Annotated in this window: 51 protein-coding genes and 2 tRNA genes (2 of these 53 cut by a window edge); 21 read left to right on the top strand and 32 right to left on the bottom strand. The window is 71.5% G+C overall.

Translation table 11 applies throughout. From position 1 onward, the window contains the following. The 9 genes from rodA to AB0927_RS02000 form a co-directional block, all read right to left on the bottom strand. Window positions 1-674: the 5' portion of a rod shape-determining protein RodA gene (gene rodA / locus AB0927_RS02040; RefSeq protein ID WP_366665510.1), read on the bottom strand. The gene continues 523 nt to the left of window position 1, outside the view; only the first 674 of its 1,197 coding nucleotides appear in the window; the start codon lies at window positions 672-674; its stop codon lies off the left edge, out of view. Continuing rightward, window positions 671-2,926 carry a penicillin-binding protein 2 gene (gene mrdA / locus AB0927_RS02035; RefSeq protein WP_366665509.1) on the bottom strand — a complete coding sequence of 752 codons (2,256 nt, stop codon included), beginning with the start codon at window positions 2,924-2,926 and terminating at the stop codon, window positions 671-673. The genes rodA and mrdA overlap by 4 nt, the downstream gene beginning before the upstream one ends. A gap of 166 nt (window positions 2,927-3,092) precedes the next feature. After that, entirely contained in the window at window positions 3,093-3,770 is a 678-nt protein-coding gene (mreD, locus tag AB0927_RS02030; RefSeq protein WP_366665508.1) for a rod shape-determining protein MreD, read from the bottom strand. A gap of 19 nt (window positions 3,771-3,789) precedes the next feature. Next, entirely contained in the window at window positions 3,790-4,782 is a 993-nt protein-coding gene (mreC, locus tag AB0927_RS02025) for a rod shape-determining protein MreC (protein WP_366665507.1), read from the bottom strand. Window positions 4,783-4,950: 168 nt separating this feature from the next. Beyond that, on the bottom strand, window positions 4,951-5,970 hold the full coding sequence (locus AB0927_RS02020) for a rod shape-determining protein (RefSeq protein WP_366014331.1): 1,020 nt from the start codon (window positions 5,968-5,970) through the stop codon (window positions 4,951-4,953). 208 nt (window positions 5,971-6,178) lie between these two features. Beyond that, window positions 6,179-6,592, bottom strand: a complete 414-nt coding sequence (gene ndk / locus AB0927_RS02015) for a nucleoside-diphosphate kinase (RefSeq protein ID WP_366665506.1) — start codon at window positions 6,590-6,592, stop codon at window positions 6,179-6,181. A 66-nt stretch (window positions 6,593-6,658) separates the two neighbouring features. Further along, window positions 6,659-7,012 carry a DUF4233 domain-containing protein gene (locus AB0927_RS02010; RefSeq protein WP_366665505.1) on the bottom strand — a complete coding sequence of 118 codons (354 nt, stop codon included), beginning with the start codon at window positions 7,010-7,012 and terminating at the stop codon, window positions 6,659-6,661. A 10-nt stretch (window positions 7,013-7,022) separates the two neighbouring features. Continuing rightward, window positions 7,023-8,537: a folylpolyglutamate synthase/dihydrofolate synthase family protein gene (locus AB0927_RS02005; RefSeq protein ID WP_366665504.1), complete on the bottom strand. Its 1,515-nt coding sequence runs from the start codon at window positions 8,535-8,537 to the stop codon at window positions 7,023-7,025. 88 nt (window positions 8,538-8,625) lie between these two features. Further along, window positions 8,626-11,250, bottom strand: a complete 2,625-nt coding sequence (locus AB0927_RS02000) for a valine--tRNA ligase (protein ID WP_366665503.1) — start codon at window positions 11,248-11,250, stop codon at window positions 8,626-8,628. Window positions 11,251-11,387: 137 nt separating this feature from the next. Between AB0927_RS02000 and AB0927_RS01995 the strand changes: the two genes are divergently transcribed. Beyond that, a complete protein-coding gene (locus AB0927_RS01995) occupies window positions 11,388-12,380 on the top strand; it encodes a hypothetical protein (protein WP_366665502.1) in 993 nt (330 codons plus the stop codon). 98 nt (window positions 12,381-12,478) lie between these two features. Here the strand turns inward: AB0927_RS01995 and clpX are convergent, their stop codons facing one another. The 5 genes from clpX to AB0927_RS01970 form a co-directional block, all read right to left on the bottom strand. Then, entirely contained in the window at window positions 12,479-13,765 is a 1,287-nt protein-coding gene (gene clpX, locus AB0927_RS01990; protein WP_366665501.1) for an ATP-dependent Clp protease ATP-binding subunit ClpX, read from the bottom strand. 171 nt (window positions 13,766-13,936) lie between these two features. Continuing rightward, window positions 13,937-14,602 (bottom strand): ATP-dependent Clp protease proteolytic subunit, encoded by a 666-nt coding sequence (locus AB0927_RS01985; protein ID WP_366665500.1) that lies wholly within the window; start codon window positions 14,600-14,602, stop codon window positions 13,937-13,939. Between the two features lie 69 nt (window positions 14,603-14,671). Then, the gene (locus AB0927_RS01980; RefSeq protein ID WP_285561480.1) at window positions 14,672-15,277 is read right to left on the bottom strand and encodes an ATP-dependent Clp protease proteolytic subunit; all 606 of its coding nucleotides are present in this window, start codon (window positions 15,275-15,277) and stop codon (window positions 14,672-14,674) included. Between the two features lie 364 nt (window positions 15,278-15,641). Then, a complete protein-coding gene (tig, locus tag AB0927_RS01975; RefSeq protein WP_366665499.1) occupies window positions 15,642-17,018 on the bottom strand; it encodes a trigger factor in 1,377 nt (458 codons plus the stop codon). Window positions 17,019-17,332: 314 nt separating this feature from the next. After that, window positions 17,333-17,409, bottom strand: a tRNA-Pro gene (locus tag AB0927_RS01970). A gap of 160 nt (window positions 17,410-17,569) precedes the next feature. Between AB0927_RS01970 and AB0927_RS01965 the strand changes: the two genes are divergently transcribed. The 3 genes from AB0927_RS01965 to AB0927_RS01955 all read left to right on the top strand — a co-directional run bounded on the left by AB0927_RS01965 (window position 17,570) and on the right by AB0927_RS01955 (window position 18,801). Next, window positions 17,570-17,640: transfer RNA gene (locus tag AB0927_RS01965), tRNA-Gly, on the top strand. Window positions 17,641-17,779: 139 nt separating this feature from the next. Next, window positions 17,780-18,166: a VOC family protein gene (locus AB0927_RS01960; protein ID WP_366665498.1), complete on the top strand. Its 387-nt coding sequence runs from the start codon at window positions 17,780-17,782 to the stop codon at window positions 18,164-18,166. After that, window positions 18,163-18,801, top strand: a complete 639-nt coding sequence (locus AB0927_RS01955; protein WP_366665497.1) for a TetR/AcrR family transcriptional regulator C-terminal ligand-binding domain-containing protein — start codon at window positions 18,163-18,165, stop codon at window positions 18,799-18,801. Before AB0927_RS01960 ends, AB0927_RS01955 begins: the two co-directional genes overlap by 4 nt. Window positions 18,802-18,861: 60 nt before the next feature. Here the strand turns inward: AB0927_RS01955 and AB0927_RS01950 are convergent, their stop codons facing one another. Further along, a complete protein-coding gene (locus AB0927_RS01950) occupies window positions 18,862-19,056 on the bottom strand; it encodes a hypothetical protein (protein ID WP_366665496.1) in 195 nt (64 codons plus the stop codon). Between the two features lie 440 nt (window positions 19,057-19,496). Between AB0927_RS01950 and AB0927_RS01945 the strand changes: the two genes are divergently transcribed. Then, window positions 19,497-20,684, top strand: a complete 1,188-nt coding sequence (locus AB0927_RS01945) for an acyltransferase family protein (RefSeq protein ID WP_366665494.1) — start codon at window positions 19,497-19,499, stop codon at window positions 20,682-20,684. A 15-nt stretch (window positions 20,685-20,699) separates the two neighbouring features. On the opposite strand, the gene AB0927_RS01940 is transcribed toward AB0927_RS01945, so the two are convergent. The 4 genes from AB0927_RS01940 to AB0927_RS01925 form a co-directional block, all read right to left on the bottom strand. Next, entirely contained in the window at window positions 20,700-21,149 is a 450-nt protein-coding gene (locus AB0927_RS01940; RefSeq protein WP_366665493.1) for an HD domain-containing protein, read from the bottom strand. 24 nt (window positions 21,150-21,173) lie between these two features. After that, window positions 21,174-22,346: a PP2C family protein-serine/threonine phosphatase gene (locus AB0927_RS01935; protein WP_366665492.1), complete on the bottom strand. Its 1,173-nt coding sequence runs from the start codon at window positions 22,344-22,346 to the stop codon at window positions 21,174-21,176. 125 nt (window positions 22,347-22,471) lie between these two features. Further along, entirely contained in the window at window positions 22,472-23,281 is an 810-nt protein-coding gene (locus AB0927_RS01930) for a DNA-formamidopyrimidine glycosylase family protein (RefSeq protein WP_366665491.1), read from the bottom strand. 167 nt (window positions 23,282-23,448) lie between these two features. Continuing rightward, the gene (locus AB0927_RS01925; protein WP_366665490.1) at window positions 23,449-23,934 is read right to left on the bottom strand and encodes a ribose-5-phosphate isomerase; all 486 of its coding nucleotides are present in this window, start codon (window positions 23,932-23,934) and stop codon (window positions 23,449-23,451) included. A 320-nt stretch (window positions 23,935-24,254) separates the two neighbouring features. Here AB0927_RS01925 and AB0927_RS01920 point away from each other — a divergent pair, with 320 nt between their 5' ends. After that, window positions 24,255-25,682 (top strand): amino acid permease, encoded by a 1,428-nt coding sequence (locus AB0927_RS01920; protein ID WP_366665489.1) that lies wholly within the window; start codon window positions 24,255-24,257, stop codon window positions 25,680-25,682. An 84-nt stretch (window positions 25,683-25,766) separates the two neighbouring features. Here the strand turns inward: AB0927_RS01920 and AB0927_RS01915 are convergent, their stop codons facing one another. Further along, window positions 25,767-26,348: a biotin transporter BioY gene (locus AB0927_RS01915; protein ID WP_366665488.1), complete on the bottom strand. Its 582-nt coding sequence runs from the start codon at window positions 26,346-26,348 to the stop codon at window positions 25,767-25,769. A 477-nt stretch (window positions 26,349-26,825) separates the two neighbouring features. On the opposite strand from AB0927_RS01915, the gene AB0927_RS01910 reads away from it, so the two are divergent. From AB0927_RS01910 to AB0927_RS01875, 8 genes are all read left to right on the top strand, one after another. Continuing rightward, window positions 26,826-28,025 (top strand): ROK family transcriptional regulator, encoded by a 1,200-nt coding sequence (locus tag AB0927_RS01910; RefSeq protein ID WP_366665487.1) that lies wholly within the window; start codon window positions 26,826-26,828, stop codon window positions 28,023-28,025. 303 nt (window positions 28,026-28,328) lie between these two features. Further along, window positions 28,329-29,375, top strand: coding sequence for an ABC transporter substrate-binding protein (locus AB0927_RS01905; RefSeq protein WP_366665486.1), 1,047 nt, complete (start codon window positions 28,329-28,331; stop codon window positions 29,373-29,375). Window positions 29,376-29,428: 53 nt separating this feature from the next. Continuing rightward, the gene (locus AB0927_RS01900) at window positions 29,429-30,223 is read left to right on the top strand and encodes an ABC transporter permease (RefSeq protein WP_366665542.1); all 795 of its coding nucleotides are present in this window, start codon (window positions 29,429-29,431) and stop codon (window positions 30,221-30,223) included. Then, entirely contained in the window at window positions 30,199-30,936 is a 738-nt protein-coding gene (locus tag AB0927_RS01895; RefSeq protein ID WP_366665485.1) for an ABC transporter ATP-binding protein, read from the top strand. The genes AB0927_RS01900 and AB0927_RS01895 overlap by 25 nt, the downstream gene beginning before the upstream one ends. Then, entirely contained in the window at window positions 30,933-32,270 is a 1,338-nt protein-coding gene (locus tag AB0927_RS01890; protein WP_366665484.1) for an LLM class flavin-dependent oxidoreductase, read from the top strand. Before AB0927_RS01895 ends, AB0927_RS01890 begins: the two co-directional genes overlap by 4 nt. A 22-nt stretch (window positions 32,271-32,292) precedes the next feature. Beyond that, window positions 32,293-33,219, top strand: a complete 927-nt coding sequence (locus AB0927_RS01885) for a TauD/TfdA family dioxygenase (protein ID WP_366665483.1) — start codon at window positions 32,293-32,295, stop codon at window positions 33,217-33,219. Window positions 33,220-33,339: 120 nt separating this feature from the next. Next, window positions 33,340-34,722, top strand: a complete 1,383-nt coding sequence (locus tag AB0927_RS01880) for an amino acid permease (RefSeq protein ID WP_366665482.1) — start codon at window positions 33,340-33,342, stop codon at window positions 34,720-34,722. A gap of 115 nt (window positions 34,723-34,837) precedes the next feature. Beyond that, window positions 34,838-35,860: a 2-hydroxyacid dehydrogenase gene (locus AB0927_RS01875; RefSeq protein WP_366665481.1), complete on the top strand. Its 1,023-nt coding sequence runs from the start codon at window positions 34,838-34,840 to the stop codon at window positions 35,858-35,860. Window positions 35,861-35,930: 70 nt separating this feature from the next. On the opposite strand, the gene AB0927_RS01870 is transcribed toward AB0927_RS01875, so the two are convergent. Beyond that, window positions 35,931-36,593 carry a DsbA family protein gene (locus tag AB0927_RS01870; RefSeq protein ID WP_366665480.1) on the bottom strand — a complete coding sequence of 221 codons (663 nt, stop codon included), beginning with the start codon at window positions 36,591-36,593 and terminating at the stop codon, window positions 35,931-35,933. A 139-nt stretch (window positions 36,594-36,732) separates the two neighbouring features. Between AB0927_RS01870 and pepN (AB0927_RS01865) the strand changes: the two genes are divergently transcribed. Further along, window positions 36,733-39,303: an aminopeptidase N gene (pepN, locus tag AB0927_RS01865; RefSeq protein WP_366665479.1), complete on the top strand. Its 2,571-nt coding sequence runs from the start codon at window positions 36,733-36,735 to the stop codon at window positions 39,301-39,303. Between the two features lie 206 nt (window positions 39,304-39,509). Further along, window positions 39,510-40,574: a hypothetical protein gene (locus tag AB0927_RS01860; RefSeq protein WP_366665478.1), complete on the top strand. Its 1,065-nt coding sequence runs from the start codon at window positions 39,510-39,512 to the stop codon at window positions 40,572-40,574. A gap of 1 nt (window position 40,575) precedes the next feature. On the opposite strand, the gene AB0927_RS01855 is transcribed toward AB0927_RS01860, so the two are convergent. The 4 genes from AB0927_RS01855 to AB0927_RS01840 form a co-directional block, all read right to left on the bottom strand. Next, entirely contained in the window at window positions 40,576-41,751 is a 1,176-nt protein-coding gene (locus AB0927_RS01855; RefSeq protein ID WP_366665477.1) for a serine hydrolase domain-containing protein, read from the bottom strand. 94 nt (window positions 41,752-41,845) lie between these two features. Further along, on the bottom strand, window positions 41,846-43,615 hold the full coding sequence (locus AB0927_RS01850) for a TIGR03767 family metallophosphoesterase (RefSeq protein ID WP_366665476.1): 1,770 nt from the start codon (window positions 43,613-43,615) through the stop codon (window positions 41,846-41,848). Between the two features lie 241 nt (window positions 43,616-43,856). Next, entirely contained in the window at window positions 43,857-44,666 is an 810-nt protein-coding gene (locus AB0927_RS01845) for a hypothetical protein (RefSeq protein WP_366665475.1), read from the bottom strand. 1 nt (window position 44,667) lies between these two features. Then, window positions 44,668-45,213 (bottom strand): sigma-70 family RNA polymerase sigma factor, encoded by a 546-nt coding sequence (locus tag AB0927_RS01840; RefSeq protein WP_366665474.1) that lies wholly within the window; start codon window positions 45,211-45,213, stop codon window positions 44,668-44,670. A 292-nt stretch (window positions 45,214-45,505) separates the two neighbouring features. Here AB0927_RS01840 and AB0927_RS01835 point away from each other — a divergent pair, with 292 nt between their 5' ends. Beyond that, entirely contained in the window at window positions 45,506-46,522 is a 1,017-nt protein-coding gene (locus tag AB0927_RS01835; protein WP_366665473.1) for an aspartate-semialdehyde dehydrogenase, read from the top strand. Between the two features lie 57 nt (window positions 46,523-46,579). On the opposite strand, the gene pepN (AB0927_RS01830) is transcribed toward AB0927_RS01835, so the two are convergent. Next, window positions 46,580-49,150 (bottom strand): aminopeptidase N, encoded by a 2,571-nt coding sequence (gene pepN, locus AB0927_RS01830; RefSeq protein ID WP_366665472.1) that lies wholly within the window; start codon window positions 49,148-49,150, stop codon window positions 46,580-46,582. Window positions 49,151-49,262: 112 nt separating this feature from the next. On the opposite strand from pepN (AB0927_RS01830), the gene AB0927_RS01825 reads away from it, so the two are divergent. Continuing rightward, window positions 49,263-49,742 (top strand): DUF1203 domain-containing protein, encoded by a 480-nt coding sequence (locus AB0927_RS01825; RefSeq protein ID WP_366665471.1) that lies wholly within the window; start codon window positions 49,263-49,265, stop codon window positions 49,740-49,742. Here the strand turns inward: AB0927_RS01825 and AB0927_RS01820 are convergent. Continuing rightward, entirely contained in the window at window positions 49,663-50,583 is a 921-nt protein-coding gene (locus tag AB0927_RS01820) for a methyltransferase domain-containing protein (protein WP_366665470.1), read from the bottom strand. The two genes, AB0927_RS01825 and AB0927_RS01820, sit on opposite strands and share 80 nt — an antisense overlap. A 261-nt stretch (window positions 50,584-50,844) precedes the next feature. Here AB0927_RS01820 and AB0927_RS01815 point away from each other — a divergent pair, with 261 nt between their 5' ends. Next, on the top strand, window positions 50,845-51,210 hold the full coding sequence (locus AB0927_RS01815; protein WP_366665541.1) for a cytidine deaminase: 366 nt from the start codon (window positions 50,845-50,847) through the stop codon (window positions 51,208-51,210). 101 nt (window positions 51,211-51,311) lie between these two features. Here the strand turns inward: AB0927_RS01815 and AB0927_RS01810 are convergent, their stop codons facing one another. The 5 genes from AB0927_RS01810 to AB0927_RS01790 form a co-directional block, all read right to left on the bottom strand. Then, on the bottom strand, window positions 51,312-51,593 hold the full coding sequence (locus AB0927_RS01810) for a hypothetical protein (RefSeq protein ID WP_366665469.1): 282 nt from the start codon (window positions 51,591-51,593) through the stop codon (window positions 51,312-51,314). Window positions 51,594-51,651: 58 nt separating this feature from the next. Beyond that, window positions 51,652-53,802: a 4-alpha-glucanotransferase gene (malQ, locus tag AB0927_RS01805; protein ID WP_366665468.1), complete on the bottom strand. Its 2,151-nt coding sequence runs from the start codon at window positions 53,800-53,802 to the stop codon at window positions 51,652-51,654. Then, window positions 53,803-53,991 (bottom strand): hypothetical protein, encoded by a 189-nt coding sequence (locus AB0927_RS01800; RefSeq protein ID WP_366665539.1) that lies wholly within the window; start codon window positions 53,989-53,991, stop codon window positions 53,803-53,805. Between the two features lie 171 nt (window positions 53,992-54,162). After that, window positions 54,163-54,336, bottom strand: a complete 174-nt coding sequence (locus tag AB0927_RS01795) for a DUF397 domain-containing protein (RefSeq protein WP_366665467.1) — start codon at window positions 54,334-54,336, stop codon at window positions 54,163-54,165. Between the two features lie 3 nt (window positions 54,337-54,339). Beyond that, window positions 54,340-55,182: a helix-turn-helix transcriptional regulator gene (locus tag AB0927_RS01790; protein WP_366665538.1), complete on the bottom strand. Its 843-nt coding sequence runs from the start codon at window positions 55,180-55,182 to the stop codon at window positions 54,340-54,342. A gap of 179 nt (window positions 55,183-55,361) precedes the next feature. Here AB0927_RS01790 and AB0927_RS01785 point away from each other — a divergent pair, with 179 nt between their 5' ends. Next, window positions 55,362-55,907: an ATP-binding protein gene (locus tag AB0927_RS01785; protein WP_366665466.1), complete on the top strand. Its 546-nt coding sequence runs from the start codon at window positions 55,362-55,364 to the stop codon at window positions 55,905-55,907. Between the two features lie 112 nt (window positions 55,908-56,019). Next, window positions 56,020-57,319, top strand: partial view of a hypothetical protein gene (locus AB0927_RS01780; protein WP_366665465.1) — the 5' portion only. 53 nt of this gene lie beyond the right edge of the window; 1,300 of the gene's 1,353 nt are visible here — the first part of the coding sequence; the start codon lies at window positions 56,020-56,022; the stop codon falls past the right edge of the window.

Here is a 57,319-nt window from a genome sequence, read left to right as displayed (position 1 = left end):
CAGCCGACCACGCCGGTGGCGAGCAGCCCGAACACCCAGCGGTTGGAGGAGCCGGAGGCGAGCAGCACGCCCAGGATGATGGCCACCATCGCCAGCACCGAGCCGAGGTCGGGCATCAGCAGCAGGATCATGCAGGGCACGGCCGCGAGGCCCAGGGCCTGGGCCACGGTGCGGTGGTCCGGGTACGGCTTGTCGCCCGCGTCGACCCGCGCGGACAGCAGCATCGCCATGCCGAGGATGATCGCGATCTTGAGGAACTCGGCGGGCTGGACGGAGAAGCCGCCGATCACGATCCAGTTGCGCTGGCCGTTGATGGTCGCGCCGAGCGGGGTGAGCACCACCAGGGCGAGCAGGACGGAGGCGCCGTAGAGCACCGGCACCGCGTTGCGCAGGGCGCGGTGGCCCAGCCAGAGGGTGCCGAGCATCAGGGCGAACCCGATGCCCAGGTTCATCAGGTGGCGTTCCAGGAAGAAGTACGGGTCTCCCTGGTTGATCTCGGTGCGGTTGCGGGTCGCCGAGAAGACCAGCAGCGAGCCCATCAGCGACAGGGCGACCGCGGCCAGCAGTATCGGCCAGTCCAGGCGCCGGGCCACCGAGTCGCGGGCGAAGAGCCGGGTCCAGCCGGCCCGCGCGGGTCCGTACCCGGAGACGGAGAAGCTGTTCGCGCCGGTCATGAGGGCATCCTCCGGCTTCCGCGCTTGCGGCGTGGTCGCCGCCTTCGGGCGTCGCTGTTGCCGTTGGTCGGCGGGGCGGTGCCGGCGGGCTGCTGGTCGCCCCCGTTGCTCGGGTTGTTCTTCTGGGCGGCCTCGGTGTCCTTCGCCGCGTCCTTGGGGACCGGCGGCGCGACGATGGTGCCGTCCGTGCGGACCTTCGGCAGGGTCTTCTGCGGCTGGGGCAACAGCGCCTTCCCGTTGTCGACGGAGCCGTCGCCCTGGACGCCGTAGAGCGCGCTGTAGATGTTGCGCACGGCCTCACCGGAGGCGCCGGAACCCGTACCGGCCTGGGCGATCGTCATGATCACCGTGTAGTCCTTGGAGTAGGTGGCCATCCAGGAGGTGGTCTGCTTGCCGTAGACCTCCGCCGTACCGGTCTTGCCGTGCAGCGGGATCTTGTCCTGGGGCCAGCCGCTGAACTTCCAGGCCGCCGTACCCCGGGTGATGACGCCCGCGAAGGCGTCGTCCATGCCCTTGAGGGTGGCCTGGGTGACCGGCAGCTTGCGCTGCACCTGGGGCTTGATCTCCTGGACGGTCTTGCCGTCGGCGCTGACGACCGCCTTGCCGATGGTCGGGACGTACTCGGTGCCGCCGTTGGCGACGGCGCCGTAGATCATCGCCTCCTGGATCGGGGTGACGAGGGTGTCGCCCTGGCCGATGGAGTAGTTGATCTCGTCACCCTCGCGCATCTTGTTGCCTTCGAGGCAGTTCTCGTAGGCGATCTTCTCGACGTAGCTGCCGTCCTTCTTGCCGGTCTTGCACCAGGAGTCCTTGTTGGCCTTCCAGTAGTCCAGCTTCCACTGGCGGTCGGGGACGCGGCCGCCCAGCTCGTTGGGCAGGTCGACACCGGTCGGCTTCCCGAGGCCGAACTGGTGGGCGGTCTTGAAGAAGTAGTCCTTCGGCCGGCCCTTCTTGGGGTTGATGCCGCCGTCCTTCTTCCACTCCCGGTCGGCGAGGCCGTAGAAGACGGTGTCGCAGGAGACCTCCAGGGCGCGGCCCAGCGAGATGTCGCCGAAGTTCTCGCCCTCGAAGTTCTTGAAGACCTGGTTGCCCACCCGGTAGTCGCTGGTGCACGGGTAGCCGCCGTCCCACTCGTAGCCCGCCTGGACGGCGGCGGCCGTGGAGACCACCTTGAAGGTCGAGCCGGGCGCGGCCTGACCCTGGATGGCCCGGTTGAGCAGCGGGTAGTCGGAGTTCTTGCCGGTGAGGGCCTGGTAGTCCTTGGCGGAGATGCCGCCCACCCACGCGTTCGGATCGTAGGTGGGGGCCGAGGCCATGGCGACGATGCGGCCGGTCTTGGCCTCCATCACGACCACGGCGCCCGAGTCGGCCTTGTAGTTCTCGCCGGTGATGGTGTCGAACTGCTGGCGGGCGGCCTTCATCGCCTTGTCCAGTTCGTACTCCGCGACGCGCTGGACGCGGGAGTCGATGCTGGTGACCAGGTTCGAACCGGGCTGCGCCGCGTCCGACTTGGCCTTGCCGATGACCCGGCCGAGGTTGTCCACCTCGTAGCGGGTCACGCCGGCCTTGCCGCGCAGTTCCTTGTCGTACTGCCGCTCCAGGCCGGAGCGGCCGACCATGTCCGAACGCAGATAGGGCGAGCTGGTGTCCTTGGCCTTCTGGATCTCGTCGTCGGTGACCGGGGAGAGGTAGCCGAGGACCTGCGCGGTGTTGGACTTGCCGGGGCCGGGATAGCGGCGCACGGCCTCGGGCTCGGCGGTGATGCCGGGGAAGTCCTCGGAGCGCTCGCGGATCGCCAGTGCCTGGCGGGGCGTGGCCTTGTCGGTGATCGGGATCGGCTGGTACGGCGATCCGTTCCAGCACGGCTGGGGGGTCTGGGCGTCGCAGAGGCGGACCTTCTGCAGGACGTCCTCGGCGGGCATGCCGAGGACCCCGGCCAGCTTGGTCAGGACCGCCTTGCCGTCGTCCTTCTGTTTGAGCAGGTCGGTGCGGGAGGCGGAGACCACCAGACGGGTCTCGTTGTCCGCGAGGGGCACGCCGCGGGCGTCCAGGATGTCGCCGCGCACGGCGGGCTGGACGACCTGCTGGACGTGGTTCCCCGAGGCCTCCTTCTGGTACTGGGCGCCCTCCCGGATCTGGAGGTACCACAGCCGGCCGCCGAGCGTGCCGAGCAGCGAGAGGACGAGGATCTGGATCACGACGAGCCGGATCTGGACCCGTGGGGTCCGGCCGGTCTCGGGGATGTTGGTCACTGCGGCTGCTCCCCCTCTCAGCGCACGGAAGTCCGGACGCGCGGCGCATGTGTGCGAACGCACCGCGCGCGTACGAATGATGAACGATCAGTCTGTGAGCCCGCGTTCCGCGAACGCCGACCCGTTCGAGTGAATCCCCCCGGCCCCGCGGGAGCCTGACGCGCGTTCACAGCCGCTTGACCCCCTTGATGCGGCCGACCCGGGCGGAGCGGGTGCGGGCCTTGGCCTTGAGCGCGCCGAGGCCGGAGCGCTGGCTGCCGATGCGCAGCCCGGTGCCGGAGGACAGCCAGCCCGAGGAGATGTCGGCCGCCTTGGCGCTGGTGGCGGTCTCGGCCAGCGGGTCGTTGTCGCAGCGGCGGGCCAGCCACATCACCGCCGGGACCACGAACGGGGCCAGCAGCAGGTCGTACAGGGCGGCCGAGACCAGCAGGCCGGGCAGGCCGACATGGCGGGCGGCGGTGTCACCGACCAGGGCGCCCACCCCGGCGTACAGCAGCGTGGAGCCGATCGCGGCGACGACCACCACGGCCATCGGGCCGGTCGCCGACTTCAGCCGGCCGTTCTCCGGCTTGATCAGCCCGGCGAAGTAGCCGGTAACACAGAGCACCAGCGCGTAGCGGCCGGCCGCGTGGTCGGCGGGCGGGGCCAGGTCGGCCAGCAGACCGGCGGCGAACCCGACGAGAGCGCCGCCGACATGGCCGTACACCATGGCGAGGCCGAGGACGGTCAGCAGCAGCAGATCGGGGACGGCGCCCGGCAGATGGAGGCGGGCGAGGACGCTCACCTGGATCACCAGGGCGACCACCACCAGCGGCACGGAGAGCAGGATCCGGTTGACACGCATGGGGATTGAGCTCCTACGGCTACTGGTCGGTCTGCGGTGCGTCGGTCCCCGACGAGTCGGACGGGGACCCGCCGGACTGCGACTGGTCGCCGGAGTTCGCGCCCGCGGACGGGGTGACGGTGACGGTCACGGTGGGCGTCGGGACCGGCTTGGGCTTGGTCGGCAGGACCTCGTCGCGCGGGTCCTTCTTCGGCGCCTGGACCACCACGCCGACGATGTCGAGCTTGGTGAAGCTGACGTACGGAGTGACGTACAGGGTGCGGGTCAGACCGCCGCCGGAGGGGTCGACGCGGGAGACCACGCCGACCGGCACGCCCGGCACGAACGGCTTGTCGGACTCCGAGCCGAAGGTGACCAGGCGGTCGCCCTTCTTCACCTCGGCCTTGCCGTTGAGGAGTTGGACGCGCAGCGGACGGTCGCCCTGCCCGGAGGCGAAGCCGAGTTCGTCGCTGCCCTCCATGCGGGTGCCGACGGTGAAGTCCGGGTCGTTGGCGAGCAGCACGGTGGAGGTGTCCGGCCCGACCGTGGTGACCCGGCCGACCAGGCCGTCGGCGTTGAGCACGGTCATGTCCCGCTTGATGCCGTCGCTCGCGCCGACGTCGATGGTGATGGTCCAGGAGAAGCCCTGCGCCGACCCTATGGCGACGACCTGGGCGCCCTTGATGCCGTACTGGCCCTCGCCCGCGAGCTTCAGCATGCTGTCGAGCTGGTTCAGGCGGCTGCGGCTGCGGTCGTCGCTGCCGAGCTTCGCCTTGAGGGCCGCGTTCTCCCTCTCCAGCGTGGCGAGCCTGCTGTGCCGCTCGTCCGAGTCGCGGATCGCCGAGACCGCGTTGCCCACCGGTTCGACCGCGGAGGACAGTCCGTCCTCCACCGGGCCGAACACGGTGGCCGCGGCCTGCCGGGCACCGTCGACCGGGGAGTTCCGGCCCCCTCGGATATCCACCGTGATCAACGCGAACGCTACGGCGATCAGCAGGACCAGGAGCAGCCGGCTCTCTTTGGTGTCCCTCACGTGCGGCGGCCGTGCCCTTCCTCAAGTAGGAATTCGTCGGACCCCCCGGAAAAAGCGCGAAACGTGCGGCGCAAATCCAAGCGGCCCGTTTGGGGAGCTTATGCCTCTATATCAACGATCCGCCGCACGAGAGGAGAACATCTCGTACGGCGGAATCGAAGCGCCTCGTCATCGGCGCGGCTGGGCGTCCAGAACCTGCTGGAGCGCTTCGAACTCCTCGACGCACTTTCCGGATCCGAGCGCGACGCTGTCCAGCGGGTCCTCGGCGATGTGGATCGGCATGCCGGTCTCGCGGCGCAGCCGCTCGTCCAGGCCGCGCAGCAGGGCGCCGCCGCCGGTCAGCACGATGCCCCGGTCCATGATGTCGCCGGACAGCTCCGGCGGGCACTTGTCCAGGGTCGTCTTGACCGCGTCCACGATCGCGTTGACCGGCTCCTCGATCGCCTTGCGGACCTCGGCGGCCGAGATGACGACGGTCTTGGGCAGCCCGGACACCAGGTCCCGGCCGCGGACTTCGGTGTGCTCGTCGGCGTCGAGTTCATACGCCGAACCGATGGTGATCTTGATCTGCTCGGCGGTGCGCTCACCCAGCAGAAGGCTGTACTCCTTCTTGATGTACTGGATGATCGCGTTGTCCAGCTCGTCGCCCGCCACCCTGATGGACTGGGCGGTGACGATGCCGCCGAGGGAGATGACCGCGACCTCCGTGGTGCCGCCGCCGATGTCCACCACCATGTTGCCCGTGGCCTCGTGGACCGGCAGGCCGGAACCGATGGCCGCGGCCATGGGCTCCTCGATGATGTGCACCTGGCGGGCGCCGGCCTGGGTGGAGGCCTCGATGACCGCGCGGCGCTCGACGCCCGTGATGCCCGAGGGCACACAGACGACGACCCGCGGCCGGGCCAGATACCGCCGCTTGTGGATCTTCAGAATGAAGTAGCGCAGCATCCGCTCGGTGATCTCGAAGTCGGCGATGACGCCGTCCTTCAGCGGCCGGACCGCCACGATGTTCCCCGGCGTCCGGCCGATCATCTTCTTCGCTTCGGCGCCGACCGCCAGGATGCCGCCGGTGTTGGTGTTGATGGCGACGACGGACGGCTCGTTGAGAACGATTCCGCGACCCCTGACGTACACCAGCGTGTTGGCGGTCCCGAGGTCGACAGCCATGTCACGGCCGATGAACGACATTGAGTTCCCCATCCGGATTCATCTGGCCTTCCCGAGCTTTTGAGGGCATGTCAGGCAGGCGAGGCGGGTGCTGTTCCGTGAAGGCTTCCATCGTAAACGCGCCTGCACGAACACTGCGCGAGGGTCTCCGCCATTGTCACCAGATGGCGGGCCGCCCCGCTTGTGGAGACGGGCGTTCGGGGGCGCCCGTTCCCTCTATCGCCGGTACTTACGCGCGGCCCGGGAAGAAGATCTTCACCTCGCGCTCCGCGGACTCCTCGGAGTCGGAGGCGTGGATCAGGTTCTCCCGGACGATCACACCGAAGTCGCCGCGGATGGAACCGGGCTGGGCCGCGATCGGGTCGGTCGGGCCGGCGAGCTGGCGCACGCCCTCGATGACCCGCTCGCCCTCGACGATCAGGGCCACCACGGGGCCGGAGGACATGAACGCGACCAGCGGCTCGTAGAAGGGCTTGCCCTTGTGCTCGCCGTAGTGCTGCTCCAGGGTCTCCTGGTCGAGGTCGCGCAGCTCCAGCGCGGTGATCTGCCAGCCGGCCTTGCGCTCGATTCGGCTGATGATCTCGCCGGTCAGGCCGCGACGGACGGCGTCGGGCTTGAGCAGGACGAGGGTGCGCTGGCTCACGAGGGGACTCCTTACGCGTGGGACGTGTGCGGTGGGACGAGGTTACAGGGCGTGTCCGGGCGCCCGTTACGCAGCGTCAGCCGAGGACTCGGCCTGGGCGGCGAACCGGGCCTTGGCCTCGTCCACCTTCCTCCCGTAATGCACCGAGGCCCACCACAGGGCCGCGAACACCACGCCCATGAAGTACATGGTCGGCACGAAGACGCCGGAGGCGATCAGGGCGAGCTGCAGCGCCCAGCCGAGGGCGACGCCGCCGGGGCGGGTCACCATGCCGCACAGCAGCACGCACAGGACCATGGCGATGCCGCTGACCAGCCAGACGGTGGAGACCGACAGGCCCGGGTCCTTCATGGCGACCAGGCCGGCGAAGCCGATGACGAAGAACTCGCCGATCAGAGTGGATGAACAGAGCGTACGCACGTCGGACTCCTCAGCCCTTGCCCAGCAGCAGCCGGGCCTCGCCGACCGTGATGACGGAACCGGTGACGAGCACCCCGCCGCCCGCGAACTCGCCCTCCTCCTCGGCCAGCGTGATCGCGGCCTCCAGGGCGTCGGGCAGCCGCGGCTCGACCTGGACCCGCTCGTCGCCGAAGACCTCGACGGCGATGGCGGCCAGTTCGTCCGCGTCCATGGCGCGGTGGCTGGAGTTCCGGGTGACGACGATCTCGGCGAAGATCGGCTCGAAGGCCTCCAGCAGGCCTCGCACGTTCTTGTCGGCGCTCGCGCCGACGACACCGATCAGCCGGGTGAAGTCGAACGCCTCGCGCACCGCCTCGGCGGTGACCTCGGCGCCGGCCGGGTTGTGCGCGGCGTCCAGGACGACGGTGGGGGACCGCCGTACGACCTCCAGGCGGCCCGGGGAGGAGACGGCGGCGAAGGCCTTGCGGACGGTGTCGGCGTCCAGCGGTTCGGCGCGCTGGGCGCCGACGCCGAAGAAGGCCTCCACGGCGGCGAGCGCCACGGCCGCGTTGTGCGCCTGGTGGGCGCCGTGCAGCGGGAGGTAGACCTCGGGGTACTCGCCGCCGAGGCCGCGCAGGGTGACGAGCTGTCCGCCGACGGCCACCTGGCGGGCCACGACGCCGAACTCCAGGCCCTCGCGGGCCACGGTGGCGTCGACCTCCACGGCCTTCTTCAGCAGCACCTGGGCGGCGTCCACCGGCTGCTGGGCCAGGATCACGGTGGCGCCCTGCTTGATGACGCCGGCCTTCTCGCCGGCGATCTCGCCGGTGGTCTCGCCGAGCCGGTCGGTGTGGTCCAGGCCGATCGGGGTGACGACGGCGACGTCACCGTCGATCACGTTGGTGGCGTCCCAGGAGCCGCCCATGCCGACCTCGACGACGGCCACGTCGACCGGCGCGTCCGCGAACGCGGCGTACGCCATGCCGGTGAGGACCTCGAAGAAGGACAGCCGGTACTCCTGGGCGGCGTCCACCATCTCGACGTACGGCTTGATGTCCTGGTACGTCTCGATGAACCGCTCGGCGGAGACCGGGGCGCCGTCCAGGCTGATCCGCTCGGTGATCGACTGCACATGGGGGCTGGTGTAGCGGCCGGTGCGCAGCTCGAAGGCGCCGAGCAGGGACTCGATCATGCGGGCGGTGGAGGTCTTGCCGTTGGTGCCCGTGATGTGGATCGAGGGGTACGAGCGCTGGGGGTCGCCCAGCAGGTCCATCAGCGCGGAGATCCTGCTGACCGAGGGCTCCAGCTTGGTCTCGCCCCAGCGGGTCGCCAGCTCCGCCTCGACCTCGCGCAGCGCCTTGTCGACTTCCGGGTCCTCGGGGCGCGCGGGCACGTCCGCCTGCGCGGGGCCGCCCTGGGTGCGCAGGGTACGGCTGCCGGCCTCGATCACGGCGAGGTCGGGGTCGCGGGTGGTCTCTGCCTCGATGATCTCGTCGAAGCCGTCGAGAGGGTCGGGCTGGTCGTTCTCGTGCGGGAGGTCGCTCACGGGGCCAGTCTACGGAGGGTCGGTGACATAGGTGGGCGAAGCCCCCGGTGCCTTGCCGGTACCGGGGCCTTCGCTCACGTGAGGCGGCTCACGCCTGCGGCAGCTTCTCCAGCTGGGACTGGATGCGCGTGATGTCGTCCGCCGCCTTGGCGAGGCGGGTGCGGATCTTGTCCACCACGTTCTCCGGGGCCTTGGCGAGGAACGCCTCGTTGCCCAGCTTGGCCTCGGCCTGCTGGCGCTCCTTCTGCGCCGCCGCCAGGTCCTTGGCGAGACGCTTGCGCTCGGCGGCCACGTCGATCGTGCCGGAGAGGTCCAGGGCGACCTCGGCGCCGGCGATCGGCAGGGTGGCCGTCGCCGTGAAGGCGTCGCCCTCCGGCTGGAGGCGCAGCAACTGGCGGATGGCCGCCTCGTGCGGCGCCAGCGCCGTGCCGTCCAGGGTCAGCCGGGCCGGCACCCGCTGACCCGGCTGGAGGCCCTGGTCGGCGCGGAAGCGGCGGACCTCGGTGATGACGGACTGGAGCGCGGCGATCTCCTGCTCGGCGGCCCGGTCACGGAAGCCGCTGTCCTCGGGCCACGCGGCGATGACGACGGACTCGCCGCCGGTCAGCGTGGTCCACAGCGTCTCCGTGACGAACGGGACCACCGGGTGCAGCAGCTTCAGGGTGACGTCCAGGACCTCGCCCAGGACCCGCTTCGACGCCTCGGCGGGCTCGCCGCCCGCCTGGAAGACGGTCTTGGACAGCTCGACGTACCAGTCGAAGACCTCGTCCCACGCGAAGTGGAAGAGGGTGTCGGAGAGCTTCGCGAACTGGAAGTCCTCGTAGTACGCGTCGACTTCGGCCACGACCGAGTTGAGGCGGGAGAGGATCCAGCGGTCGGTCGCCGACAGCTTCGACGCGTCCGGCAGCGGCCCCTCGACGGTCGCGCCGTTCATCAGCGCGAAGCGGGTCGCGTTCCAGATCTTGTTGGCGAAGTTGCGGGAGCCCTGGACCCAGTCCTCGCCGATCGGGACGTCGACGCCCGGGTTGGCGCCGCGGGCCAGGGTGAAGCGCAGGGCGTCCGAGCCGTACTTGTCCATCCAGTCCAGCGGGTTGACCGCGTTGCCGAAGGACTTCGACATCTTCTTGCCGAACTGGTCGCGGACCATGCCGTGCAGGGCGATGGTGTGGAACGGCGGGGTGCCGTCCATCGCGTACAGGCCGAACATCATCATCCGGGCGACCCAGAAGAAGAGGATGTCGTAGCCGGTGACCAGCACGGAGTTCGGGTAGAACTTCGCGAGCGACTCGGTCTGCTCCGGCCAGCCCAGGGTGGAGAAGGGCCACAGGCCGGAGGAGAACCAGGTGTCGAGGACGTCGGTGTCCTGGTGCCAGCCCTCGCCGGCGGGCGGCTGCTCGCCGGGGCCGACGCAGACGACCTCGCCGTCGGGGCCGTACCACACCGGGATCCGGTGGCCCCACCACAACTGCCGCGAGATGCACCAGTCGTGGAGGTTGTCGACCCAGTCGAAGTACCGCTTCTCCATCTCCTGCGGATGGATCTTGACCTTGCCCTCGCGGACCGCGTCACCGGCGGCCTTGGCGAGCGGGCCGACCTTGACCCACCACTGCATGGACAGGCGCGGCTCGATGGTGGTCTTGCAGCGCGAGCAGTGGCCCACCGAGTGGACGTACGGCCGCTTCTCGGCGACGATCCGGCCCTCGGCGCGCAGGGCGGCGACGATGGCGGAGCGGGCCTCCAGGCGGTCCATGCCCTGGAAGGGGCCGTGGACGGTGATGACGGCGTGCTCGTCCAGCACGGAGATGGCCGGCAGGTCGTGGCGCTGGCCGATCTCGAAGTCGTTCGGGTCGTGCGCCGGCGTCACCTTGACGGCGCCGGTGCCGAACTCGGGGTCGACGTGGGCGTCGGCGACGACCGGGATGGAGCGGTCGGTCAGCGGCAGCCTGATGAGCTTGCCGACCAGGTGCCGGTAGCGCTCGTCCTCGGGGTGGACGGCGACGGCGGTGTCACCGAGCATCGTCTCGGCACGGGTGGTGGCGACGACGATGGTGTCGTCCCCCTCGCCGTACTTCATCGAGACCAGCTCGCCGTCGTCGTCCTGGTACTCCACCTCGATGTCCGAGATGGCCGTCAGGCAGCGCGGGCACCAGTTGATGATGCGCTCGGCGCGGTAGATCAGCTCGTCGTCGTACAGGCGCTTGAAGATGGTCTGGACGGCCTGGGAGAGGCCCTCGTCCATGGTGAAGCGCTCACGGGACCAGGCGACGCCGTCGCCGAGGCGGCGCATCTGGCCGGAGATCTGGCCGCCGGACTCGCCCTTCCACTTCCAGACGCGCTCCACGAAGGCCTCGCGGCCCAGGTCGTGGCGGGACTTGCCCTCCTTGCCCAGCTCCCGCTCGACCACGTTCTGGGTGGCGATGCCGGCGTGGTCCATGCCGGGCTGCCACAGGGTCTCGAAGCCCTGCATGCGCTTGCGGCGGGTCAGGGCGTCGATGAGGGTGTGCTCGAAGGCGTGGCCCAGGTGGAGGGAGCCGGTGACGTTGGGCGGCGGGATGACGACGGTGTACGGCGGCTTCTCGCTCTTCGCGTCCGCCTCGAAGTAGCCCCGCTCTACCCAGCGCTCGTACAGCGGCCCCTCTACATCGGCCGGCGCGTACTGGGTCGGCAGTTCGGTGTCGGGCGCGGGTGGCTGCTGCTGAGCGTTGTCGGTCACGGGGGTCAGTTTAGAGGGGTCACGGACCGGTCCCGAAACACGTTTGTTCTGTAACGGTGCGGCCCCCGGTGCCCTGCGGGTCGCGGCCCTGGTTCAGGATGTCAGGTACATATAAGCGTCCTAGGGGGATCCCAGAGATGAGCAACAACCAGCCGGGCCCGTACGGCCAGCCACCCCAGCAGCCGGGCCCCTACGGTCAGCCGGGGCCGTACGGGCAGCCGCAGCAGCCCGGTCCGTACGGGCAGCCGCAGCAGCCCGGTCCGTACGGGCAGCCCCCGCAGGCGCCCCAGCAGCCCGGCTACGGCTACCCCCAGCAGGCTCCGCCGCAGCAGCCGGGGTACGGCTACCCGCAGCAGAACCCGTACGGCCAGCAGCCCTACGGCGGCCAGCAGCAGCCCTACGGCGGCATGCCCCAGCCGCCCCAGCCGGCCGGCGGCAAGAAGAAGACGGGGCTGATCATCGGCTCGGTCGTGGTCGTGGCCGCGATCGTGGTGGGCGCGGTCTTCCTGCTCGGCGGGGGCAGCGACAGCGGCAGCATCGCGGACGACGGCGCGCACAAGCTGATCACTCCCGGCTCGGTGATCAACGGCACGTACACCAAGCAGGACGACTCGGGCGACTCCTCGGACGGGCTCAGCGACTCCGACAAGTCGGACTTCCAGAAGTGGGGGGTGACCAACCCCACCGAGGTCAGCGCCACTTACGCGACCGGCACCGGGCTGACCAAGAAGGGCCTGTCCTTCAGCGGCGTGTACGGCACCATCGACGACCCCGAGGCCGTGGTGGACGCGATGTTCGCCAAGGTCAAGACGGAGGCGTCGAAGGACCAGAGCGGCTCCGACACCAAGGGCAAGCTGATCGGCAGCCCGGAGACCGTCCACCCGGCCGGGTTCTCCAACGGTGTCATGAAGTGCCAGGTGGCGCAGATCGACAGCACCGGCTCCTCCTCCTCGGACGCGGGCATGCCGAAGAGCATCAAGATGCCGGTGTGCATCTGGGGTGACCACAGCACCGTCGCCTTCGTGTCGGACTACAGCGTGGCCTCCCTCGCCTCGGGCCAGGCCGGCTCGCTGGACGACACGGCGGATCTGGCGGCGAAGCTGCGCAACGACGTGCGCGTCAAGGCGTAACTCCCCGAGGGCGTACGTGCGTCGGCGCCCGCCCCGCCGCACGTGAAAAGGGCCCCGGTCGGCTGACCGGGGCCCTTCGGCGTCGTCGCGGCGGGTGGTTACGCCGTCTTCTGCTCCCCCGCGCCCCTGCCGCGGGCGTCGCGGGGGATCAGGGTCGGGTTGACGTTCGAGAGGACCACGTCGGCGGTGATGACGACGCGGGCGACGTCCTTGCGGGACGGGACCTCGTACATCACGCCCTGGAGGACCTCCTCCATGATGGCGCGCAGGCCACGGGCGCCGGTCTGGCGGAGGATCGCCTGGTCGGCGATGGCCTCCAGCGCCTCGCGCTCGAAGTCCAGCTCCACGCCGTCGAGTTCGAAGAGGCGCTGGTACTGCTTGACGAGCGCGTTGCGCGGCTCGACCAGGATCTTCAGCAGGGCCTCGCGGTCCAGGTTGTGGACCGAGGTGATCACCGGCAGACGGCCGATGAACTCGGGGATCATGCCGAACTTGACCAGGTCCTCCGGCATGACGTCCTCGAAGACGTCCTTCGCCTCCAGCTCGCGCTTGGAGAGAATGGTCGCGCCGAAGCCGATGCCCTTGGCGCCCGCGCGGGACTCGATGATCTTCTCCAGACCGGAGAAGGCGCCGCCCACGATGAACAGCACGTTCGTCGTGTCGATCTGGATGAACTCCTGGTGCGGGTGCTTGCGGCCGCCCTGCGGCGGGACCGAGGCGGTGGTGCCCTCCAGGATCTTCAGCAGGGCCTGCTGCACGCCCTCGCCGCTGACGTCCCGGGTGATCGACGGGTTCTCGCTCTTGCGGGCCACCTTGTCGATCTCGTCGATGTAGATGATGCCCGTCTCGGCCTTCTTGACGTCGTAGTCGGCGGCCTGGATGAGCTTGAGGAGGATGTTCTCCACGTCCTCGCCGACATAGCCCGCCTCCGTCAGCGCGGTCGCGTCGGCGATGGCGAACGGCACGTTCAGCATGCGTGCCAGGGTCTGGGCGAGGAGGGTCTTGCCGGAGCCCGTGGGGCCCAGCAGGAGGATGTTGGACTTCGCCAGCTCGATGGCGTCGTCACGGCCGCTCGCGCCGCCGTTCTCGCCCGCCTGGACCCGCTTGTAGTGGTTGTACACCGCGACGGACAGGGCCTTCTTGGCGGCCTCCTGGCCGACCACGTAGCCCTCGAGGAACTCGTAGATCTCGCGGGGCTTGGGCAGCTCCTCCCAGCGCACCTCGCTGGTCTCGGCGAGCTCCTCCTCGATGATCTCGTTGCAGAGGTCGATGCACTCGTCGCAGATGTACACACCGGGCCCTGCGATGAGCTTCTTGACCTGCTTCTGGCTCTTGCCGCAGAACGAGCACTTGAGCAGATCGCCGCCGTCACCGATGCGTGCCACGGTGTGCTTCCCCTTCGCCTGGGAGCCGCCTGGACACCTGCGTGCCAGCGGCTCCTGGTGCTGCCTTATGTCCGACGGTACCTTGCCGGGCCCGATGTTCGGGCCCCCCTTGGCAGGGTTCACTTGCCGTGAGCCCTGCCACGAGGGGCTTCAGAGCGCGCCGCTCCCGCGTCAGCGGACCTCGGCGTTGTTCAGCTTGCGGGTGGAGATGATCTGGTCGACGAGGCCGTACTCCAGCGCCTCCTCGGCCGTGAGGATCTTGTCGCGCTCGATGTCCTCGCGGACCTTCTCCAGCGGCTGGCTCGAGTGCGTGGCCAGCATGTTCTCCAGCTGCTCACGCATCCGGGTGAACTCCTTGGCGATGATCTCCAGGTCGGAGAGCTGGCCACGCCCGGTGGAGCCCGCCGGCTGGTGGATGAGCACGCGGGAGTTCGGCAGCGCCATGCGCTTGCCCGGGGTGCCGGCGGCGAGCAGGACGGCCGCGGCGGAGGCCGCCTGGCCCATGCACACCGTCTGGATGTCGGGCTTCACGAACTGCATCGTGTCGTAGATCGCCGTCAGGGCGGTCATGTCGCCGCCGGGGCTGTTGATGTAGATCGAGATGTCCCGGTCGGGGTCCATCGACTCCAGGCACAGGAGCTGCGCCATGACGTCGTTGGCGGAGGCGTCGTCGATCTGGACGCCCAGGAAGATCACGCGCTCCTCGAAGAGCTTCGCGTACGGGTCGTACTCGCGGATGCCCTGGGAGGTGCGCTCGACGAAGCGCGGGATCACGTAGCGGGCGTCGGGCCGGGGCCCTTCGTACAGGCCGCTGGCCGCGCCGGGGAAGTTACTCATGGGATGTTCACCGTCCTGGTGGCGTTCTGGGGGCTTGGGTGGTGGCGGTGCGTGGCGTGGCCGGGCCGGTCAGGCACCGGTGCCGCCGCCTCCCGGAACACCCGAGGCGTTCGTGATGATCTCGTCAATGAGACCGTACTCCTTGGCCTCTTCCGGGGTGAACCAGCGGTCGCGGTCCGCGTCCCGGGTGATCGTCTCGAAGGTCTGGCCGGAGTGGAACGCGGTCAGTTCGGCCATGCGCTTCTTGGTGCGCAGCAGGTACTCGGCCTGGATCTTGATGTCGGTGACCGAGCCGCCGAGGCCCGCGGAGCCCTGGTGCATCATGATGTCCGCGTGCGGCAGGGCGAAGCGCTTGCCCGCGGCACCGCCGGTGAGCAGGAACTGGCCCATGGAGGCCGCCATGCCCATCGCGATGGTGACCACGTCGTTCGGGATGTACTGCATGGTGTCGTAGATGGCCATGCCGGCCGTCACCGAGCCGCCGGGGCTGTTGATGTAGAGGTAGACGTCCTTGTCCGGCTCCGCGGCCAGGAGCAGCAGCTGAGCGGTGATCTTGTTGGCGATGTCGTCGTCGACCTGCTGGCCGAGGAAGATGATCCGCTCGCCGAGCAGTCGGTTGTAGACCTGGTCGCCGAGGCCGCCACCGATGGAGGGCTCGCCGGCGGCGGAGGGCATCAGATTCGTCACGTATCCACCTGCTCGTCTCACGACGGCGCCGGGCCGTCTCGTCGTCCTGCCGGAGGTTCGGGGGGTTTCAGGAGACTCCCCTGCCCCCGTACTCATGGACCCTAACGCTCGGGCACCTTCGGGGAATCCCGGAGTAGCGGCTGTTCGCCGGGGGCGTAGCGCTCCGCCGTGCGGCCGGTGGCCGATCGCCGCCGGGGCGCCGACGCGTTCCGGCCAGCCGCGTCCCGCGGTGGGGCGGCGAGCGGTGCCGCCCCGCGCCGCCGGGCGGGCCGCCCCTCGCGGGTACGGCGACGGGCCCCGGGGAAAGTCCCCGGGGCCCGTCGTACGCGCGTCAGAGGCGCCGTGGGGCGGTTCAGCCCTCGGTGGTCTCCTCGGTGGCCTCGGCCTCGGTCTCGGCCGCGGCCTCGGTCTCCTCGTCCTCGTCGGAGAGGTCGACGGTCTCGCCGTTGGTGTCCTTCACCGTGGCGGCCTCGACCACGACGGCCAGGGCCTTGCCGCGGGCGACCTCGCCGACGAGAAGCGGCACCTGGCCACCCTCGACGACGGCCTGGGCGAACTGGTCGGGGGACATGCCGGAGGAGGCCGCACGCCGCATGAGGTGCTCGGTGAGCTCCTCCTGGTTGACGTTGAGCTGCTCCTTCTTGACCAGCTCGTCCAGGACGAACTGGGTCTTGATGCCCTTGACCGCGGCCTCGCGGGTCTCGGTCTCGAACTCCTCGGCGGTCTTGCCCTGGATCTCCAGGTACTTGTCGAGGGTCAGACCCATCTGGCCGAGCTGGTGGTGCTCCAGGTTGTGCTTGCGGGTGTTGACCTCGTCCTCGAGCAGCTTCTCGGGGACCGGGACCTCGACCAGTTCGAGGAGCTTCTCCAGGACGCGCTCCTGGGCCTGCGTGGCCTGGTCGAACTCCTTCATGTTCGCGAGGCGCTTGCGGCTGTCGGCCTTGAGCTCGTCCAGGGTGTCGAACTCGGAGGCGAGCTGCGCGAACTCGTCGTCCAGCTCCGGCAGTTCACGCTTGGCGACCTGGGTGACCTTGACGGAGACCTCGGCCTCCTTGCCCGCGGCGGAGCCGCCCTTCAGCTCGGAGGTGAAGGTGGCCTCCTCACCGGCGGACAGGCCCTTGACGGCGTCGTCGATGCCGTCGAGCAGCTCACCGGAGCCGATGGTGTAGGAGACACCGCTGGCGATGCCGTCCTCCAGCACCTCGCCCTCGACCTTGGCCTCCAGGTCGATGGTGACGACGTCGCCGTCCTCGGCGGCGCGCTCGACCGGGGAGGTCGAGGCGAAGCGCTCGCGAAGCTGCTCGACCGACTTCTCGATGTCCTCGTCGGTGACCTCGATGGCGTCGACCTCGACCTCGATGCCGGAGTAGTCCGGGATCTCGAGGGCCGGGCGGACGTCGACCTCGGCGGTGAAGTTCAGCGTCTCGCCGTCCTTCAGCTCGGTGATGTCGACGTCGGGCTGGCCCAGCGGGCTCAGCTCGGCCTCGTTGACCGCCTCGGTGTAGAACTTCGGAAGCGCGTCGTTGACCGCCTCCTCCAGGACCGCACCGCGGCCGAACCGCTGGTCGATGATGCGGGCCGGGATCTTGCCCTTGCGGAAGCCCTTCACCGTGACCTGCTGGTTGATCTTGCTGTACGCCGCGTCGAGGCTGTCCTTGAGCTCCTCGAAGGGCACCTCGACAGTGAGCCGAACCCGGGTCGGGTTCAGGGTCTCCACGGCGCTCTTCACGGTTCGGTCTCCTTGTGGCTGACTGCTTGGGTTCTGCCGGAGCCAGACAGGTCCGGCGGATTCGCCGCCCGGAGGAGTACGTAGGCCGTGAGGGCCGGGGCACACGGGCGTGCAGCTTGCATAGTAACCGCAGCCGTTCGGCGCCCCAAAAGGTGATCTCCGTGGCGCCGCGGGCGGCGGGCCGGCCCGGGGCCGTACAGCGGTGGTACGAGGGCCTGCCAGGGGGTCTACGGGCGCCCTGACCAGGGGCGGAAGAAGGGGTCGCGTGAGGCGGGCCGGGGACCGGGTCGAGCGCCGGCCCGTGGGCCGATCGGTGGTCGGGGTGGCGGGATTTGAACCCACGGCCTTCCGCTCCCAAAGCGGACGCGCTACCAAGCTGCGCCACACCCCGTCTGTGTGCGACACGTAGGGTACATGCCCCGGCGGCCCGCGTCGGCCGCATTCTTCGAGGCGGGGCGCGTGGTGTTCGGTGACCGGACGTGTTGGCCCAAGCGGCGGACGACCCGCTACGATGCCTGAGTGCCGCGGTCACCGACCGGCGGCGCAGTGTTGCGGGCGTAGCTCAATGGTAGAGCCCTAGTCTTCCAAACTAGCTACGCGGGTTCGATTCCCGTCGCCCGCTCTGGATGCCGAAGGCCCAGGTGAGAGGTTGTTTCCTCGCACCTGGGCCTTCGTCGTCGTTGCGGGCACCGCCAGGTCCCAGTTATGTTCCGTACCGGTACGGAACATAACTGGGAACGACCACGGCAGGGGGTTACGCCATGCGGGTCAAGGACTTCGACCACCTGGTGCTCAACGTCTCGGACGTCGAGCGGGCACTGGGGTTCTACACCGGGCCGCTGGGGCTCGCGGGCGAGCGGGTCGCGGAGTGGCGGGCCGGGAAGGTGCCGTTCCCGTCGGTGCGGGTCAGCGCCACCACCGTCATCGACCTGTTCGAGCGGCCGCGCGGGGAGTCCAACGTCGACCACATCTGCCTGGTGGTGGATCCGCTGGACTGGCGGGAGGTCGTCGGCTCCGGCGCCTTCGACGTGATCGAGGGGCCGGTGCCGCGGTGGGGTGCCCGGGGTTCCGCCCAGTCGGTCTATGTGCGCGATCCCGAGGGGAACACCGTGGAGCTGCGCTGGTACCCCGAGGACGCCGCCGCATGAGCCCGGCGGCCGGCGGGCGGCCCAGGGACCCGGCGATCGACGCGGCGGTGCTGGCGGCGACGGTGCGGCTGCTGCACGAGGACGGGTACGGCGGACTCGCGCTGGAGAAGGCGGCGGCCGTCGCGGGCACCAGCAAGGCCGCCATCCGCCGCCGCTGGCCCCAGCGGCAGCGCCTGGTGATCGACGCGCTCGCCTCGGTCCTCGTCGTGCCGCCCGTCCCGGACAACGGCTGCACCCGCTGCGATCTGCACCAGAGCGTGCGCCTGCTCGCCGAGGTGCTGCACGAGCGGCTGCCGGCCGGGGTGCTCGCGCCGCTGATCGCCGACTGCTCCGCCGACCCGGAGCTCCACGCGTACCTGCTGGACAGCCTCGTGCGGCCCGGCCGTGCGGCGGCCGCGGTCGCGGTGCGGCGGGCCGTCGAACGCGGGGACCTGCTGCCCGACGTGGACCCCGAGCTGTTCGTGGACCTGCTCGCCTCGGTGGTGTACCGGCGGGCGCTGTTCGGCGAGGCCCCCGTGGACGCCGCCTCGGCGCGCGCCCTGGTGGATCTGCTGCTGCGCGGGGTGGCCGCGGACTTCGACCGCCTGGTGTTCATCAGCCGGCAGCCGGCCGAGCGGCGGCATCTCTTCCATTAGCCGCCGGCCCTTCCATAAGCCACCGGCTCTTCCACGAGCCGCCGGCCGCGAGCGAGCGGGTCAGAACTTGATCGAGTCGATCGAGTCCGCTATCGAGGTCAGGAACCGGTTGATGGACGGCGCCATGCCGGTGGACGCGAGGAAGAAGCCGAAGAGGATCGCGACGATGGCCGGTCCCGGCTTGATGTTCCCCCCTCTTATGAGCACCACCAGGACGATCGCCAGCATCAGCGCCACGGATACTGAAATGACCACGACAGATCACACCCTCGGTCGGTCCCTGCTCCCGGCCCGGGGGTACGGCCCGCACCCCCGCCAGAACCATCGTGCCACCAACGGGCCTGGTCCATGCGGCCGCTGACGGGATGTCGGACGGGCCGCCCCGGCGCGGGCGATGTACCGCACTGCAATTCGAAGGACATCCGCGCGGGACTCCGACCGTAATTACGCGAGTTCGTTTCCGTGTCCACACATCTCCCGTGCATGTAATTCAAATTGATGACACCGAGTTGCGGTATGCCCCAATTATTGGGGATGAATCGGGACATCAGGGGCCAACGGTGGACCTCTGTGTGTGCATCATCACGTGTACGGGGGAGGCAAGTTCGGCAAATCACCGGGCATACGAAGGTGATAACCAGGAATGACTAGGGGGGGTTTTACGGAATCCCGCCGACGACGCTAGGGTGCCTGAGATGTTTGACGCCGCCTCGTCCCCCGGCCAGAACCCACGGCCGCTCCCCCCGGCACAGCCGCCGGCGGACGGAGTGCCCGGACCGCGTGCCCCGCAGCGTGCGCAGGAGGAGCAGCCAAAGGCGGGCAGACCCGGTAAACAGCGCGACCCGTTCTTCGACAACGCAAAGTACCTGGCGATCGCACTGGTGGCGATCGGGCACTCCTGGTCTCCGCTGAAGACCGACAACCGGGTCCTCGAAGACCTGTACAACGTCGTCTACACCTTCCACATGCCGGCCTTCATCGTCATCTCCGGCTATTTCTCCCGCAGTTTCGACATGCGCCCGGACCGGCTGAAGCGCCTGGTCACCGGCGTCGTGGTGCCCTATGTGCTGTTCCAGCTCGCCTATTCGCTGTTCAAGCGGTACGCGGGCCACATCGACGGCCCGATCAACCTCTTCTCGCCGTACTACCTGACGTGGTTCCTGCTCGCGCTGTTCGCGTGGCGGCTGACCAGCCCCCTGTGGAAGCTGGTGCGCTGGCCGCTGCCGATCGCGCTCGGGCTCGCCATGCTGAGCTCGGTCACCCCCGGGGTCGACCGCAGCCTGGACTTCGGCCGCATCCTGCAGTTCCTGCCGTGTTTCGTCCTCGGACTGCTGCTGAAGCCGGAACACTTCCAGCTGATGCGCACGCGCCGGATGCGGATCCTGTCACTGCCGGTGTTCGCGGCGGCGCTGGTCATCGGCTGGTGGACCGCGCCGCACATGAACGACAACTGGTTCTTCCGGCAGAACTCCGCGCAGGAGCTCGGCGCCCCGTGGTGGATCGGGCCGCTGATGACGCTGGCCATGTTCGGCTGCGCCATGCTGCTCACCGCCTGCTTCCTGGCCTGGGTGCCGGGCCGCCGCACGTGGTTCACCGCGCTCGGCGCGGGCACGCTGTACGGCTATCTGCTGCACGGCTTCGTGATCAAGAGCGTGCTCTTCCTGGGCGGGTTCGACATCGCCGAGCGGTACGGGAACTACGGCTCGGCCGTCGTCACCGTCCTCGCGGTGGCCACCGTCACCGTGCTGTGCACCAAGCCGGTGCAGCGGGTCTTCCGCTTCGCCATGGAGCCGAAGATGGCGTGGGCGTTCGTACAGGACGCGGGCGAACAGGCCCGCGAGCGGCAGCGGAAGGAACGCGAGCCGGTGAAGGCGAGCGTCTGACGCCGGGAGCCCCGGTCACGCGTCGAGACCGAGGAGTGCGCGCATCCGCGCGTACTTCTCGGTCAGTCGTCCGCGGGTCGGTTCGTCCAGTACGGCCAGTCGCTCCGGGTCGGCGTTGTGCGCCAGGTCCGCCTCCTTCACCAGCAGGGCGCCCGGGGTGTCGAGGATGCGCCGGGCGTACGCCGCCGGCTCCTCCCCCGCCCGCTTCGTGACGGCGTCCACGATGGCCTTGGTGCGCGGGGTGAGCGCGGCCCCCGCCAGCCAGGCGCGGCTCACCGCGTCGTCCTCCACGGCGTCGTGCAGCCAGGCCGCCGCGATCTGCTCGGCGTCGCCCCCGCGGTCGCGCACGCCCCCGGCGACGGCGGCGAGGTGTTCGGCGTACGGCCGGCCCGCCTTGTCGGTCTGCCCCTGGTGCGCGGCGCGGGCGAGGGCCTCGACGTCGGCGAGGGTCAACGGGCGTGTCATGCGGCACCCTTCGGAAGGCGTCCGTCAGCGGGCGTGGGCCGAGGCCTCACGGCAGATCAGCAGCAGGGCGCGGTCGTCGTTGACGTCCTTGGCGACGGCCTCGATGAGGTGCCAGGCGGCGCCGTGGAAACCGCCGGCGACGTAGCGGTCGGCCTCGCCGGTGAGGCGGTCGATGCCCTCCACGATGTCCCGGTCGGAGGTCTCCACCAGGCCGTCGGTGAACAGCATCAGGACGTCGCCGGGCCGCAGCGAGCCCTTGACGGAGTCGAACTGGGCGCCGTCGTAGACCCCGAGGAGCGGTCCCTCGGCGGACTTCTCCTCCCAGCGGCCGCTGCCCGCGCTGAGCTGGAGGCCGGGCGGGTGGCCCGCGGAGTACAGCTCGTAGTCCCCGGAGTCGAGGTCCAGGACGAGGTGGATGGAGGTGGCGAAGCCCTCGTCCCAGTCCTGGCGGAGCAGATAGCCGTTGGCGGCGGGCAGGAAGGCGTGCGGGGGCAGGGAGCCGAGCAGGCCGCCGAAGGCGCCCGACAGCAGCAGGGCGCGGGAGCCGGCGTCCATGCCCTTGCCGGAGACGTCGGTGAGGACGACCTCCAGGGTGCGGCCGCCGTTGGTGCGGGCGGCCACCACGAAGTCGCCGGAGAAGGACTGGCCGCCGGCGGGCCGCAGCGCCATCTCGTGGTGCCAGCCCTGGGGCAGTTTGGGCAGGGTGCTCTGCACCCTGATCCGCTCGCGCAGGTCGAACAGCATGGTGCCGCCGCGCCGCCAGGGCACGCCGACGCGGCTGCGGAACTGGGCGGTGAGCAGGCCGAAGAAGCCGCAGGCGGCCACCACCAGGACGACGCCCGGGGTGACGCGGGAGGGGCCTTCGGTGTACGGGCCGAGGCGTACCGACTCCACGATCAGCGCGGTGGCCGCCGTCGCGTACAGGCCGAGCAGGCTGGCCGGGCGCAGCAGCAGTCCGCCGGCGACGATCGGCAGCACGAGCATGGCCGGGGAGCACCACACGGAGTCGAACAGGGTCAGGGCCGCGAGGACCGGGATGGTGAGCAGGAGTCCGGCGAAGGCGATCCAGTCGGAGCCGTCGCCGCGGAAGTAGTCGACGGCGCTTCGGCGCAGGCCGACGCGGGCCCGGTGCCACTGCATCTTCCACCGGGCCGTGAACGTGTCGGCCTTCGCGCGCGTCTCTCGTCCTGCTGCCATTAGTTCGGGACCCTATCCATCGCACCGGCCGCTTGGCACGGGAGGTCCTGCTTGTCCCCCGTGCGGGGCTCGGGTTCACAGGTTCGCTCAGGCGCCGGATTTCCGTAAACCCACCCGAAGGAGTGTCAGTGCTTCTGGCAGGTGGGGCACCAGAAGAGGTTGCGGGCGGCGAGGCCGGCGGTGCGGATGTCGTCGCCGCAGACGTGGCAGGGCCGGGCGGCCCGGCGGTAGACGTAGACCTCGCCGCCGTGGTCGTCCACGCGGGGCGGGCGGCCCATGGCCTCGGGGGTGTGTTCCGGTCGTACGGTGTCGATCCGGTTGTTCCGGACGCCCTCGCGCATCAGCGTGACGAGGTCCTGCCACAAGGCGTCCCACTCGGCGGGGGTGATGTCGCGGCCGGTGCGGTAGGGGTCGATCCCGTGCCGGAAGAGGACCTCGGCGCGGTAGACGTTGCCGACGCCGGCCACGATCTTCTGGTCCATGAGCAGGGCGGCGATCGTCGTCCGGCTGCGGGCGATCCTCCGGTACGCCGCCGCGGGGTCGGCGTCCTCGCGAAGCGGGTCGGGGCCGAGGCGGGCGTGGACGGCGTGCTTCTCGTCGTCGGTGATCAGGGCGCAGGTGGTGGGGCCGCGGAGGTCGACGTAGGCAGTGTCGGTGGCGAGGCGGAGGCGGACGGTGTCGGTGGGCGGGGGCGCGGGGGCGTCCCCGAAGCCGACCTTGCCGAACAGGCCGAGGTGGATGTGGACCCAGTCGACGTCCCGGAACCGCAGGAACAGGTGCTTGCCGTGGGCCTCGGTGGCGGTCAGCTCGGAGCGGTCCAGGAGGGCGGCGGCGTCGGAGAACTTGCCCTGGGGGCTGGTGACGCGGGGGGCGGTGCCCCGGAAGCGGGCGGCGTAGTCCTGCGCCAGCCGATGAATGGTGTGCCCTTCCGGCACGGCGGGCCGTCCTTTCCGGTCCTTTCCCGCCCGCCCTCGGTGACGGGGCGGGCCTGACCCCTTCAGCGTAGGCACGCCCGCCGGCGTGCCTGCCCACAACCGGCCACGTACGACGCCCGCCCGCCGGCCGAGCGGGTCGGCCTGCGGGCGGGCGGAAGGGGCGGGCGCTACTGCTGGGGGTGGTGGGGCGGGATCGGGGGGAGGTCGCCCGTGGATTCGTAGGCGGCCAGCATGTCGATGCGGCGGATGTGACGCTCGTCACCGGAGAAGGGGGTGGCGAGGAACGTCTCGACGAACTTGGTCGCCTCCTCGGTGCTGTGCATGCGCGCACCGACGGCCACCACGTTGGCGTTGTTGTGCTGGCGGCCCAGCTTCGCCGTCTCCTCGCTCCAGGCCAGCGCCGCGCGCACGCCCTTCACCTTGTTCGCGGCGATCTGCTCGCCGTTGCCCGAGCCGCCGATCACGATGCCGAGGGCGTCGGCGTCGGCGGCCGTGCGCTCGGCGGCGCGCAGGCAGAAGGGCGGGTAGTCGTCCTGGGCGTCGTAGATGTGCGGCCCGCAGTCGACGGGCTCGTGCCCCGCCGCCTTGAGCCACTCGACGAGGTGGTTCTTGAGTTCGAAGCCCGCATGGTCGGAGCCGAGGTACACGCGCATGAGACGAGTGTGACACGGGGGATTCGGGGCAGCAGTCCCGGGTCCACGGCATCCGGCGGGCATCGCGTCAAGGCTTCCGGGGGTGACTCATACGACATGCCCGCGGCTACGGATTTCGTCGTCAAATGTGAGCCCGGCCATAGAAGCTCAAGGGAACCTCAAGTAACAATCCGGAATCAGAGGTTCCCGAATTCGTTCGCCTCGGATTCACTGGACCGACTCGTACACCCGCTCGTACGAATCCCGTACCGGACCCCACAACGGCACCCCCGTTTCCCGTGCGAGACCCCCCCTTTCCACAGGCGCAAAGGAATCCGTCCATGACCCCACCTGGTTCCGGACTTCAAGCAGGCCTCAAGAACCGACACCTGACGATGATCGCCATCGGCGGTGTGATCGGCGCCGGACTCTTCGTCGGCTCCAGCTCCGGCATCGCCGCGGCCGGACCGGGCATCCTGCTGTCCTACGCCCTCGTCGGCACGCTCGTCGTCCTCGTGATGCGCATGCTGGGCGAGATGTCGGCCGCCAACCCGACCTCCGGCTCCTTCTCCGCGCACGCCGACCGCGCGCTCGGCCGCTGGGCCGGTTTCTCCATCGGCTGGCTGTACTGGTTCTTCTGGGTCGTCGTGCTCGCCGTCGAAGGAACGGCAGGTGCCAAGATCCTGGCAGGCTGGGTCCCGGCGGTGCCGCAGTGGGGCTGGGCCCTCATCGTGATGCTGGTGCTGACCGCTTCGAACCTCGTCTCGGTCGGTTCCTACGGTGAGTTCGAGTTCTGGTTCGCCGGCATCAAGGTCGTGGCGATCGCCGCGTTCATCGTCGTCGGCCTGCTCGCGATCTTCGGCGTGCTGCCGGGCGCGCACACGGACACGGCGTCCTTCGCCAACCTGACCAACCACGGCGGATTCCTGCCACACGGTCCGGGCTCGATCCTCACCGGTGTGCTGCTGGTCGTCTTCTCCTTCATGGGCAGCGAGATCGCCACCCTGGCGGCCGGTGAGTCGGAGGACCCGCAGCGCGCGGTCACCAAGGCCACCAACAGCATCATCTGGCGTATCGGCGTCTTCTACCTCGGCTCGATCCTCATCGTGATCGCGCTGCTGCCGTGGAACAACCCGTCCCTGGTGAAGGACGGCTCGTATGTCGCCGCGCTGGACTCCCTCGGCATCGCGCACGCCGGCCAGATCATGAACGTCATCGTGCTGACGGCGGTCCTGTCCTGTCTCAACTCCGGCCTGTACACGGCCTCCCGCATGGCCTTCTCGCTCGGCCAGCGCGGTGACGCCCCGAAGTCGTTCGCCCGTACCAACGCGCGCGGTGTGCCGCAGGCGGCGATCCTCGCGTCGGTCGTCTTCGGCTTCGTGGCGGTCTTCTTCAACTACGAGTACCCCAAGACCGTCTTCCTCTTCCTGGTCAACTCCAGCGGTGCGGTGGCCCTGTTCGTATGGCTGGTCATCTGCCTCTCGCAGCTTCGGATGCGCCGGATCATCCAGCGCGAGGCGCCGGAGAAGCTGGTCGTGAAGATGTGGCTGTACCCCTACCTGACCTGGGCCACGGCCGCGCTGATCGTCTTCGTCCTGGGCTACATGCTCACCGACACGAAGGGCGAGAGCAGCGGCTTCAAGACCGTGATGCTGTCGCTGGGCGTGGCGGCGGTCGTGATCGTCATCTCCCTGATCAAGCAGAAGGTCACGGGCAACCGCCCGGCCCCGGCCGCCGAGGCCGCGGAGGACCCGGTCTCCATCGGCTGAGCCACGCCTTCACCCGGACAAACGGCCGCGGGGCCTGACGAACTTCGTCAGGCCCCGCGGCCGTTGTGGTGTGCCGGTCGAGAACTAGCGCTTGCCGGCGAACTTCCACGCGGTCGGCAGCAGGCCCATCGCGAGGGCGGCCTTGAGGGCGTCGCCGATCAGGAACGGGACGAGGCCGGCCGCGACCGCCTGGCCGAGGGAGAGGTGGGCGGCGAGGGCGAGGTAGGGGACGCCGACGGCGTAGATGACGGCCGAACCGAGGATCATCGTGCCCGCCATGCGCAGCGGGGAGCGGTCGGCGCCGCGGCGGGCGAGGGCGCCCACGGCCGCGGAGGCGAGCAGCATGCCGAGGACGTAGCCGAAGGAGACCGCGCCGGTGCCGGAGTCGCCGCCCGCGAACCACGGCACGCCGACCATGCCGGCCACCGCGTACAGGGCGAGGGAGAGGAAGCCGCGGCGGGCGCCGAGCGCGGTGCCCACCAGCAGCGCGGCGAAGGTCTGCCCGGTCACCGGCACCGGCGAGCCGGGCACGGGCACCGACACCTGGGCGGCGAGCCCGGTGAGCGCGGCACCGCCGAGCACGAGGGCGGCGTCGCGGACACGGGACGCGGGCAGCAGGTCGGCGAGGACGGCACCCGGACGGGCGCTGACGGTGGCGGTGCTCATGGGGACTCCGCGGGGGTGAAGGGGACAGGTGGCAACATCGCGACGCTATACCGGCGCCCCGAATCCGATCACCGTCAGCGCTCGACAAAGGGTTGATCGGCCGCTTGGTGGGCTCCGCACAAAGACCTCCACTTACACCGGGTACGGCGTGACGACGGTCACTGAGGTGACGTGCTCCAGCCGACTCAGGGGACCGGTGCCGCGCTTGTAGGGATCCACCAAAGGGGCAACGGCGGCTGGTGCGGTGACCGGTGGCCGTCTCGGTCGGTGGGCGCGGGGTGGGCAGCGGCGGGGCCCTTTGCTAGCTTCGAACACATGGTTGCCCAGGCCCGGTACCTCACGTCGCGTCGCCATGTCGACCTGCGGCGGCAGGGCGCGGCCACCTGTCGGCCCTCGCGATAGGGGCGGGCCGCCCGGCGCGCCTCGTCCTTTCCGGTCTTTCCGATGTACCGGCTCCGGTCCCGAGGACGGTTCTCCATGCCCCGTACTGCGGCATCCACTCTCGTCTCACCCGTGCCGCGTGCCGCCGAGCGCGACCGGCGGCGCACCAGTGCCAGCGCGGTGCTGCGGTCCGTGCTGGAGCACGGCCCGGTGGCGCGCAGTACGGTGGCGCGCCTGACCGGGCTTTCGCCCGCGTCGGTGACCGAGCACTGCGCGCGGCTCGCCGGCCTCGGGCTGATCCGGGAGTCGCCGGTGCCGCGCCGGTCGGGCGGGGTGGGCCGGCCGCATGTGCCGGTCGAGCTGGACGACGCCCGGTTCGTGGTCGGCGGGGTGCATGTGGCGGTGCGGTACACCACGGTGGCGCTGCTGGATCTGCGCGGGCGGGTGGTGGCCCGGCGCGAGCTGAAGCACGAACGGACCGAGCCCGCACGGGTTTTGGCGCGGGCCGCCGAGGGGCTCGCCGCGTTGCTCGGCGAGGCGCCGGGACGGCGGCCGCTGGGGGTCGGGGTCGCGGTCGGCGGCTGGGTGGACCGGGAGACGGGCACCGTGGTGGCGCACGAGCTGCTGGGCTGGCGGGAGGTGCCGGTGCGGGAGCTGCTCGCCGCCCGCACCGGTCTGCCGGTCGAAGTCGACGGCCACGCACGGGCGTTGGTGAACGGGGAGCGGCTGTTCGGGCGCGCGCGGGGCAGCCGGAGCGTGCTGCACCTGTTCGTGGGCAACGTGGTCGACGCGGCGTTCGCCACCCATGACGAGGTGCACCACGGTCCCCGGTCCGCGGCCGGCGCCATCGCGCATCTGCCGGTGCCGGGCGGCACCGAGCCGTGCCCGTGCGGTCGTACCGGCTGCCTCCAGGCGGAGCTGGGGGAACGGACGCTGTGCCGCAGGGCGCGGGAGGCCGGGGTCGTCGACTCGGCCAATCCGATGCACGTGGTGGCCGCGGCGGCGGCCGGGGACGCGGCGGCCCGGCGGCTGCTGGTGGAGCGGGCGCGGGCGACGGGGCGGGCGGCCGCCCTGCTGCTGGATGTGCTCAACCCGGAGACGGTCGTGGTCACCGAGGTCGGCGTCATGCACTTCGAGGAATGCCTCGACGCGCTGCGGGAAGCGGCCGGGCAATCCCGGTCCGCGGCGGTGATGCCGACGAGTTTCCCGGATTCCGTGCTCGCGGTGGCGGGCGGTTCGGTGCTGCTCGACGCATTGTTCCGGGATCCTCTGGGCGCCTCACCTGAGGGTATTTAATTCAGAAACTCGGAATGTTGACAGCGGCCGCTCCGGGCGACGAACATGCTGGTCATGAACCTCCTCACGAGCTGTCGCACCGGCTGTCGCGCCCTCTGTTGCTGACACGTTGCCGCGCGTGAAGCGCGTGTTTCCGTGAGTTTCCGAGCGTTTCCCCGCACGGCCGTGTGTTTCCCCGCATTTCCCTGTGCTTCCGCGCGTTTCCGCGTGTTCCCACGGCTTTGCTCCATGCGACTCCCTACTCCCCCTTTCCCTTCCCGGATTCCCTCCTGCCTTCCGATTCTTTTCCTCCCGGGAGACCCCATGCACCGTCGTCTCTTTCTCACCTCCCTGCTGGGCGCGTCCGCCGCCGTCGCCGGTCTCGACGGCTGCGTCAAGGACGTGGCCGCCGCCGGCACCCAGGGCGCCGCCGCCACCCGGCCGCTCGCGGCCAAGGTTCCGACCGGGACCAGCCTGAAGATCACCTCGTACCAGGGTGTGGAGCAACTCCAGTTCAGACTGGGGAAGTTCCCCGCCCTGCCGTTCACCGTGTCCGACTGGGTGAACATCGGCGCGGGGCCCGATGTCATCAACGCCTTCCGCGCCAGGTCCCTGGACGTCGCCAACAACGCGGGCATCCCGCCGATCCAGGCGCAGTTCCAGGGCCTCGCGGCGAAGATCGTGGCGATCGAGCTGACCCGCAAGCCGAACTACCTGTTCGCGACGCGGCCGGGCAGCGACATCCACACCACGGCCGACTTCAAGGGCAAGCGGCTCGCCTTCTCGCAGGGGCAGGCACAGGGCGTGGTCCTGCTGCGCGCCCTGAAGCAGGCGGGCCTGGCCTACGGCGAGGTGCGGCTGGTGCCGCTGACCAGCAACCAGTTCCTGACCGCCCTCCAGTCCGGCCAGGTGGACGTGGCGCCGCTCGCCAACAGCCAGGCGCCCGCCTATCTCAAGCAGTACGCGGCGAAGGGCGCCCGCACCGTCGCCACCGACGTGGTCGACCTGCTCAACCTGCTCTGGGCGCCGCAGGCCGTGCTGAACGACCCCGCCAAGGCCGCCGCGATCGCCGCGTACATCCCGCAGTGGGCCCGGGGCCAGGTGTGGCAGTACGAGCATCCGGACGCCTGGAACGAGGAGTTCTACGTCAAGACGCAGAACCTGACCCTCGCGCAGGCGGAGTCCATCACCGCGCTGGCCAACAAGCCGCTGTTCCCGCCCCGTTGGGACGAGGCGATCAAGTGGGAGCAGGAGACCGCCGACCTGCTCGCCGAGGGCGGCTTCGTGAAGAAGACGGACGTGTCCGCCCTGTTCGACCACCGCTTCGAGCCGATCGCCGCCAGGGCCGTACCCGAGGAGTACCGGAGGTGACCGCCGTGACCACCACGACGCCGACCGCCGCGCCCGCCCCCGAGGCAGGCGCGCTGCCCCCGGTCCGCCGGCGGCGCCGCCTCTCCCCGGGGCGCCGGCTGCCCGCCGCCCGGCTGGCCGGCCCCCTGCTGGTGCTGGCCGTCTGGGCCGTCGCCTCGGCCGCCGGGCGACTCGACCCGGCCGCGATCCCCGCGCCCTGGACGGTGCTGCGGACCCTCGGCCATCTGTGGACGGACGGCACGCTGCCCACCGACGTGCTGACCTCGCTGCGCCGGGCGGGGTACGGCTTCGCGATCGGGCTGGTCGCCGGGGTGCTGCTGGCGCTGGTGTCCGGGCTCAGCCGCACCGGGGAGGCACTGGTCGACGGGACCGTGCAGCTCAACCGGGCGATCCCGACGCTCGGGCTGATCCCGCTGTTCATCCTCTGGCTGGGCATCGGGGAGACCTTCAAGATCGCCATCATCGCGATCGTCGTCTACATCCCGGTCTACCTCAACACGCACGCCGCGCTGGCCGGCATCGACAGCCGCTTCGTCGAACTGGCCGAAGCGCACGGCCTGTCGCGGCTCGGGTTCATCCGGCACGTGGTGATCCCGGGGGCGTTGCCCGGGTTCTTCGTGGGGCTGCGGCTCGGGGTGACCGGCTCCTGGCTGGGCCTGGTGGTGCTGGAGCAGATCAACGCCACCAGCGGGCTCGGCTACCTGATGTTCCAGGCGCAGAACTACGGCCGCACCGACACCATCCTCGTCGGCCTGCTGATCTACGGCGTGTTCGGCCTGGTCTCGGACAGCGCGGTCCGTCTGATCGAACGGAGGGTGCTGTCATGGCGCCGCACACTGAACAGCTGACCCGGCCCGCCGCCGTACGACTGCGCTCGCTGCGCCGGTCGTTCGGCGACCGTACGGTCCTCGACGACATCGATCTCGAACTGCCCGCCGGACAGTTCACGGCCCTGCTCGGGCACTCCGGGTCCGGCAAGTCCACCCTGCTGCGGGCGGTCGCCGGGCTCGACCACGGGGTGGCCGGGTCCGGGCAGGTCTCGGCGCCGAGCCGGGTATCGGTGGTGTTCCAGGACTCCCGGCTGCTGCCGTGGCGCCGGGTGCTGGACAACGTGCTGCTGGGGCTGGACGGCAAGGACGCGGCGGAACGCGGCCGGGCCGCCCTCGCCGAGGTCGGCCTCAAGGGGCGGGAGCGGGCCTGGCCGGGCGAGCTGTCCGGCGGCGAGGCACAGCGCGCCGCCCTCGCCCGCGCTCTGGTGCGCGAGCCCGAACTCCTGCTGGCGGACGAGCCGTTCGGCGCCCTGGACGCGCTGACCCGGATCCGGATGCACCATCTGCTGCGCGAGCTGTGGGAGCGGCACCGGCCCTCCGTGCTGCTCGTCACCCACGACGTGGACGAGGCGATCGTGCTCGCCGACCGGGTCCTCGTCCTGGAGCGGGGCCGCATCGGCCTCGATCTGACCATCGACCGTCCCCACCCGCGCTCCTACCGGGAGCCGGTGCTGGGCGAGTACCGGGAGCGCCTGCTCGCCGCCCTCGGTGTCACGGAGGACCACCGATGACCACGCGCCGACTCCATCTGAACGCGTTCCTGATGAACACCGGCCACCACGAGGCCTCCTGGCGGCTGCCGGAGAGCGATCCGTACGCGCACACCGACCTGGGGCACTACGTACGGCTCGCGCGGACCGCCGAACGCGGCACCTTCGACAGCCTGTTCCTCGCCGACAGCCCCCAGTTGTGGAGCAACCTCGGCCAGCGTCCGGCCGGTTCCCTGGAGCCGCTGACCCTGCTGACCGCGCTGGCGACGGCCACCGAGCACATCGGTCTGATCGCCACCGCCTCCACCTCCTACAACTCCCCCTACAACCTGGCCCGCAGGTTCGCCTCGCTGGACATCGTGAGCGGCGGCCGGGCGGGCTGGAACATCGTCACCACCGCCGGTGCGGAGGCGGCCCGCAACTTCGGCCTGGAGCACGAGCCCGCGCACGCCGAGCGGTATTCGCGTGCCGCCGAGTTCCTGGACGTGGCGCTGAAGCTGTGGGACAGCTGGGAGGACGACGCGGTCGTCGCCGACAAGGCGGCCGGGGTCTGGGGCGACGACCACAAGATCCATCCGGCCCGGCACGAGGGGCCGTACTTCAGCGTCGCGGGCGCCCTCAACGTGCCGCGTTCCCCGCAGGGTTACCCGCTGCTGGTGCAGGCGGGCTCCTCGGCGGACGGCAAGGCGTTCGCGGCGCGGTACGCGGAGGCGGTGTTCACCGCGCAGCAGACCCTCGCCGACGCGCAGGCCTTCTACGCGGACATCAAGCACCGCACGCGGGGGGCCGGCCGCGACCCCGAGCACCTCAAGGTGCTGCCCGGGATCGTGCCCGTACTCGGCTCGACGGAGGCCGAGGCGCGGGCGAACGAGCGGGTCCTGGAGGACCACATCGTGCCCGAGCACGGGCGCGGGCGCCTGGAGCGGCTGCTGGGGCTCGCGCCCGGCTCGCTGGAGCTGGACCAGGAGCTGCCGGCCGGCCTGCCGCCGGAGTCCGCCGTCGAGGGCGCCCGGAGCCGGTACGCGCTGGTGGTGCGGCTGGCCCGGCGCGAGCGGCTCACCGTGCGGCAGCTGATCGGCCGGCTCGGCGGCGGGCGCGGGCACCAGACCTTCGCCGGGACGCCCGAGCAGGTCGCCGACCGGATCGGGACCTGGTTCGGCCAGGGCGCGGCCGACGGCTTCAACATCATGCCGCCGGTGCTGCCCTCGGGCCTGGACGCCTTCGTGGAGCACGTCGTACCGATCCTGCGCGCCCGGGGCCTGTTCCGCGAGGAGTACGGCCCCCGCCGCACCCTGCGCGAGCGCTACGGCCTGCCGCGCCCCGCGAACCAGTACCTGTCCCCCGTCTTCGCCTGACCCTTCCCTGAGAGGAACCCCCATGTCCCTGGAGATCACCAAGATCACCGCGCGCATCGGCGCCCGCGTCTCGGGCGTCGACCTCACCCGGCCGCTCACCGGGGAGGAGGTGGCCGGCATCCGCGAGGCGCTGAACGTGCACAAGGCGCTGGTCTTCGCCGCCGAGGGCCTGGACGACGCGGGCCAGCAGTCCTTCGCCCGGCACTTCGGCGAGCTGACCACCGCCCACCCGACGGTCGGCGCCGTCGACGGCGCCCCGAACGTGCTGCCCGTGGACAGCGAGCGGGGCCGCGCCAACCACTGGCACACGGACGTCACCTTCGTCCTCACCCCGCCCCAGGCCAGCACCCTGCGCTCGCTCACGATCCCGCCGTACGGCGGCGAGACCCTGATCGCCAACGCCGCGGCCGCCTACCGCGACCTGCCCGAGCCGCTGCGCCGCTTCGCCGACACGCTGTGGGCCGAGCACACCAACGACTACGACTACGCCGTGCCGGACGAGGCGATCGACGCGGCGGAGGCCGCCCGCCGCACCCAGTTCGTCTCCATCAAGTACCGCACCGTCCACCCGGTGGTCCGCGTCCACCCGCTGACCGGGGAGCGCGGGCTGTTCATCGGCGGGTTCGCGCAGCGGATCGTGGGGCTGTCGGCCGGCGAGTCCCGCAAGATCCTGGATCTGCTCCAGGCGTACGTGACCCGCCCGGAGAACGTCCTGCGCCATCGCTGGGCGGAGCGGGAGCTGGTCCTGTTCGACAACCGGATCACCCAGCACTACGCCATCGACAACTACGACGGGCTGCCGCGCCGGCTGCACCGGGTGACCGTCGCCGGTGACGTGCCGGCCGGCAGCGAGGGCAAGGAGAGCTACTCCATCGAGGGCGACGCGTCGCACTACTCCCCCGTCCCCGCGCCCGCGCACACCGCCGCGCGCGCCACCGTCACGGCGTAACCGGAATCTCACTCTCCGGTTGTCGGGTGTCCGGATACTGGGCGGCCTGTCCCTCTGAGCGGACAGGTCGCCCAGACTGGCGTGGTTTTTACCGGCCTATTGCACGGGAGAGCCGCGCCCATGCCCAGCAGCACCCGCCCGGGAACCCCACGACTGGCGGAGAACCCCGCCCTCTCCCACGGCCTCAAGCAGCGCCACCTGTCGATGATCGCCCTCGGCGGCGTGATCGGCGCGGGCCTCTTCGTCGGGTCGGGCGCGGGCATCGCCGCCGCCGGGCCGTCCATCGTGATCGCCTACGCCGTCTCCGGGCTGCTGGTGATGCTGGTCATGCGGATGCTCGGCGAGATGTCGGCCGCCTACCCGTCCTCCGGCTCCTTCTCCGCCCACGCCGAGCGGGCGATCGGCCCGTGGGCCGGGTTCGCCGCCGGGTGGTCGTTCTGGGTGCTGCTGTGCACCGCCGTCGGCCTGGAGGGCATCGGCGCGGCGAAGATCGTCCAGGGCTGGGTGCCCGGCAGCCCGCAGTGGCTGTGGGTCGCCCTGTTCATGCTGGTCTTCCTGGGCACCAACCTGGCCGCCGTGAAGAACTTCGGCGAGTTCGAGTTCTGGTTCGCCGCGCTCAAGGTCGGCGCGATCTCGCTGTTCCTGGTGCTCGGCGTGCTCGCCGTCACGGGCGTGCTGCCCGGCACCGACTCCCCCGGCACCACCCACCTCACCCACTTCCTGCCGCACGGCGGCCAGGGCCTGGTCATCGGCCTGCTCGCCTCGGTCTTCGCCTACGGCGGCCTGGAGACGGTCACCATCGCGGCGGCGGAGTCCGAGGACCCGGTGCGGGGCGTGGCGCGCGCGGTGCGCACCGCGATGTGGCGCATCGCCGTCTTCTACATCGGCTCCATGGCCGTCGTCGTCACGCTGGTGCCCTGGAACTCCCCGGAGGTCGTGGCGCGCGGCCCCTACGTGGCGACCCTGGACCACCTCAACATCCCGGGCGCGGGCCGGGTGATGGACGTCGTGGTGTTCGTGGCCCTGCTGTCCGCGATGAACGCCAACATCTACGGCTCCTCGCGCATCGCCTACTCCCTGGTCGAGCGCGGCCAGGGCCCGAAGGCGCTGGCGAAGGTGTCCGGCGGGGTGCCCCGCGTCGGCGTCCTGACCTCCTGCGTCGTCGGCTTCGTCTGCGTGCTGCTGAGCTACTGGCGGCCCGACGATGTCTTCCCGTGGCTGCTGAACATGATCGGCGCGGTGATCCTGGTCGTCTGGATCTTCATCGCCGCCTCCCAGTTGCTGCTGCGCCGCCGGATCGAGCGCGAGGCGCCGGAGAAGCTGGTGGTGCGGATGTGGGGCTTCCCGTACCTCACCTGGGTCGCGCTCGCCGGCATGGCCGCGATCTTCGTGCTGATGGCCCGGCAGCCGGACACCCGGGTGCAGCTGTACTCGTCGGGCGCGATGACGGTCGTGCTCGCGGCGGCGGGGTACGCCCGGCAGCGGGCGCACGCCAGGCGCTGAACGGTTTCCGCCGGCCGGGGCGCGGGAGCGGGGAGGCCCTTGGGGGTCTCCCCGCTTTCGCCACACACAGGGGATTGACGCCCCTCAGGCGAGGATTACAACCTGTGTTCCTGTGATGACTTCCAGCGTGCGGGTGCTGGCCGCCGGCGACCGCTTCGTACTGCCCTCGCTGATCACTTCCGCGCTGGCCAGGCAAGCCCGATGCGATGTATGGGAGTTGACGCTCGGCCGGCCGCGGGAACCGTTCGGCGCGGTCGCCGAGGTGCGGGAGGCCAGCGACGCGGAGGACGAGCTGATCGCGGCCCTCGCCGGCGCGGACGTCCTCGTCACCCAGACGGCGCCGGTCACCGAACGGGTCCTCGCCGCCCGCCCGGAGCTGCGGCTGGTCGCGGTCTGCCGGGGCAACCCGGTGAACGTCAACCTCGACGCGGCCCGCAAACACGACGTCCGGGTGTGCTGCGCGCCCGGCCGCAAGGCCGCGGCGACGGCCGAGTTCACCGTCGGGCTGCTGCTCGCCGCCCTGCGGCGCATCCCGCAGGCCCACGAACTCCTCGCCGGGCAGGGGGACTGGGCGGGGTCGAGGTACTACACCTACGAGCACAGCGGCCTCGAACTGGAGGACCTGCCCGTCGGGCTCATCGGGTACGGCGCGGTCGGCAGACGGGTGGCGCGGGCGCTGGGGGCGCTCGGGGCGCGGGTGATGGTGTACGACCCGTACGCGCGGGGGGAGACGCTCGGGCTGCGGATGGCGTCCCTGGACGAGTTGCTGCGGCACTCGCGGGTGATCAGTCTGCACGCCCGGGTCACCGAGGAGACGCGGGGGCTGATCGGGGCGCGGGAGCTGGCGCTGCTGCCGCCGGGGGCGGTGGTGGTGAACGCGGCGCGGGGGGCGCTGCTGGACGAGGGGGCCCTGTGCGACGCGCTGGAGGACGGCCGTCTCGCCGTGGCGGCGCTGGACACGTACGCCGACGAGCCGCTGCCCGCCGACTCGCGGTTGCGGACGGTCGGGGGGCGGGTGCTGCTGACGCCGCACGTCGGCGGGGCGAGCCGGGCGGTGGCGGAGAAGGGGGCGCGGCTCGCGGCGGCGGAGGTGGGGCGGTGGGTGCGGGGAGAAGCCCTCGTCCACTGTCTGACGTAGGGCTTCCCCCCCTGGCTTCCCCCCTGGCTTCCCCCCGGTGACGAAGTCCCGCCGGCCGGGGCGGTCCGGCCTACAGGTTGCTGAAGTCGGGCCCCTGCGTGCGCGTCCGCTTGATCTCGTAGAAGCCCGGCACCGAGGCCACCGCAAGGGTGCCGTCCCACAGGCGGGCGGCCAGTTCGCCCTTGGGGGCGGGGGTGACGACCGGGCCGAAGAAGGCGATCTGCTCGCCGTCGTCGCCGGGGACTGCGATGACGGGGGTGCCGACCTCCTGGCCGACCTTGTCGATGCCCTCCTTGTGGGAGGCGCGCAGCTCGGCGTCGAACTCGAAGTCCTGCTGCTCGGCGTAGTCGATCAGCTCGGCCGGCAGGCCGACGTCGGCGAGCGCGCCGGCGATGGCCTCCAGGGTGGCGCCCTCGCCCTTGTTGTGGATGCGGGTGCCGAGCGCGGTGTACAGCGGGCCGACGACCTCCTGGCCGTGCTTCTGCCACGCCGCGGTGACGACCCGTACCGCCTGCCAGGCCCGGGTGGAGAGCATCTCCCGGTACTCCTCGGGCAGCTCGTCCAGCTTGTTCTCGTTGAGGACGGCGAGGCTCATGATGTGCCAGCGGACCTCGATGTCGCGGAGCTTCTCCACCTCCAGGACCCAGCGCGAGGTCATCCAAGCCCAGGGGCACAGCGGGTCGAACCAGAAGTCGACGGGGGTCTTGCCGGACGGGGACGCGTTCTCGGACATGGCTCTCCTCAGCGAAACGGTCTTCTGGACGGATCAACGGCGTCGTCGCGGAGTGCATTCCCCGATGAACCCCGTCAGGGGCACATGGCAGGATCGGTCCTGTTCAGCCCTCAACACGCGATCACAAGGGAGTGCCGCCGTGCCCGGTGAGAATCTGTCCCGCGACGAGGCCCGGGAGCGGGCCGCCCTGCTCTCCGTCGACGGATACGACGTGTCCCTCGACCTCAGGTCGGCCGTCGGCGACGCCGGCGGCGAGCCGCGCACCTTCCGCTCGGTCACCACGATCCGCTTCCGCTGCAACGAGCCGGGCGCCTCCTCCTTCGCCGACCTCATCGCGCCGAGCGTGACCGCGGTGTCGCTCAACGGCAAGGACCTGGACCCGAGCGAGGTCTTCGACGGCGCCCGGATCGCGCTGGAGGACCTGGCCGCGGAGAACGAGCTGGTGGTCGACGCCCAGTGCGCCTACTCCCGCACCGGCGAGGGCATGCACCGCTTCGTCGACCCCGAGGACGGCGAGGTCTACCTCTACACGCAGTACGAACCCGCCGACTCCCGCCGGGTCTTCGCCAACTTCGAGCAGCCGGACCTCAAGGCGCCGTTCCGCTTCGAGGTGCGCGCGCCCGAGGGCTGGACGGTGTGGAGCAACGGCGCCGGCGAACTCGCGGACGGCGTCTGGAAGTTCGCGGAGACGAAGCCGATCTCCACGTACATCACGTGTGTGGCGGCGGGGCCGTACCACTACGTGACGGACTCCTACTCGCGGACGTTCGCGGACGGTACGACGCTGGAGATCCCGCTGGGCGCGATGTGCCGCAAGGGTCTCGCGCCGCACTTCGACGCCGAGGACGTCTTCCTGGTCACCAAGCAGGGCCTGGACTTCTTCCACGAGAACTTCGACTACCCGTACCCGTTCGGCAAGTACGACCAGGCGTTCGTGCCGGAGTACAACCTGGGCGCGATGGAGAACCCGGGTCTGGTGACCTTCCGCGAGGAGTTCATCTTCCGCGGGAAGGTGACGCAGGCGTCGTACGAGGCGCGCGCCAACGTGATCCTGCACGAGATGGCGCACATGTGGTTCGGCGACCTGGTCACCATGGCCTGGTGGGACGACCTGTGGCTGAAGGAGTCGTTCGCCGACTTCATGGGCACGTTCGCCAACGTCGGCGCGACCCGTTTCAAGGACTCCTGGATCACCTTCGCCAACCGCCGCAAGGCATGGGCGTACCGCGCCGACCAGCTTCCGTCCACGCACCCGGTCACGGCGGACATCCGCGACCTCCAGGACGCCAAGCTGAACTTCGACGGCATCACCTACGCCAAGGGCGCCTCGGTGCTCAAGCAGTTGGTGGCCTACGTCGGCCAGGACGCCTTCCTGGAGGGCGCCCGCCGCTACTTCAAGCGGCACGCGTACGGCAACACGCGCCTGGGCGACCTGCTGTCGGTGCTCGGCGAGACCAGCGGCCGCGACATGACGGCCTGGTCCCGGTCCTGGCTGGAGACCGCCGGGGTGAACGCGCTGACCCCGCAGGTGCGCCTGGAGGACTCCCGCGTCGCCGAGCTGGCGGTGCTCCAGGAGGCCCCCGAGACGCACCCCGAACTGCGCCCGCACCGGGTCGCGGTGGGCCTGTACCGGCTCACGGAGGGCGGCGCCCTGGAGCGGTACGCGCGGGTGGAGACGGACGTGGAGGGCCCGCGCACGGTCGTGGCGGACCTCGCCGGCGCCGAGGCCCCGGACCTGGTGCTGGTCAACGACGACGACCTCACCTACTGCAAGATCCGCTTCGACGCCGCCTCGCTGGCCACGCTCCAGGAGCACCTGGGCGGGCTGACCGATCCGCTGGCGCGCGCGCTGTGCTGGTCGGCGCTGTGGAACATGACCCGCGACGGGCTGCTGCCGGCCCGGGAGTTCATCGCCCTGGTGCTGCGGTTCGCGGGCCGCGAGTCCGACATCGGCGTGCTCCAGATGCTGCACGCGTGGACCCACACGGCGCTGGACCGCTACGCCTCCCCGGCCTGGCGGGAGACCGGCGGCGCGCTGCTCGCCGAGGGCGCGCTGCGGGAGCTGCGGGCGGCCGGCGCGGGCAGCGAGCACCAGCTGGCGTGGGCCCGCTTCTTCGCCTCGGCCGCCTCGGCCGGGCCGGACCTCGCGCTGATGAGGGAACTGCTGGACGGTACGACGTCGGTCGAGGGCCTGGAGATGGACCAGGAGCTGCGCTGGTCGTTCCTGGAGCCGCTGGCCGCGCACGGGGCCGCCGACGAGTCGGTGATCGCCGCCGAGCTGGCCCGGGACGACACCGCGTCCGGCAAGCGCCACCAGGTCCGCTGCCTGGCGGCGCGCCCGTCGGCTGCGGTCAAGGCGCAGGCGTGGGCGCAGGTGGTGGAGTCCGACACGCTGTCCAACGCCCTGGTGGAGGCCACCATCGCGGGCTTCGGCCAGCCCTCCCAGCGGGAGCTGACCGCGCCGTACGCCGAGAAGTACTTCGCGGTCATCGACCGGATCTGGCGGGAGCGTTCGATCCAGATCGGCATGGACATCGTCAGCGGGCTGTTCCCCGCCTTGCAGGACCGGCCCGAGACGCTGGCGGCGGCGGACGCGTGGCTCGCGGCGCACGAGGACGCGGCGCCCGCGCTGCGGCGGCTGGTGCTGGAGGCGCGGGACGACCTGGCGCGGGCGCTGCGGGCGCAGGAGTGCGACGCGCGGGCCCGGTGACCCTTGGCCTGAGCCCGGGCGGTCGGTGACCGTTACCGGATCCGTGCCCCGACGGCCGTAACCCCTGGTCCGCACCGAGCGGACCAGGGGTTTTCGGTGTCCTTTCGGCATCCGAACACCTGACCTTTAGTTCGGGCTTGTCCGTATTATTCGACGACCGTGTAACAGGGGTTAAAGGGGGGACCAGGGGTGGGCATCCGAAGGGCATGACGCACAACACCCCGCTCTCCCCCCGCCCCCTCGGCCACCTCGGCCACGTCCCCGAGGCACACCAGCGGGTCCAGACCACGGCCCAGCTTCGCGCCCTCGGGGTGACCGCGGCCGAGTTGTCCCGGCGCTGCCGCCCGGCCGGGCCCTGGTCCCGGCTGCTGCCGCACGTCTACCTGTTGCACCCCGGGCCGCCGACGGACGAGGAGCGGCTGCACGGCGCCCTGCGGTACGCGGCCCGCGAGCCGGCGCCGGGCGTCCCCCTCCAGCCGACGGGACGCCACGCGTACCGCCCGCCCTATCCGGGCGCGGTGCTCACCGGCCTCGCGGCGCTCGCCCTGTACGGCTTCTCCCAGATGCCGGCGCCGGCGGACCTGGAGCACGTGGACGTCCTGGTGCCCCGGCAGCGCCGGCTGCGCTCCACCGGCTACGTCCGTGTCCTGCGCACCTCGGACCTGCCCGCGCCGCGCACGGTGACGGGGCTGCCGCTGGCGCCGGTGCCGCGGGCGCTGGCGGACGCGGTGGCGGGCCTGCGGGACGGGGCGGCCGTGCGGCGGCTGCTGACCGAGGCGGTGCGCGGCGGTCACTGCGAACCGGCGGCGGTCGTCAGGGAGTTGACCAACGCGAAGCTGCTCGGCCTGCCGCACGTGGTGGACGCGGTGGACTCGCTGGTGGCGCAGGGCCGCACGATCGCGGAGCACCGGCTGTACCGGATGGTCCGCGAGTACGGCCTCCCGGACCCGCTGTGGAACGTCGACCTGCGGCTGCCCGGCGGCCCCCGCCTCGGCGCCGTGGACGCCTACTGGCCGGACCAGGCGGTCGCGGTCGAGCTGGACACCCGCGCGCACCACGGGCAGCCGGCGGACGAGGCCGAGGAAGACGCGCAGTGGTCGCGGTACGCCCGCAAGCGGGAGCACCTGGAGCGGCTCGGCATCACGGTCGTCCACCTGACCCCGGCGAAACTCAGGGACGCGACGGAGCAGCAGGCGGCGGTGGTCCGTACGGCCCTGATGGCGGCGGACGACCGCGAGCCCGCCGCCTATGTGGTGGTCCTGCCCCGGTAGTTCAGGCCTCTTGCGGGGGCTCCCGCGGCACCAAGGCGGAGGGCACGGTCCAGTCGCGGGGCTGATCTCCGCAGTACTCCGCCTCCAGCACCGGTTTCGTGGCTCCCGCCCAGTCGCCGTTGAAGTTCAGCGCCAGCGTGTGGCGGCCGTCGGCCGTCGTGGCCGCGACCGAGGTGGAGCCCTGGATGTCGCCGGTGTGGGTCCAGACGTGGACGCCGCAGGACAGCCGCCGGTCCATGAGGCCGAGGCCGTAACGGACGTCCGGGGCGCCCTCGACCGCCACGGTGGTCTCCATCTCCCTCAACTGGCGGGCGGGCAGCAGCCGTCCGCCGAGCAGGGCGGCGTAGAAGCGGTCCAGGTCGGCCGAGTCGGAGATCATCGCGCCGGAGGCGGCGGCCAGGGAGGGGTCGAGTTCCGTGACGTCGTACGGCGCCCCCGCCGCCCCGCCGAACGTCGAGTAGGCCCGGCTCGCGGGCCCCGGGACCGTGACCGCCGTACCGGGCACGGAGGTCGCCGTCAGCCGCAGCGGACCGATGACGCGGCGGGTGATCTCGGTGGCGTACGAGTGTCCCGTGGCCTTCTCGATGACCATCCCGGCGATCACGTAGTTGGTGTTGGAGTAGCGCCAGGAGGAACCCGGCGCGAAGTCGGGTGCGTGGCGCATGGCGATGGCCACCAGCTCGCGCGGCGTGAGCGTGTCGTAGCGGTGCTCGCGGAAGCCGTCCTCGGTGAAGTACCGGGCGCGGAAGTCCCGGTCGGCGGTGTAGCTGGGGATGCCGCTGGTCTGGCCGAGGAGTTGGCGCAGGGTGATGCGGCGGCCGTCGTTGCCGTGGCCGTCGACCAGACCCGGCAGCCACGTGTCCACGGTGTCGTCCAGGGACAGCCGGCCCTCCGCCTCCAGTTGGAGCATGACGGTGGCGACGAAGGTCTTGGTCAGGCTGCCGATGCGGTAACGGTCATCCGGCGAACGGGCCTCGCCCGTGCGCAGGTCGCCGGTTCCGGCGGTGGCGGACCAGGTGCCCCGGGAGTCCCGGACGGTGACGGTCACGCCGGGCACGCCGGAGGTCACCGCCGCCTCGACGGCCGTAAGGGTCGCGGTGTGGGCGGCGGCCGGGGCGGTGAAGGCCGTCGCGAGGGCCGTCGCGCACAGCAGGGCGGTGGTACCCGTCAGGACCATGCGGGCCGGCATGTCTTCCCCCAACCTGTGAAGTGCGGTGGCCGGGGGAAGATACCCGGTCGGCTCGTCTCCCGTGTCCGGACTTCCGCGTGCGTCAGCCCTTCTTGAGCACCAGTTCGGTGTTGCGGTCGGCCGCGGCGCCCGCCAGGTTCGTCTTCGCGCCGGGCGCGTTGAAGGCCAGCTCCCGGTAGAGGGAGGCCAGGCCCGTCTGGGAGAGGTCGGCGAAGTCGGTGCGGGCCGGGGCCGCGGACTCGATCAGCGTGGTGAACAGGGAGACCGTGCCGTCCTTGTTGTCGGCCAGCTCGATGACGCGGGCGAGGTGCGGGTGGTCGATGTGGGAGGCGGTCGAGATCTCCCAGAAGGAGCGGCCCGAGGCCGCCCGGTGCGGGGTGATCTCGTTCTCGTGCTTGTGCCCGTTGACCCAGGCCAGCACGTTGGCGTGCCGGAACAGCACCGCGACCACCTCGGCGCCGGTGTGCCGCATCTCGCCGGGCCGGGCCGGATCGGGGCGGGTGTTGGTCATCGAGTCGCTGGTGTGGTGGCTGAAGACGACGGCGTAGGAGTCCTTGTTGTCACTCAACGTCTTGTCCAGCCACCTCAGTTGGGCGGAGCCGACGGAGCCCTGGTAGTGGCCGCCGGCGTCGGTGGTGTCGAGGCTGACGCCGATGACGTCCTCGGAGATCCGGAAGGCGTAGTACTGGGTGCCCGCGTCGAGGTTCGCCGAGGAGTAGCCGTGGCCCACCGGACCGTGGCCCTGGTAGGCCGGGTTCAGGTGGGCCTTGAGGTACTCGGCCGGGGTGTACAGGGCGCGCGTCTCGTCCGGCGTGACGGAGCGCATGCCGCTCGCCCGGGACTTGAGGAAGTCGCGGTAGCCGGCGCCCTTGGGGTCCTGGCCGCTCCAGATGGCGTCCTGGAGCTTCTTGGCGTCGGCGGCGCTCACGTCGAACAGCTTCTTGCCGCCGGTCGCGGCCTCGGCGAGGTAGGGGTCGCCGTGGGCGCCGTACAGGCCCAGCGGGAGGGCGTCGTGGTTGCCGACGGTGGAGTACCAGGGCAGGGCGAGGCCGGGACTGCGCACCTCCCGGACGGCGGCGGCGAGGAAGCCCTCCAGGTGCGGGAAGCCGAGCGCCTTGTCGCTGTCGCCGTCGGTGGACTCGGGCTGCCAGTACAGGGACAGCCCGCTGTTCTGCACGCCCTCGTAGTGTCTCGGGTCGCCGGTGTCGGGGGTGATCCGGCCGCCGCTCATCACCTTCATGAACCAGTCCAGTTCACAGCGGGCGTTGTTGTCGGTGTTGTCGCCGGTGGTCATGACGAACTGGAGCGGGGCGCCGGTGGCGGGCGCGCCGCGCAGCGCGTTGACCCGCTCCACCAGCGAGACCGCGCCGGGCACGGTGAGCGCCTCGTGCGGGCGCCAGGCGTCCTGGTGGGCGGCGCGCAGGTACTCCAGGCGCAGGGGGTGCTGGACGTCCTGGATGTGCAGGTCGGTGAACTGCACGAACGCCGCGAGGGCCCGGCGGCGCCGGTCCCGGCCCACCTTCGGTCCGGCCAGCTCGGTGCGGATCACGCGGTACCAGCCGGGGCCGTCGGAAAGCCGCCGGTAGCCGGAGCCGTGCGGGGTGGAGACGGTGGCGAGGGTGGTGCCCTCGCGGTAGGGGGCGAGCGTGGCGGCGGCGGCCGGCCGGGCGTGGGCGACCGGCGTCTGCCCGGTGGCGGCGGTGGCGGCCTCGCTGTCGGTGGGGCGCAGGGCGTAGCCCATGCCCGCGGCGAGCGAGACCGCTCCGGCGGCGGTGAGGACGGTACGGCGGTCGACCCCCGCGGCGGAGGCGGCGGAGGCGGCGGAGGCGGCGGCAGAGCGTAGGCGCGACATGGTGCGATCTCCCCGGGTGCGAACGCGTCGGCAGTGACCGCGGGCCGTCACGGACGCGAACGCCCCGCTTGCTATGGACCCTTGGCAACGGGGATGGCATCTATGCGAACGACACGGCAACACGCGGCGCCGATCTCCGTACGTGGATCTCCGGTACCCGGCGCCGCCATGGACGCGTCCCGGCCTCGCCGGGGGCCGGTCGCTTTCCGTTCAACTACGGGGGTAGCGGGCTTCCCCGGCCCTACGGGCAGGTGAGGTGCCGGGATCCGGGCAGGGCCGCCTCGATCCGGGCGCGGTCGGCGGCCACGGCGGCGTCCCCGACGGTCCACCGGCTCGCCTCCCGGCTGCCGCGGCCGACCTCGACGAGCACGTGCTGCCCCGGGCGCGGCGCCGGGTTCGCGGCGCCGTCCAGCAGGAAGCCGACCTCGGCCGGTCCGCGGGCGGGCTTGTACGACCGCTCGACGGTCACCGTGACCCGGCTCCCGGACCCCTGGGGCACGACCCCGGCCACCGTCCCTTCCACGACCACTCCGGCACAGGCCAGCTCCTGCCCCGTCCTCGCCCCGGGCCGGACGGCCTTGCCCCCGTGCCCGGCCCCGTCCCCGGAAGCGTCACCGGCCCCGTCTCCGCCCTTGTCCCCGGCCTGGTCCGCCGAGACGCCGCCGCCCGGGTGGGCGCCGAGCCAGCCGATCCCGGCGACGAGGGAGAGGGACGCGGCGACGGCGAGGGTGGTGAGGGCGGCGCGGAGGGGACGGCGGCGCGCCCGGCCGGCCGCACGCGCGGCGCGTACGGGGCGCACCGGGGACGCGGGCGCCGGGGGGTCCAGCTCCTCCGCCAGCCGCCCCAGCCCCTCCCGCAGCACCGCGAGGTCCGCCTGCGCCGCCCGGTGCTCGGCCAGGAACGCCGGGTCCCGGCGGGCCTCCTCCGGCAGCGGCTCCCCCGTGATCGCGGCCATCAGCGCGTCCGGGCCGCCGTACTCCCCGTACTCCCCGTGCTCCCCGCAGCCCTCGTAGTCCCCGTCCCCGGCGGTCTCCCCGTTCCCGGCGGTCATGTCACACCACCCCGTTCTCGTGCAGCCGGGCGCGCAGGGCGCGGACCGCCGTGTGCAGCCTGCTCTTGACCGTGCCCTCGGGGATGCCCAGGGCCTCGGCGATGTCCCGTACCGGCAGGTCGGCGTAGAAGCGCAGGACGAGCACCTGGCGCTGGGCGGCCGGGAGCTCGTCCAGGCCCTGGCCGAGGGCGAGGGACAGCACGCCGGCCTCCCCGCCGACGGCGGGCACCGGAACGGGCAGCGCGGCCAGCCGCTCCCCCAGCCGTTCCTGCCGCCGCCTGGCCCGGTGCCAGTCCATCGCGAGCCGGGAGGCGACCACCGCCGCCCACGCCGACACGTCCCGCGGCGCCTCCTGGCCGCCCGCGGTCCGCTCCAGCAGCCGCAGCCGCACCTGCTGCACCCCGTCCGCCAGCTCCGACTGCGGCACCCCGCCGAGCGCGAGCACCGCCCGCACCCGCCGCTCCTGGGCGGCGTCCAGCGGATCGTCGCCGGTCCCGCCGCGCGCCTGTGCCGTACCGCCGCCCCGCCGCGCCCCTCGCCGCAGCACGAGCCACCCCCTTCCCCGTCCGCCCCTACGACGCGGCACCGGGCGAAAACGTTCGGACCGTCCCCGGCCAACGGCAGAGGCGTACGTCACACCGCCGTATGACCGCGACCCGCGAGGGGCAGGGGCGGGGCCGGGGAACACCGCGGGACCGGAACCTTCCGCACGTCCGGTCGTGTCCCACTCCTCGGGCACATGTCGCAAAGAATTGGACAGGTGGACCGGGGTCGGCCGCATGATGGAAACGCCCCGGTCAGCCCGGGGCCAGGGCAGGAATCGGACAGAGGGAGTCGCCGTGAGGGTCGGAATCGTCGGAGCCACCGGTCAGGTCGGCACGGTCATGCGCAGGATCCTCGCGGAGCGGAACTTCCCGGTCACGCAGCTGCGCCTGTTCGCCTCGGCCCGTTCCGCCGGCACGGTGCTGGACGGCGTCACGGTGGAGGACGCGTCGGCCGCCGACTACACCGGCCTCGACATCGTGCTCTTCTCCGCGGGCGGCGCGACCTCCAAGGCGCTGGCCGAAAAGGTCGCCTCGCAGGGCGCCGTGGTGATCGACAACTCCTCGGCGTGGCGCCGGGACCCCGAGGTGCCGCTGGTCGTCGCCGAGGTGAACCCGCACGCGATCGCCGACCGCCCCAAGGGCATCATCGCCAACCCGAACTGCACCACCATGGCCGCGATGCCGGTCCTCAAGCCGCTGCACGAGGAGGCGGACCTCGACGGCCTCGTCGTCGCGACGTACCAGGCGGTCTCCGGGTCCGGGCTCGCCGGCGTGGCGGAGCTGCACGGCCAGGTGCAGAAGGTCGCCGCCGAGGCCGACAAGCTGACCCACGACGGCCAGGCGGTCACCTTCCCCGAGCCGCAGGTCTACCAGCGCACCATCGCCTTCAACGTGCTCCCGCTGGCCGGCTCGATCGTGGACGACGGGCTGAACGAGACCGACGAGGAGCAGAAGCTGCGCCACGAGTCCCGCAAGATCCTGGAGATCCCCGGGCTGAAGGTCTCCGGCACCTGTGTGCGCGTGCCGGTCTTCTCCGGCCACTCCCTCCAGATCAACGCCCGGTTCGCCCGCCCGCTCTCCCCGGAGCGCGCCACCGAGCTGCTCGCGAAGGCCCCGGGCGTCGCCCTCTCCGACATCCCGACCCCGCTCCAGGCGGCCGGCCAGGACCCGTCGTACGTCGGCCGCATCCGCCGCGACGAGACGGTGGACAACGGCCTCGCGCTGTTCGTCTCGAACGACAACCTCCGCAAGGGCGCCGCGCTGAACGCGGTGCAGCTCGCGGAGCTGGTCGCGGCGGAGCTGTCCGCCTGAGCCACGCGTGAAAGGGGCGCCCGGCGGCTCGCCGGGCGCCCCTTTGGTGTGCGGGTGTTACTTGGCGGCGCTGTCCGCGGCCTGGGCCCTCAGCGCGCGCTCGATGCCCGCGCGGGACTCGGAGACCAGGCGGCGCAGGGCCGCGCCGGGCTCGGCCGACGCCAGCCAGGCGTCCGTCCGGTCCAGGATCTCGGTGGAGATCTGGAGGGACGGGTAGAGGCCGATGGCGATCTGCTGGGCGATCTCGTGCGAACGGGAGTCCCAGGCGTCCTTGACGATCTCGAAGTACCGCTCGGCGTACGGCGCCAGCAGCTCCCGCTGGTCCGTCTGCACGAAGCCGCCGATCACGGCCTCCTGCACGGCGTTGGGCAGCTTGTCGGAGTCGACCACCGAGGACCATGCCTCCGCCTTCGCCTCCTCGGTCGGCCGGGCCGCGCGGGCGGTGGCCGCGTGCCGCTCACCGGCGGCGGTCTTGTCCCGCTCGTACTCGCCGGCGATCTCCGCCTCGTCGTAACGGCCGACCGCGGCGAGGCGCTCCACGAACGCCCAGCGCAGCTCCGTGTCCACGACCAGGCCCTCGACCGTCTGGGAGCCGTCCAGCAGGGCCTCCAGCAGGTCCAGCTGCTCGGGGGTGCGCGCGGTCGCCGCGAAGGCCCGCGCCCAGGCGAGCTGGTGGTCGCTGCCCGCCTCGGCCGCGCGCAGGTGGGCCAGCGTGGCGTCGGTCCAGCGGGTGAGCAGGGGCTCGCGGGCGGCCGGGTCGGCGTACAGGTCGACGGCCAGCTTCACCTGGCGGTGCAGCGACTGCACGACGCCGATGTCGGACTCCTTGCCGATGCCGGACAGCACCAGGGCGAGGTAGTCCCGGGTGGCCAGCTCGGCGTCCCGCGTCATGTCCCAGGCCGAGGCCCAGCACAGCGCGCGGGGCAGGGACGCCTCGAAGTCGCCGAGGTGCTCGGTGACGACCGCGAGGGACTGCTCGTCCAGGCGGACCTTGGCGTACGACAGGTCGTCGTCGTTGAGCAGGATCACGGCCGGGCGGGCCTTGCCGGTGAGCTGCGGCACGGCGGTCAGCTCGCCGTCCACGTCCAGCTCGATCCGGTCCGTGCGCACCAGCTTGCCGGCGTCGTCGAGGTCGTACAGGCCGATCGCGATGCGGTGCGGGCGCAGGGTCGGCTCGCCCTTGGCGCCGGCGGGCAGCGCGGGGGCCTCCTGGCGCACGGCGAAGGAGGTGACGACTCCGGCGGCGTCCGTCTCGACCTCGGGCCGCAGGACGTTGATCCCGGCCGTCTCCAGCCACTTCCTGGACCAGGTCTTCAGGTCGCGCCCGGAGGTCTCCTCCAGCGCGCCCAGCAGGTCGGACAGGCGGGTGTTGCCGTACGCGTGCCGCTTGAAGTAGGCCTGGACGCCCTTGAAGAACGCGTCCTCGCCGACGTACGCCACCAGCTGCTTGAGGACGGAGGCGCCCTTGGCGTAGGTGATGCCGTCGAAGTTGACGAGGACGTCGTCCAGGTCGCGGATGTCCGCCATGATCGGGTGCGTGGAGGGCAGCTGGTCCTGCCGGTACGCCCAGGTCTTCATGGAGTTGGCGAACGTGGTCCACGAGTGCGGCCAGCGCGAGCCGGGGGCGGCGGCCTGGCAGGCGATGGAGGTGTAGGTGGCGAACGACTCGTTCAGCCACAGGTCGTTCCACCACTCCATGGTGACCAGGTCGCCGAACCACATGTGGGCCAGCTCGTGCAGCAGCGTCTCGGCGCGCACCTCGTACGCCGCGTCGGTCACCTTGGACCGGAAGACGTACTGGTCGCGGACGGTGACCGCGCCGGCGTTCTCCATGGCGCCCGCGTTGAACTCGGGCACGAAAAGCTGGTCGTACTTCTCGAACGGGTACGCGTAGTCGAACTTCTCCTGGAACCAGTCGAAGCCCTGCCGCGTCACCTCGAAGATCGCGTCGGAGTCCAGGAACTCGGCGAGCGAGGGCCGGCAGTAGATGCCGAGCGGCACGCTCTGGCCGTCCTTCTCGTAGACGCTGTGCACGGAGTGGTACGGGCCGACGATCAGCGCGGTGACGTACGTCGAGATGCGCGGGGTCGGGGCGAACGTCCAGACGTCGTCCTGCGGCTCGGGGGTCGGCGAGTTCGACACCACCGTCCAGCCCTCGGGCGCCTTCACGGTGAACCGGAAGGTGGCCTTCAGGTCCGGCTGCTCGAAGGAGGCGAAGACGCGGCGGGCGTCCGGGACCTCGAACTGGGTGTACAGGTACGCCTGTTCGTCGACCGGGTCGACGAACCGGTGCAGGCCCTCACCGGTGTTGGTGTACGCGCAGTCGGCCACGACCCGCAGCACGTTACGGCCCTCCAGCAGGCCCGGCAGCGCGATCCGCGAGTCCGCGAACACCTCGGCGACGTCCAGCCGGTCGCCGTTGAGCACGACCTCGTGGACGGTCGGGGCCACCAGGTCGATGAAGGACTCCGCCCCGGTACGGGCGACATCGAAGCGCACCGTGGTCACGGACCTGTAGGTACCGCCCTCCTGCGCGCCGGAGAGGTCGAGATCGATCTCGTACGAGTCAACGTTGAGCAGCTCAGCCCGCTGCTGCGCCTCTTCGCGAGTCAGGTTTGTGCCAGGCACGCGGTCATCTCCTCGTTATGTGTGGGTTGCGCCATCCTTCCATGCCGTCCGGCGGGAACGCGATGTCCGCATCCCGCCGGTGCCGCCGGCACGGAGGCCGGAGCCTGGACCCATGACGACGACAACGGCCTACACCGTCTGCCCCCTCCCCACCGAGACCCTGCACGCCCTTCGGCTGACGGACGACGCGGGCCACCCCACCGCGCCGTACACCGACCCGGAGGGCGGCGCCCCACTGCGCTGCTGCCTGCGCCGCAGCGAACCAGGGGAGCAGATAGCGCTGGTGACGTACGCGCCGCTGCGCCGCTGGGCGGCCGAGACCGGCGCGCGCCCCGGCCCCTACGACGAACAGGGCCCGGTCTTCGTCCACGCGGACGACTGCCCCGGCTGGTCCGCCCCGGCCCTCCCCTTCACCAACACCCACCGCGTCCTGCGCCGCTACTCGGCCCAGGGACACATCCTCGGCGGCCGACTGGTGACCGACGACTTCCCGGCGGCCCTCACGACGGCGTTCAGCGACCCGGAGGTGGCGTCGGTCCATGTGCGGGCGGTGGAGTACGGGTGCTTCCTGTACGAGGTACGCCGGGGCTGACCGGCCGGCGGCGCCGGTAGACGGTGGCCAGGGCGGAGACGGTGACCCGCCCGGCGGACCCGGCCGGCTCCCGGTGGCGCGCGCTCGGGGTCATCGCCATCAGGTCGAGGGCCTGTGCCGCGTCGAGGGTCAGCCCGTACTCGACCCGTTCGGTGCCGGTGGCCTCGAAGAAGGGGTGCAGCGCCTGGTGCAGTCGCCGCTCCTTGTCCGGGTCGACGGCGACCATTCCGGGCAGCCGGTCGCGCAGTTCGGCGAGGTGCCGCGGGGTGGGCCGCACGACGACCAGCCGGCCGCCCGGACGCAGCACGCGGTGGAACTCGGCCGGATTGCGCGGGGCGAACACGTCGAGCACGACATCGGCCGCGCCGTCGGTCAGCGGGAGCGGGCGGAAGACGTCCCAGCTCACCGCGGCGGCCCGGTCGTGGGCCCGCGCCGCCGCGCGCAGGGCGCGCGCGGAGGAGTCCAGGCCGAGGCCGCGGGCGCCGGGCAGCCGGTCGAGGACACCGGCGAGGTAGTACCCCGTGCCGCATCCCGCGTCCACGGCCCTGACGCGGGATGCCCGCTGACCGGTGGCGGCCAGCCGGGCCACCGTCCGGCGCAGGGGCTCGTACCCGCCGGTGGCCAGGAACCGTTCCCTGGCGCGGACCATGGGCGCGTCGTCGCCGCTGGTGGCGCGGGCGCCGGTGAGGAGGCCGGCGTAGCCGTGCCGGGCGAGGTCGAAGGCGTGCCCCGCCGAACAGCGCAGGGCGCCGCGGGCGGGGCGGAGGCGGGGCGCGCGGCACGTGGGGCAGCGCAACAGGTCGAGGAAGGGTGCGAGGGCGGGCGGGCACGACGCGGACATGGGCAGGCACTCCTGGCGAACCGACGGGAAGGGGACGGCGCCCGCGGTTCACACCGCAGGGCACACCGAGGAGGGCGACGCCGTCCGGCATCGCCCTCGGCGCCCTCCGGTCAGAGGAAGCAGTGGTGCGGGGTGCTCATGAATGCCACGCCGGGAGTCTAGAGGCGTGGCGAAAGAAGGTGCGGCGAAAGAAGGTGCGGTGAGCCGCTCGGTGGGAGAGACTCACTCGGCGTGAACACCACTGATGACGATCTCGCGCTCGTGGCGGCCGCCCGCCGGGTCGCCGAGGAGTACGCGCGGCCCGACGTCCACACCGTGGCGGCGGCCGCGCGCGCCGGTGACGGCAGGATCGTCACGGCCGTGAACGTCTATCACTTCACCGGGGGGCCGTGCGCCGAGCTGGTCGTGATCGGTGCCGCCGCGGGGCAGGGGGTGTACGAGCTGACGGCGATGGTCGCGGTCAGCTCGCGCGACATGTCGGTGGTCCCGCCCTGCGGGCGGTGCCGGCAGGTCCTGATCGACTACTTCCCGGGGATCGAGGTCCTGGTCCAGCCGGCCGGGCGGCTGGAGCGGCTGCCCATCGCCGAGCTGCTGCCCGGGGCCTTCAGCCGGTCGGCGCCGAGGTAGCGGCGGAAAACGCCGGGGGCGCCGACCTCACCCGGGCAGGCGTGACACGCGTACCGACGGGAGGACTGGCGCCCCCGGCGTAGGAACCGACGTTCCGGCGATCAGGCCTTGGCCTGGGCGTCGGGCTTGACGTTGATGTTGGACGAGGTGGTCTTCCGCTTGCCGCGGGACTTGTCCGTCGCCATCACCAGGCCGGCGATGACCAGGAACAGGGCGAGCGGGATCAGCACGTAGAGACCCAGCGTCTGGACGACGCTGAGGCCCGGGCCGGGGTCGTCGCCGTCGTCGCGGATCAGCGCGAGCGCGGGGGACGACATGAGCAGCATCATCAGCGTCGTACCGGCGGCCAGCGTGCCGGCGCGCAGGGCGTTCTTCTTGTCCACGGTCTCAAGTTAGCGAATCACCCGGAAGGCCGCGCGTCCGGGGTCCCGTAGCGGGCGGTCAGCCGTCCCCGAGCCGGGCGAACACCTCCAGGAGCGCCCGCAGGCGCGGAGCGGCCGTCAGTTCCTCCAGCGGCACCGGTCTGCCCTCGCGGTCGGCGATCGGCAACCGCCAGTTGGGGTATTCGGCGCAGGTGCCCGGCAGGTTCTGCGGGCGGCGGTCGCCCACGCCGTCCGGGAGCCAGACGCCGATCATCCGGGCGGGGGTGCGCAGCAGGAACCGGTGCACGGCGCGGACCTCCGCCTCCTCGTCGGTGCCGGGCGGCCCGGCGGCCGTGCTGTCCAGCAGTCCGAGGCTGCCCAGCAGGGCGAGCCACTCGGCGGCGTCACAGACGGCCTCGGCGCGTTCCTCGGCGGCGGGGCGGGTGAGCAGGCCGAGCCGGTCGCGCAGGTCGACGTGGTCGCCGGTGAGGCGGGCGGCGGTGGGCGGCAGGTCGTGGGTGGTGGCGGTGGCGAGGCAGTCGGCGCGCCAGCGGCCGGGGGGCAGGGGGCGGCCGTCGCCGGTCCAGTCGCGTTCGAACCAGAGCACGGAGGTGCCGAGCACCCCGCGTCGGTGCAGCGTCTCGCGGACGCCGGGTTCGACGGTGCCGAGGTCCTCGCCGATGACGACGGCCCCGGCGCGCCCGGCCTCCAGGGCGAGGACGGCGAGCATGGCCTCGGCGTCGTAATGGACGTACGTGCCCTCGGTGGGCGGGCTGCCCTGGGGGATCCACCAGAGCCGGAACAGGCCCATGACGTGGTCGACGCGCAGGGCGCCTGCGTAGCGGAACAGGGCGCGCAGGAGGTCGCGGTAGGGGGCGTACCCGCAGGCGGCGAGGCGGTCGGGGCGCCAGGGCGGCAGGCCCCAGTCCTGGCCGCGGGCGTTGAAGGCGTCCGGGGGCGCGCCGACGGACATGCCGGCGGCGAAGACGTCCTGCTGGGCCCAGGCGTCGGCGCCGCGGGGATGCACGCCCACGGCGAGGTCGTGCACGATCCCGACCGGCATCCCGGCCTCCCGCGCGGCGCGCTGCGCGGCCCGCATCTGCCCGTCGGTGAGCCAGGCGAGGCGGGTGTGGAAGGCGACGCGGTCGGCGAGCCCGGCGCGGGCGCGGGCGGTCGCCTGGGAGCGGGGGTCGCGCAGGCCGTCCGGCCAGGTGGTCCAGTCGGGGCCGTACGACTCGGCGAGGGCGTAGTACGTGGCGTGGTCGTCGAGGGCCTGGCCGTGGGCGGCGCGGAAGGCGTCGTAGGCGGCCCGGCGGCCGGGGGCGAGGGGGACGGCGAGGAGGGCCTCCAGCGCCTCGCGCTTCACCTGCCACACCGCGTCGCGGTCGATGAGGGCGCCCTTGTCGAGGACGGCGGCCCGCAGCCGCGCGGCCCGTGCCAGGAGCCCGTCGAGCCGCTCGCGGTCCTCGGCGTACGCGTACTCGGGGACGTCCTCGACCCGCAGGTGCACGGGGTCGGGGAACCGCCGGGAGGAGGGCCGGTACGGCGACGGGTCCGTGGGCGTGCCGGGCACCGCCGCGTGCAGCGGGTTGACCTGCACGAATCCGGCCCCCGCGACCCGCCCGGCCCATCCGGCCAGCTCGGCGAGGTCCCCGAGGTCGCCCATCCCCCAGGAGCGGCGGGAGAGCAGCGAGTACAGCTGGACGAGGAGCCCGAAGGACCGTCCGGCCGGCGCGGGCAGCCGGTCGGGGGCCACGATGAGGTGGGCGTGTCCGCTGCGGCCGTCGGGTGCGAGGGCGGTGACCCGGTGGACACCGAAGGGGAGCCCGGCGACGAGGGGGGCGCTCGCGCGGTACGGCTCCGGCTCGCGCTCCCCGTTCCCGTACGCCCCGGCGGGCGCCGTCGTCGCCTCCCGCTCCTGCCCCTCCTCCGTCTCGATACGCACCCGGGTGCCGGGCGGCAGGGCGGCGAGCGCGCCGGGGTCCCCGGAGTCGCCGGCCCAGTGCACCAGCGTCGGCGGCAGCAGGCGTGCGCGCAGGTCGCGTTCCCGCTCGGTGAGCGCGGCGCGGACCGCTTCCGGGGTGGCGGCGTCGACGCCGAGGGCGCCCAGGGCGGCGACGACGGCGGAGGCGGGGACGGTGACCGTACGGTCCGGGGCGGGGCGGTAGGAGACGGCGACCCCGTGCAGCCCGGCGAGCCGGGACAGCTCGTCCGCGGGCGCCCCGGTCATCTACGACCCCGCCGCGTAGGCGTCCGACTCGCTGGTCAGGGAGCTGGTGTCGGCGAGCGGGGGCTCGCTGGTCAGGGGCTCGGCGGCGGGCAGCGGGGGTTCGCTGGTGAGCGGCGCGGTGGTGGCGGCGGCCTCCGCGGGGGGTTTGCGCTCGGGTTTCGCCCGGCCGTGTGTCCACTGGGCGGGGATGGGGGTGCGGGCCGGTGCGGCCACGGGGGCCTCCTTGTCCTGTACGGCGGCCTGCGCCCCGGCATGCGGGTCAGGTCACCCAAACCAAGGAGGTCGCCGAAAAATCCCTACCCCGTGAACGCCGCGGCAGACGTTCCGAAAGGAGCAATATGCCGCGGCTCACAACACGGCTCAGCGCAAGGAGGCAGTGAAGTCCGTCCAGGTGCGGGGGGCGAGGCGGAGCATCGGGCCGTCGAGGGTCTTGGAGTCGCGGACGGCAACGACGTCGGGGACGTTGCGGGCGACTTCGACGCACTGGCCTGAGGTGCTGCTGTAGCTGGATTTGACGAAGTCGAACTCGCGCATGGGTTACATCTCCTGGCGAATGGTGTCGATCAGCAGGGCCGAGTCGCGCTGTGCAAGGCCGAGGCGTGCTGTGCGCTCGAAGAACGTGGCATACGCCGTGCTTTCGCTCGCGTCCTCCACCCACAGGGTAGACGAGATGGTGTCGACGTGGACGACGTCCGCAGCCTCGGCCTCGGCGAACGAGACGACCGTGAAAGCCCCTGGCATGCAAGGGTGTCCACCCGCGCGGAAGGGCAGAACCTGAAGGCGCACGTTCGGCAGCTTGGCCACCTCCAGGAGGTGTTCCAACTGGGCGCGCATGGTGCCGGGCCCGCCGACCAGTTGCCGCAGAGCCGCCTCCCAGACAATGGCGTACACCTCAAGCGGGCGCTCGTCGTGCAGGCGGGCCTGGCGGCGCATGCGGATCTCGACAAGACGCTCGATCTCGTCGGGGTCCTCCCACACCCCGGCGCCTTCGCTCACGGCAAGCGAACGGGCGTACTCGGAGGTCTGGAACAGGCCGGGAATCAACGAGAGTTCCCAGGTTCGCACGCGACTGGCGGCATCCTCCAGCGCGATGTACTCGGACATCCTGCCCGGGTGGGGTGAGTCCTGCCACCATCCCCTGACCTTACGGCGCTCACGGTCCAGCCTGGCCAGACTCAACAACCGTGCCACGGCTTTGGGGTCGTCAAGGCCGTAGAACTCGCACAACGCCCGGACGTCGACGTCCCGCATAGGTACCCAGCCTCGCTCCATCTTCACGATCTTCGAGTTGGTTGCGTTGAGTACGTCGGCGGCTTGCTGTTGGGTCCGTCCAGCGGCATCGCGTAGGCGCAGCAGCTCTCCACCAAGCCTGCGACCCAAGACAGTTGACGCCCGGTTACCCGTTGGTGCGGATCGGTTCACGGACGCATTCTCGCGCCCCAGGGGGCTCACGTCACACGACCGAGCCAATTATCCCCAAGCCGCTTGAACTAAAGCCAACCATCTCGCTACGTTCGGCATCCTGTCGCTCACTCAGCGAATTCACCGGAGGCTCCCCCATGCCCGACGCCACCCCCGCCCCCACCCCCCTCCTCCACGAGGACCAGCTCGACTACACCCCGCTCCCCCGCAGCATCGCCCTGGCCCGGCACCGCGCCGCGCGCCTGGTCGGCGAGTGGGGATACGCGGCGCTCGCGGAAGACGTCGCCCTCGTCGTCAGCGAGCTGATGACCAACGCCCTGCTGCACGGCAGCCTGCGCGGCCGGTTCATCCGGCTGCGGCTCCTCGCCACGACCGCCACGCTCCGCGCCGAGGTCAGCGATCCGCGCGGCGAGCGGCGCCCGAGCCTTCGCACGGCGATCGACGACGACCAGTTCGGGCGGGGGCTGCTGCTGGTCGAGGCCCTGACGGACGACTGGGGCGTGGCGCCACGGGCCGGCGCCGGCAAGACGGTCTGGGCCCAGTGGCGCCTCGGCCTCACCCTGATGACAGAAGTGATTCCGACCGGCACCGCAGCACCCCGGCAGGAACACGCGTCCGGCCACGTCGAGTTGGGTACGGTCCGACCGGGGTCATCCGGATTTGACAGGGGAGGCGAATCATGAGGAAGAGGCCGCATGCCGGGTTCACCGCGTTCGAGGCCAGAGCGAGGGAAGCCGCGCGGACTCTGCTGCACCACCAGGGCCACGACGGCGGATGGGGCTCACGCTCACCTCGGTGTCATCGATCGTCAACACCAGCGAGGTTCTTCCCGTCTTACAGGCTGCCGGCATCGCGGGACAGCCGGTGCGCCAGGCACTCGACTTCCTGACCGGCGCCATTCCGGAGCACTGCCGGCCTCGTCACAAAGGCGGCCGGGGCGAGCACACCCGCTTCGTGGCCTTCGGTCTGGCCGGCCTGCTGTCACATCCACGCTTCTTCCACCAAGAGGGTGTCGCGGAGGCCGTGGCCTGGTGCGTCGGTTGGTTCGCCGACAATCGCGTCGACCATGGCTGGCCGGAGGTGCTCGGGCTCGACGACACCTCGCTGCACCAGACCGCCCTCACCGTGCACGGGCTTGCCCAGCTCAGGGACACCCTCCACGAACTCGGCCCGGACTTCGCCCTCTCCAGCGAGGTAGATACGACGAGCATGCTGGAACGCGTCGAGCCGCTGATCGACCATGGTGTCCACGGTCTGCTCTACCACCGCCGGGCCAGCGGTGCTTGGGGATGGCGCACCTACGTGGACACCGACCCGAGTCCGAGCAAGACCGCGCTGTGCTTACTCGCCCTCTCCGCGGTCGCCTCCGGCACCGGCCCGAAAGGCGAGCCCACGTACTGGGACATGCCCCGGGACACGGGAGGGGTCCACGGTCCGGCACAGAAGAAGCGGCTGTCCGAGGTGATCATCGAGGCCGGGCAGTGGTTGGTGCGCAACCACCACCGCTGGGAAACCTTCGTCGAGGACGACAAGGACGTACAGGGCACCGCGTGGGAGCACATGGCGTACGCGCTGTGCACCGAGGCGGTCATCCGAGCCGGCGCCGATCCCCGCGACCCCCGGCTGTCCAAAGCATGGCAGCTGATGAACGGCCTGTGGGATCCCGAGGCCGCGATGTGGAATGAGCCTGGCGCCTCTGGCAAGCGCGCCACGGTCCGCGCGGCCTACTACACGGTCTCGGCTTACCAAGAGGCACTCGGTCGTCTTGCGCGGATCGGCCTCGGCGAGGGATCCGCAGCAGCTGACACCGAGATCGCGGCTGCGGTGCCCATCGTGAACGCGGAGCTCGCCGACGCGCACGCGGTCTTGCTGACCACACCGGCCAACGGTGCCCCGGTGGCGTGTGCACTATCGGAACGGTTGTTCGACTTGGCGAAGACCGTCCACGACGGCCCCGTCGAGGGCTTGTCGACCGAGCGGATCGCCCAGGCTCTGTTTGTCGCGCCGTCCTCGGTGCCAAAATATGTCCAGCGCCTCAACCAGACGGTATCCGCCGCCCTGGGCGGTGTCCCGGCCCGGCTGCTGTACGCAGTGA

Source organism: Streptomyces sp. NPDC048106, from assembly GCF_040706415.1.
GTDB lineage: Bacteria > Actinomycetota > Actinomycetes > Streptomycetales > Streptomycetaceae > Streptomyces.
Note: the sequence above shows the minus strand (reverse complement) of the source record. Positions and strands in the feature narration are given on the sequence as shown.

Coding starts and splice junctions, on each gene's coding strand:
- AB0927_RS01935 (WP_366665492.1), bottom strand. CDS start 22,346: ATGGCAGCAGGACGAGAGACGCGCGCGAAGGCCGACACGTTCACGGCC.
- malQ (WP_366665468.1), bottom strand. CDS start 53,802: ATGACCGGGGCGCCCGCGGACGAGCTGTCCCGGCTCGCCGGGCTGCAC.
- AB0927_RS01890 (WP_366665484.1), top strand. CDS start 30,933: ATGACCACGCGCCGACTCCATCTGAACGCGTTCCTGATGAACACCGGC.
- mreD (WP_366665508.1), bottom strand. CDS start 3,770: ATGCGTGTCAACCGGATCCTGCTCTCCGTGCCGCTGGTGGTGGTCGCC.
- AB0927_RS01850 (WP_366665476.1), bottom strand. CDS start 43,615: ATGTCGCGCCTACGCTCTGCCGCCGCCTCCGCCGCCTCCGCCGCCTCC.
- AB0927_RS01880 (WP_366665482.1), top strand. CDS start 33,340: ATGCCCAGCAGCACCCGCCCGGGAACCCCACGACTGGCGGAGAACCCC.
- AB0927_RS01855 (WP_366665477.1), bottom strand. CDS start 41,751: ATGGTCCTGACGGGTACCACCGCCCTGCTGTGCGCGACGGCCCTCGCG.
- AB0927_RS01920 (WP_366665489.1), top strand. CDS start 24,255: ATGACCCCACCTGGTTCCGGACTTCAAGCAGGCCTCAAGAACCGACAC.
- AB0927_RS01960 (WP_366665498.1), top strand. CDS start 17,780: ATGCGGGTCAAGGACTTCGACCACCTGGTGCTCAACGTCTCGGACGTC.
- AB0927_RS01925 (WP_366665490.1), bottom strand. CDS start 23,934: ATGCGCGTGTACCTCGGCTCCGACCATGCGGGCTTCGAACTCAAGAAC.
- AB0927_RS01870 (WP_366665480.1), bottom strand. CDS start 36,593: ATGTCCGAGAACGCGTCCCCGTCCGGCAAGACCCCCGTCGACTTCTGG.
- AB0927_RS01825 (WP_366665471.1), top strand. CDS start 49,263: ATGACGACGACAACGGCCTACACCGTCTGCCCCCTCCCCACCGAGACC.
- AB0927_RS01945 (WP_366665494.1), top strand. CDS start 19,497: ATGTTTGACGCCGCCTCGTCCCCCGGCCAGAACCCACGGCCGCTCCCC.
- AB0927_RS01955 (WP_366665497.1), top strand. CDS start 18,163: ATGAGCCCGGCGGCCGGCGGGCGGCCCAGGGACCCGGCGATCGACGCG.
- AB0927_RS01915 (WP_366665488.1), bottom strand. CDS start 26,348: ATGAGCACCGCCACCGTCAGCGCCCGTCCGGGTGCCGTCCTCGCCGAC.
- AB0927_RS01820 (WP_366665470.1), bottom strand. CDS start 50,583: ATGTCCGCGTCGTGCCCGCCCGCCCTCGCACCCTTCCTCGACCTGTTG.
- AB0927_RS01885 (WP_366665483.1), top strand. CDS start 32,293: ATGTCCCTGGAGATCACCAAGATCACCGCGCGCATCGGCGCCCGCGTC.
- AB0927_RS01875 (WP_366665481.1), top strand. CDS start 34,838: ATGACTTCCAGCGTGCGGGTGCTGGCCGCCGGCGACCGCTTCGTACTG.
- AB0927_RS01895 (WP_366665485.1), top strand. CDS start 30,199: ATGGCGCCGCACACTGAACAGCTGACCCGGCCCGCCGCCGTACGACTG.
- AB0927_RS01785 (WP_366665466.1), top strand. CDS start 55,362: ATGCCCGACGCCACCCCCGCCCCCACCCCCCTCCTCCACGAGGACCAG.
- AB0927_RS01995 (WP_366665502.1), top strand. CDS start 11,388: ATGAGCAACAACCAGCCGGGCCCGTACGGCCAGCCACCCCAGCAGCCG.
- AB0927_RS01860 (WP_366665478.1), top strand. CDS start 39,510: ATGACGCACAACACCCCGCTCTCCCCCCGCCCCCTCGGCCACCTCGGC.
- AB0927_RS02020 (WP_366014331.1), bottom strand. CDS start 5,970: ATGTCGTTCATCGGCCGTGACATGGCTGTCGACCTCGGGACCGCCAAC.
- AB0927_RS01985 (WP_366665500.1), bottom strand. CDS start 14,602: ATGAGTAACTTCCCCGGCGCGGCCAGCGGCCTGTACGAAGGGCCCCGG.
- AB0927_RS01845 (WP_366665475.1), bottom strand. CDS start 44,666: ATGACCGCCGGGAACGGGGAGACCGCCGGGGACGGGGACTACGAGGGC.
- AB0927_RS01910 (WP_366665487.1), top strand. CDS start 26,826: ATGCCCCGTACTGCGGCATCCACTCTCGTCTCACCCGTGCCGCGTGCC.
- AB0927_RS01980 (WP_285561480.1), bottom strand. CDS start 15,277: ATGCCCTCCGCCGCCGGCGAGCCCTCCATCGGTGGCGGCCTCGGCGAC.
- AB0927_RS01940 (WP_366665493.1), bottom strand. CDS start 21,149: ATGACACGCCCGTTGACCCTCGCCGACGTCGAGGCCCTCGCCCGCGCC.
- AB0927_RS01905 (WP_366665486.1), top strand. CDS start 28,329: ATGCACCGTCGTCTCTTTCTCACCTCCCTGCTGGGCGCGTCCGCCGCC.
- AB0927_RS01795 (WP_366665467.1), bottom strand. CDS start 54,336: ATGCGCGAGTTCGACTTCGTCAAATCCAGCTACAGCAGCACCTCAGGC.